Source organism: Deinococcus sp. LM3 (genome assembly GCF_002017875.1).
Lineage (GTDB): Bacteria > Deinococcota > Deinococci > Deinococcales > Deinococcaceae > Deinococcus.
In genome coordinates this window covers 170,293-222,711 of the sequence record NZ_MUFV01000004.1, presented here as the reverse complement: position 1 = coordinate 222,711, position 52,419 = coordinate 170,293, and the positions used below count along the sequence as shown (strand labels likewise).

Genomic DNA, 52,419 nt, shown 5'->3' with positions numbered 1-52,419 from the left:
CGCATAGCTATACAGACTGCCATTCTGGAAAGCGACTTCCAAAGTCTGCGTAAGAGCGTCATAGCCAACAGAAGCGAGATTGCTTGATGAAACGGGGACGTGGTGCATCGAGATCCTCCTGAAAGTGAATAACCTGTCTGTTCAATTTCAATGACCGAAGGGCAACGCTCTAACCTCGGCACGTGCCCCGTACTGACACGTCACTCCAAGCCGTAGTCGTTGCTACCCAGCCCATTGGGCGTGCTGCCAGTCGCGGGCGGGGTGGGGGCGGTATCGTGGGTTCCGCCTGAGCCACGCCCCATGACGCGACCACCAGGCCGAACAGCAGCCTCAACACAGACATGAATTTCATCCCGCCGAAGCTATGAAGGCATCGGTCGAACATCGGAAAAGGCGTCCAGTGCAGCGTTCAAAGACTCTTCGAGCAGGGCCAGTACGAGCAACTCGTCACCGATCTGCAGGGTCAGGCACACCTGACGACCAGTGAACGGCGTCTGCTGGTGTGTCAGTGCACTGCGGTTGGGCGGTTCCAGCAGGCCGAACCTGAGCTGCTGCGCGCCCATCTGACCGGTGACCGGGAAGCCACCGTGGAATACGGCAATCTCCTGCGCGCCACGGGCCGGTGGGGGAAGCCCAGGCACACTTCGCTGAATACGCCAATCAAATGGACGGTGAGCTCCAGTGGCGGCTGGAACGCTGGTGGGGTGTGACCGAGTTTCAGCAGGGCGCGACTGAGTCAGGTCTCCGGCGCGTGGAGCGGGCGATGCACGGCTACCTGGCCCTCGGGGACGAAGCTGGGGCGGTCCGAGTAACGGTGTCGCTGGCCCGGATGCTCGTCACAAGCGGGCAGGTGGCGCGCGCCACCCGGCTCTACCGCGCGGTGCTGCTCAACCTGCCGGCGGCTCCCAACCCCTTGCCGCGGCTGACCGCCTTGCAGGGCTGGCTCGATCTGCTCGTGGCTGTGGGGAGGCCCACGACATCGGGGACGCGCTGGAAGAAGCCAGGGCTTTGCTGGACACCACGTCCTCCCAGCGCGCCAAAGGGCACCTGATGACCAGCATGGCCATGCTGCACGCCCGGCGGGGCGAGTGGCGGCAGTACGGCCAGGTGCTCACGACCCTGCAGGGGATGACCGACGCTCTGGAGGATGTGGAGATCGCCCCCGGTGGCTGGCGCCCAGACTCGCGGAATACCACGGGCGGCAGGGGCGCTTCGCGCAGGGGTATGCAGCGCTGTACCTGTGGGTGACCCCGCCTGGTCAGTCACTGCCACCCGCCGTGCTGCTGGCCCGGGGCATTCTGGCTTGGCGGGAAGGCCAGCCGCTGCAGGCCGCGCGGGACCTGACCCAGGCGACGGAAGGGTCCACGGCGCAAGGCCAGCCGGTCTGGGCCGCGCGGGCGAAACTCCATCACGCGCACGCCCTGTACCTCAGCCGCTCCGCTGACTTTCCAGCCCAATTGCAGGCGGCCGCCGAAGATTTCGCCCCGATTGCAGATGCTGCCGGCGTTCACGGCCGGACCTGGAGGATGTGGCCGAGAGCCTGCACGCCGGCGCACTCGATCCAGCGCTCCGCTCGCGCTCTCTGGTCTGCTCGGGAACGCCGCTGGCCTGCGGGCGTGCCAGTGCAGGGCCTGGACGGGCCCCTGACGCGCCTGGACATCTCCACCCTGGGACCGAGCAGGTCACCGTGGAAGGCGAGGCTGTGCCACTGAGCCCAGGGCCGTAGCCCTTCTGGCGTGCCTGGTGCTGCGGCCAGGCCAGACCCGGCAGGACTTTCAGCTGGTGTTATACCCGGACAAATTCCCCAATGCTGCGGCCAGTGCCATCAAGACCCATCTGGCGGAAAGCGCGGCGGCACATCGGGGAGGACGTAATTATCACTGACGGGCCGTACCACGCGCGGCGCTACCAGATCGGTGCGGGCTATGCCGTGCGCCTGGACCTCCTGGAATGGCGCGCGGCCCTGATCGCGCAGAATCTGTCTCGGGCACTGAGCCTCTATCAGGGCCCCCTTTCTGCCTGGCCTGGACGGCAGCGAATGGGCTGAAGGGCTCAGGTTCGAAACTCGTGCGGGGCTGGCTTTGCTGGCGCAACAGGTGGCGCAGGCGTGGCTGGAGCGGGAGAGCCCCTGCGGGCGATCGCCACGTGCGAACAGTGCCTGTTGGTCGAACCAAACGTGGTAGAGCTGCATGAGGTGCGTCTCCAGGCAGCCCGGCGCCTGGGTGATCCCCGCCGCATCCGCAGTACGAGGCCGAATGGCAGGCGCTGCTGTAAGCTGAGGGTGAAGCGTGGTACAGCCAGAGAGGATCCCCATTACAGCGAGGGCAAACCAGTCGCTGAGAAGCTCCTGCTCCTTCAGCTCCATGTTACCCCAACAACTTGCCACCACCCGTATGACGGTGACAGGTCCGAGGATCTCGAGACCAAGCTGCATGGCGTACAGAAACACAGCCTTCAAGGCTATTCTCGGACTCACATCCGTCCAGCGGATATCGCCGGTTGCTCCCTCGCACTGCTGCGCCACACCACGGACATCGTGCAGCCAGGCGACGCGGGCGCGCAGGTCATCCTCAGCCTGCGGCGTCGGGGTGTGTGTCATCAGCCGGTCAGCCGCCTGGCCAAGCACGGCGAACGGGTCCACGCCGTCATGCAAGTCAGTCACCATGGTCAGGTCCGTCCTGTGTCATCTGGGCAGGCGGGACATTCACGCCGTTGCGCTGGTCACAGCGTCACTACACGTTCAAGACCTCTGGCCCGCTGAAGGGCCTCAGTGACACTGCCGCCACGGCAGAGGTGCGTCACGATCTCCTGGAACTCGGACCTGTCCTCTGCAGTCACAAAAAAATGTGCCATGTAATCCGTGCAGTGCCGGGCCCCCCAGGCGGGAACCGACCGCAATGCGCAGGGATTCACGCTTGATATTCGGTGCCCCGAGAAGGATTGGATGTTCGTCACTTCAAAACCCTGGCCGCTGCCAGCAGGCCGACGTAACCTGCTGTTCCAGCGCGAAGGGGCAGCCGAGGATAAGTCATGGTGTCAGGCGCCACACAACTGACCCGAACATGCTCGCTGAACAAATTGATGCCGTACAGATGCTGAACAGGCCATTCAATCCCGCCGCCGCCAGGACGTGCGGGCAATTTCACAGAACACCAGTTCATCGCGTGGCGTATGAAACAGTTCCAAGTGACAGACGCCCGTTTCGAACTCGAAGGCCTGAACGATCTCCTGGGCGATCTGCCGCACCCGCTCCTGGAGACCCGCATCAGTGACATAAAGCTGCCTCCAAAGTAATCGTCCTGGTACCGACCTGGTGGGGTGACGTATTGACTGACAGAACAGAACTGGATCTGCCCCGCCAAAGCAATAAAGTCGCAATGCAACATATGACCGTCAATAAATTCTTCGACCTGCCACGCACCATCAGAGAAATGCCCTTTATCCAGGGCGAGGACCTGTGCTGGGGTATCGAGGATCTGCAGCCCCATGCTCCCAACACCCGCTGTGGGCTTCAGGACGATGCGGCCAAACTGGGCTTGAAAGTCCACGATGTCCTGCAAGGCATGCACCCGGGTGTAGGCCGGCGTGCGAACAGCTGTGAGCGTCAGCCGTTCTTTCATGCGCACCTTATCCCGCATTCTTTCGATAACGTCCGGCGAGGCCCCAGGCAATCCAAACTGGGCACGCAGCAGCGCAGCCCATAAAACCACCTTCTCCGTGGTGCCAACCACACTGGTGATCCCGTAGGTCGTGATGAGGTAGGCGGACAATGCGCGAATGACGTCTTCATCGAAATAGTCGAAGGCCGCAATCGAAGCAAACTGATGGGCGTGACGCGCTGCCCCCTCGCGATCTGTGGTGATGAGATGGACCGCGAACTCTGCGGGCGGAAGGCACAACAAACCGTTGTCCATCAGCAGGTCAATTGAGCGGTTATGGAGCAACAGGACAGAAGGGGGTGTCATGCGTGAGGCCGCCAGGCTGAAACGGGCTGACCTGCCTGGCGCATTCGAAGAAAACTCAATTTGGACAGGTGTGTCAATTCGGCCGTAACGCCACCATCATGCAAGAGTTGAAGGAGATGATTGGAGAGGTGAGCGAGATCAGCCTCCACTTGGGGTGCCTGCGACTCATACCCGTAATGAATGCGGGACCGAATGTATTCGATCTCCACCTGTTTGAGACAATCATCGCCAGCAATAGACTTCGTCAAAGCCAACAGAAAAAATATGCCCGCTGGTAAGGAATTCGACATTGAAATCGAACTTCCAGCGATCAAACCGGCCACGATATTCGAAACTCGAATCGGGAAACCTCGTGTCCAAATACGTGCCCAGGTGTGTATCGCGGCTGAGCAATTCGACGAAGCGTTCACTCCGATGCAGACCATCTTCCAGAAAACCTTTTTCCTTCACCATGAGCTGCCCATCTGGCAGGAGGGTAAAGGCCACGTACCCAGTCCCCTGACCTTCGGAAAAGCGTTCAAAAAGATCGACCTGGCGCAAATACGTCTGCCATTCGGACAGAAATTCCAGGTGTAAATGCTGGATGGCCGAAGTCAGGCGCCAGACCGAAAAATGTGCGGGCAAGTTGAAAGGCAGAATGGGGAGACTGAACCTGGATTTTTTGCTCCAACTCGACGCCTTTGTGATACACCAGATGGCGACCGTTATGGCTGACGATACTGTGCTTGACAGGTGAGGAGAAGGCGCACATGCGCTCGAGCAACTCGCGTTGAGAAAAGCCCTCTGAAATCCAGGTGTCCGCCAGGACAAACAGAAGCTCGTCCTTGTTTTGCATAGACAGGAGAAACAAGCGGTATTCGCCGGTCGAGGCCGCTGGAACATCAATCAAGCCGACGAGACTGAGGTCGCTCTCGTTCTCCGTGAAAGAGTCATTGCGCCGGGACCAGCCCAGGTCCTCATATGACAGTGCGGCCTGCACCACGTTATTGTCCTGATCGACTCCGAAAAATCCGTCAAGCGCATGGCCTGAGCGCGGGGCATACCGGGCCGTATGAGTCTTTGGCCAGGTTCGCGTTGAGCGGCTCAGGACGAGTGATTCGGTGGGCTTCCTCCCCCGTTGGAACAGCGACTGAATGGGCGCCACGATGCCATAGGTACCGGCGGGGATGTTTAAAGTCTTTGCAGTCATGGTTACCTCAGGTTGAACGTGATGTGGGCACAGGGTGGGGGTGTGCCGAGTGATCGACTGCCATAGAAAACTGAATGCTTCGAGCCCCCAGTTGAGCGTGGTGAAACGCCTCCTCTGGGGTCGGGCCACTGGCGACCACCAGACCACTGCGATCTTTTGAACTTCTGACCTGAGTGAGGACGTCACCTGGATGTACGAACGCCCGCCGTTCCAGAATCGGCAGCTCTGGGGGGAGAGGCACCAATGAAATGCTGAGCACCCGGCCTGGAGGTGGCGTCAGGAAGATGACGCACGCGGCACCAAGACACTGGAGCTCAGGCGGAGGATCAACAGTCCGCCCAGCCGCCAGACGCAGCCCCATCCGGATAAGGTCAACACCCGTGGCCTGGGTGACCAGCGCCGTGATCTTGTCACCACCAACGCGGTCGTGCGATTCGATGATGGTGACGCGGCCTTCATGCCACATCACTTCAGTGTGACTTGGCCCAGTCACCAGGCCTATAGCGGTCAGAAACTCACGGACCGCAGCGGCAATGCCCTGCAGCGCGTCCGGCGACATGCGCCGCGGCGGAATGCAGTGGCCCACTTCGACAAAGTGCTCGTTCACCACCTTTTCGGTCACGGCAACAATGTGGTGTTTGCCGTTGATCGTGAGGGCCTCTACACTGAATTCCAAGCCCTGGAGAAAAGGTTCTGCCAGAAAGCGGATGCCTTGGCCCAGCGCATTGATGAGCGGCGCAGGAACGTCGTCGCCCGGATCCAGCGCGTAGATGTGGACACTCCCAGTGCCCGTGACAGGTTTAACGATCACCCGGCCCTGAAGGGCAGCGCGGTGAGCCTGCAAAGCAGACAGATGCGTCACCTCATGGGCAGCGACCGACAGATGGTGGCACCCCCTGTCATGGAGATGTGCCCGCATCAGCGCCTTATCTTTAAGACGTTGTACTGCCTCCAGAGGTGTGCCCGGAAGCCCACACCTCTCCCGCAGAGCAGCGGCCAAGAGCACACCTGACTCCATAAACGAGAGAACCGCACCGATAGGGTATTGGTTGAGCACGGCCGCTAGACCATCCAGATTCTCCAGCGCATCGTCAACCGTTAAACAAACCTGGGCTTGAGTCAGGCCATACGACGTCCACTGGTTTTGCTTCCGCAGAAGAATGACATTGAGCTCTTCACTCAAAGCAGTCTTCAAAATGTTGTCGCTGGCATGCACGAGCACCACCCAGCTGATCTCTGATTTGCTCATTTCCCTCTCCTGAACCGATGAGGTCGTGCACCGGCGCCTCCGCACCTGCACTTATTAGGATGTTTTGGTCCACATGTTCTGTCGCTCGCCCGAGGCGCCGAACTGCCAGACAATCACCGCCAGAATGCACATCAGCGCGACGAACTGCGTTTGAGACACACCAAGAGTGTAGGTCCCCAGGGCTGCCAAAAGAATGCCTGAAATGGGCACAGCACCCGATATAAACATGCGAATAATCGAGTTGACTCGTCCTTGAAGTTCGCTTGGAATGGTGCTCTGCCGATACGCGATCGTGATGACATTACTCGCTGAGGTTGCAAAACTAATCACCACAAAGCCGAGCACAAACATGAGCGGGTGTGGAACGGTCAGGCATAGAGCGCCAACGCCAGCCAATGCCAGCCAGACCGTAATCCGCTGTGTTGTTCCGAGGCGAGGAAAGATCTTTCGGGTCAGCCCACTGCCAGCCAGCCCAGCGCACGCCCCTACACTCAGCGCCAGGCTGGCCTGGGCCACTGGGATCTGCATGCTGTGGGTCAGTGTGGTGAGCAGCAGGACCTCCAGCGCGCCAATGCCCAGATTGGACAGGGACATGGCGGTGGTCAGGCGACGGATTTCTGGACTGCCTTTGAAGTAGCGAAAGCCTTCCTTCAGATCTTGCGCGAGACTGGTCCGTCTCACTTCGCTTTTTTGGGTGGCAGGCAGGATGAACGCAATGCCCAGCGCGGCCACCAGAAAGCTGACGGCATCAGCATAAATAGCGGCGGGCGCACCGATCGAGAGGACAATCGAGATCGCAACGAGCGGCCCCACGACTTTGACAGCATCCGTCAGCGCGACAAATCGCCCTATGGCCGCTTCAATCTGCTCTTGCGGCGTCCAGAGTGGGATCAGCTTGTAGAAGTTGAGCAGGCTTGAGCATACCCCCCCCACCCCTGAGATCATCAGCAGGAGTAAGACGATGCTTGGTTGGCCCTTCAGAAGCGGAATGGCCCCAATGGCGACGGCCTGTATGAGCTGAGCAGCAACGTAGACGGTTCTTAAAGGATACCGATCAACGACAGCGCCAATAAAGGGGGAAATGACGTAGGGGAGACCACGTGCCGCTGCCGCGAGAATGGCATAAGCCGGTTGCCCCGTCTCCGCTAGGACCAGGAGAGGCATGGCGACATACAACAGCTGATCGCCCAGCCGCGAGACAGCCGACAGGAGAAGTAAGGGGCGCAGCGGTTTGGGGATCAAAAGAACTCCTTCATTCCAGAGCGTCGTGGCGAAGCTGGCAATGCCAGCTTCGCCACCCTGGGTTCACGATGGCACAAGCACTTGTCCGGTCGGGTGGGCTTCCTCAGATGGGCGCCTCTGCACCCCAGGGCCCGGAGACAACCGGTGGGCATTTAGGTGAAGCAGCAAGGACACGTGGGCGCCTGCCCGCAGTGCCAGGCTCGTGATGGTCTCTTCTGCCAGACCGGATGAAGGCCCATTCTGACCGGCAATCAAAATGTGGCAGGCGGCAGCTGGGTGAGGGGTCAGCTGCTGCCCGGGGGTGGCGACGCAGGATTCGACTGGAGCTGTTAGGTCCCTGATGTTGTCGGAGTGATACCCCGTCGCAAAGACGATAAAATCGACGTTGAGCACGCGTCGACCACCAATCTGCCTGTCCTGCAGCGTCACAGTCAGCAGGCACGACTCCTCATCGATGGCCAGAATTTCGCAGTGGGAATGTCGGTGCAAGCGTTGGCGACCAAGGATGCGATCGTCATAGTCACGTCGGGCCAACTCATTGAGCAGCCGGACGTCAGCGACACCGTAGTTTGAGTTTGACAGCTCGGCCCGGACCTGCCCTCGCCACGCCTGATCTGCCTGGTGGAAACGTTGCTCACTTTCCCACGTGTAAAAGCCGTTGACATACGGATTGGCATCAACCGCGCGGAACAGCTGGCCCCGAGAGATGGCGTGCAACTCGAGATCTGGACAGGCGTCTTGCAATGTCAGGAGTGCTTCAACTGCACTTTGGCCACTGCCGACCACCGCCACCCGGGGCGCCGGGTGTTTGCGGATGTGCGCAAGTGCCGTGCTGAAGTGCGAGGTGTGCCACACCTGCTCCCCGCCAGCGACTTGCAAGTGTTCAGGAACAAAGGGCGTTTTTCCTGCCGCGAGGTAAATATTCCGCGTGTACTCGATGGAGCGGCGGCCCTGGGGGTCTTGATAGGTGACCTGGAGGACTTCTCCGTGCTCAGGCAGGCACACCTTGTCAAGATTGGTGACTTCGGCAGAGTAACGCACGTTGGGGGCGAGCTTGTTCAACACCCAACTGAGATACTGTGCATATTCGAATCTCGATGGCGTGTAATCGTTCAGATTGGCTGCCTGCTGAAGACGGCCCTGGTCATGTAAAAAGCTAATATACGTAAACGCACTTTGGGGATTACGCAGTGTCACCAGATCCTTCAGGTAAGACATCTGAATCATGCTGTAGGCCGTTCTCATGCCCGCATGCCACGAAAAGGAAGCGCCCCGCTCCAAATGCAGCATCTTCCAACCAGCCAATTCAGACTGCTCAGCGCACGCGATCAGGAAGGAGAGCTGGGCGGGACCAAGGCCGATCCCGATCAGGTCATAAATGACAATCTCTTTAGGCGAAGGATGCGGCGTCATGTGCCTCCATCAGTCCGTTCATCGGACGAATTCCTATAAGCGCAAAGTGCTTGAAGACTGCAGCAGCCACCGCATCTGCATCTTTGTCATCTACGGCCACATCGCAGCGATCAATGTCGCGGATCAGATTGTTGATTTCGTACTTGAGACGATCCTGAAAGTGAATGAAACTCTGCGTGCAGGCCCCATCAAACGACTCGTGGCCGGAGAACCGCTGTCCTCGCCGGAGCAGGGAAATTTCTGGGCTGACGTGCAAATACACAATGGCGTCGGGCAATGGCAAGAGATGGCGGAGACTGCCCATGATATCAACACGCTCATTGAAGAGGATCTCTTTGGCGAATGATTTAAAGTAGTACGAGTCAACGATGACATCCTGTCCAGCATCAAGTTTAGGCCGGATAACATGTTCATAGAGCGCCACATAGAATTTGATGAAGTCCAACGCTCGTGTGACTGGTTGAAGTTGTCGGCGGATTTCTGACGAGTCACTGTGCAGGGCCCAGCCATACACCTGGGCGAGGGCGGGGTCTGCCTGCATGGCGCGCCAGTCCACCGTGCAGTAACCGCTTGATTTCAGAGTACGTAACAACGTACTTTTCCCGGCCCCATCGCCACCCAAGACAACAATAAATTTTCCACCGTTTGGCGTCATATCTGGCCTCTCGCCTGCGTCGCCAGGCGCTCTGCACGGGCACGGCGCTCAGCGCTTTTAAACGTCACTTTGCCGGCATCGGTCGGGTCAATGTGCCGGAGCATTCGGGGCAGCGCACGGCACATGCCCATTGGCAATCCAAGCGCTTCCATGAGCTGTGTACTGGCAATCGGACCGTCCAGTCGTCGCAAGTACCACGCGACCCGGTCCACCGCCCGGTATGGGATCTCCTCATACACATCTGACCGGACGTGACCCGGGCTTCCCAGGGTCAGCGGACCCGGTGCCATGATCTGCATGAGGTAGCCACGCCGGTGCATCAACGTGCGCGTGGAGACGGAGGTCCCCACCTGTTTGCAGGGTTCGCAGTGAACCGTCAGGCGCAAGCGCACCGCGCCGAAGACCAGTTCACTGCCAGAGGCGAGGGCGTGAAGATCAATATCCTGGAGGACCAGATCTTCTTTCAAAACCCCAGGCTCCAATCCCAGTTGATGGAGGGTATGGAGGTCTGTGGCCAGCACCTGCCGCACAGGGGACGTCGGAAAATGGCCCTGGATGCCCGCCAAGGTCAGGATGAGCTGTTCTGTGCGCCGCCCAGGGTGCCCATGTGCCGCCCGGTGGTAGAGAGCGTGAATTTTCATTCGTGGCGACGCGGCAGAACAAAAGTCGTTTTTGCTGCACTGAAGATATTTGGTTTGTGACCAAGGAGTCGCGCTGTATGTGTATGCGAAAGATCCCAGTACTGTTGAAACTGCTCCCGACTCAGGCCCCGCATGTTCATATCGGCGAGATGTATAACATTCTCTGGCGCTTTTTTCATGACCGCGCTGTACTTCGGGCGGGGTTTAATCCGCAGGGTCAAGGCGGTATAGGGCGCGCGTCGGGTGACCGGCATGTCGGCATGCGTCGCAAATCCAGTGACCCATGAGGTCAACGGGCCGATGCGGGCCCGAATGCCAAGGCAGAGGAGGTTGTCGTGACTCACCTCGTCTTCGACGAAGAGGAATTCACTCGCTCGTATCATGCCAATCAGCACACGTAAGTCTCTCACTGAAGTCACTGTTGGAAACACCAGGGTTAACGTCGAGACATTTTTTGCGCTCAGTGCCTCTGCAATACTCCGATCAATTTCCAAAATACTCGGTTTCCACACAATGGTTTGCCGCCAGCGAAAAAAGTCTGGCCGACGGGCCGCAACAGCGGCGAAAATACACCCGGCCTTGCCACGGGCAAAAAACTGCCACATTTCCTTCTCAACAAGCTCCTGTGTGGGCAAACTCGATGTCAGCATTTAACTCCTTTCCATAGTTAACGTTGTGCTGTCGGCAGACGACAAGCACGCGGCGGCATACGGGGCCCAAGCCGTGTCGAGTCGACACGACGAAATGAGATCGTGATGTTGGATGAGCGACCCTGAACCGGGGCGCGCACAACCATAGAGCAGCCCTCGTGCTTTGTCATGCACATGTGAGCAGCACATCGGGTGCTGGGGGCCAGGCCCCCAGTGGCCATAGGCATGAGGCCCTGTGCGCAGAAGCAGCCTATGGCGGTGGGCATGGGCGGAGTCGGCGCACAGATCGTGCAAGGCGTTCGTGTGGCTGCCGCCGCACACACTCCTGGCTGGCCGGATACGCGGTGGTGAAGCAGGCCCCTCAATTGTCATCCGCAGGTCAGCAGCATGGACACGTGCCCTGTCTGACTCAGCCTGGTGTCTTCTGCCTTGAGCCTGTGCTCCTCTCCAGGTGGAGCTCGGGGCGCCTCCGTTTCTGCACATGGGCTGGCCCCAAATTTTGGACAGTTTCGAGTAGAGACTCGGCTCAAGAGCAGGGTACATCATCAGCGGTTCCTGCCTGACCAGGGGAAGGTCGGACGTTCGCCTGTGCGGTGTTCTGTCCGCACAGGGGGGCGTTCGGCCGCCCCCTGGACTGTTCGGCATGCTCGTGAGGGGTTCGGTAGCCCAGCGACGAATGTGGCCGCCTCTCGTTGTAAAACGCCTGGTAGCCATCCAGCACCACCTGGGCGTGCCGCGCCGAGTACAGCACCTCCAGATTCAGGCATTCCTCCCGCAGCCGAGAGTGAAAACTCTCGGCGTAGCCGTTTTGCCAGGGCTTCCCCGGCTCAATGAACCGGGTGCCGACCGCATTCACAGCCAACCAGATGCCCAGGTCACGAGCCATAAACTCTGGCCCGTTGTCACTCCGGATGAATCTGGGTGCACCACGCGCCGCGATGACGTCCTGAAGCACGTCCTTCACATCCAGGGATGTGAAGGACGCCGCCACCCGCAGCGCCAGGGATTCACGGGTGAACTCGTCGGTCAGCGTCAGGATCTTCAGCGTTGTCCCCCCGAACGTCTGGTCGAACAGGAAGTCATACGTCCACACGTGATCCGGGAACTCAGCCTGCATGGGAACACTCGCCCCAGTGCGGATCTTCTTCCGGCGCCTGGTCGTGACCGTCAGGTGCTCCTCGCGCCAGATGCGCCGGACCTTCTTCCGGTTGATGCGATGTCCCTCCTGGACGAGCAGCGCGTGAATGAACCGGTACCCGCGTCGAGGATGCACAAGGGCCAGTTCGCGAATGCGCTGCCGGAGATCCCCATCGTGACGCGGCTTCGGACGGTAGTACCAGGTGGATCTGGGAATGCCCACCAGGAGGCAAGCCCGTTCGGGCTTGACCTGGGCGGCAACGAGTTGCCTCGCTGCCGCCCGTCTCTCGGCGGGCGTCACCGCTTTTTCTGGATCACGTCCTTCATCGCATCGATTTCCAGGCGTTGCTGCCCGACTATTTTCAGCAGGCGGGCGTTCTCTTTCTCGAGTTGGCGAAGCCGCTTGGCTTCGCCAACAGTGGTGTCGCCGTACTTCTTCTTCCAGGCGTAAAAGGACGCCGGACTGCAGCCGAAGTCACGGCACAGGTCCTCGACTGGCTTCTCACCCTTTTTGGCGTCCTGGAGCAGCTTGATGATCTGATCTTCGCTGAACTGCCGGTTTTTCATAGGGGCCTCGCTTCCCAGCCTACGGCTGGCGGGGCGAGCCTGACTCTCTACTTCATCCCGTCCAGTTTTCGGGGGGCAGACCACACACATCTGTAGAACCGCGCGGCGCTCAGCCAGTACAGTGCAGCCATCCCCCATGACCCTGGCCACTCCCGCTGCTGCCTCCCAGGGCGTCCTCCTCCGCGCCGTGGCCGCCGCCACAAACCCCGGCGCGCCGAAGGCGAGTACGAGACCAGCCTCAGCCGCGGGGTCACCACCCTGATCGCCGATCAGGTCACCCTGGCCCAGCAGCTCCAGGCCTGGGACGCCATGCGTCAGAACCTGACGGGCAGCGCGGCCCCACAGGCGGACCCCGCCGCCCACGGCCGCGCGGTCGAAGCGCAGGCGCTCCGGGACCTGCAGGCGGCACTCCCAACCGGCTGGACCCTGGAAACCAGCATCATCCTGGCGCGTGGCGGCGACGCGGACGCCCTGCTCATCACCGGCAATGGTGAACGGTTTGCCCTGGACGTGAAGGCCCGCACCGACGAGATGGACCTCAGTGCCCCGAAGGGGGACCGGGCCAAGAGCTGGGCGGAGATTTACGAGCAGGTCACCCTGGCTGCCCGGCAACTTCAGGCCCAGGGCGTGGTGTGGCAACCCCGCACGAAAGACACCGCCTTCACACCCGTGGGTGACCTCTGGGCCGCGCGGGGGGACGCCAGGGCGCTGGTGGGCGCCCTGCAGGAGCGCACCACACCTCAGGCCGCTGCGTCCACCCCACACGAGGTGCTGGAGGTGTCCCCAACCGCGACATTGGAGGACATCAAAGCGGCCTACCGCCGACTGGCCAAGCAGTATCACCCCGACCGGGTCGCCAGCCTGGGGCCAGAGTTCCGGCTGCTGGCCGAACAGCGGATGAAGCAGATCAATGCCGCGTATGAAGCCCTGACGGGGCGCTGAAGACTGCCTTGCACGTCAAGGACCACAGCAGTTCGCGTCGGCGACCTAACTTACCCAACTGGCTTCTGACACACGGCCTGACGGGCACCACAGGCGGACCGCCTGAAAGACTTTACGCCGGAGGGTCAGTCCCCAGCGACCTCGGCACCGACTTGCCCTGCCAGCGCTTTGGGCACGTCAGTGTGTAAAAGCTCATCGTGGCGCCCAAGGCCAGGAGGGACAGCGCGCCGTAGCCCAGAGGAATTACCATGCCCCTATACCCCAACGCCAGCACATCGTGTGGCGCCCTTCGGATTTCCTCACGCCAGCTCAAGCGGTAGACCACCGTGGTCGGCGCCAACGCCAGGGTGATCAGCCCGAGGATGACCAGCACCAGCCAGCGCACAAATTGAACGTTGTTCTGTTCACTGCCCACAGGTTGTCTCCTGGCTGGGCTGGAGTGAGTCTGCGAGTACCGGGCCCCGTTACGGGGGGACTTGGTCTTCATGCGCACTGCCACCAAGCGCCTGGCCGCCACGATATCCACGGTCGGCGCGTTCTGCAAATCTCCGTTGTTCGTCTCGCGCTGCAGCACGAGACGGCTGACGTGCAGCACAGAATGTCACGCGGCTCCCGCCATTCAAATACGACCATATCCATAAAAATTTCCAGTGTTGGTTAAGAGGTTAGCCGAGAACATGTCGGGCAGGCCCTGTGCACTTGGTTAAATCGGCTCGTCCTCTGTACCGGACATCTTCAGGTTGAGGCTGTGCTGGACGCAAAATTCCTGAACGTATGATCGGTCGCGAATCGGCACAACAAACGGCGGTGTTTTGGGTGTGTGACCATCCCAGAACCCGCCGATCTCCAGCGTACTGAACTCACCCGCCATTTCAAAGCCTGCGTGCCCTTCCTGCGCCACGACACGCTGCAGCGTGTCGTGGACGTGATCTTCGCGATGGTGACCGCGAGGAGCGTGAACCAGAGTGACCTGTGCGCCCACCTGCCTGGGGCAAGCTCCCTCGACGCGAAGAAACGCCGGGTGGAACGAGGGTGCCGGGATCCCCAGCTGACTGGACCGGTGTTCCTGGCCTTCCTGCTGGCCCTGCTGCCCCCTGGGAAACTGCTGCTCAGCATGGACCGGACGACCTGGGAGCGTGGCGAGTCGCCCCTGAACCTCCTGGTCCTCGGCGTCGTGTTGCACGGGTACACGGTGCCGCTCGTCTGGACCGCTCTCGATCACGACGGCAACAGCGGCACGGTCCGGCGCATCCAATTGGTCTCACGACTCCTGAAGGCCCTTCCAGCGGGCCGCTGGAAGGGCCTGGTCGCTGACCGGGAATTCATCGGCGGGGAGTGGTTCCGGTTCCTGAGACGCAAGGGCATCAAACGGGCCATCCGCATCCGGAAGAACGCTGTCGTGGACGAGCTGCGCGTGGACACGTGGTTTGGAGATCTGCAGGTCGGGGAGGTGCGGTGCCTCGCCGAGCGGGCCAACGTCTACGGTGAGGTGATGCAGGTCGTGGCCACCAGGTCCCCCGCGGGGGACCTGGTGGCCATTGCCACGGATTTCAGCGTGTGGGACACCTGCATGCTGTACCGGGCTCGCTGGTCGGTGGAGTGCACGTTCGCGAGCCTCAAGGTCCGCGGGTTCGATGTGGAGCGGACCGGCATCACCCACCCGGACCGGCTGGAACGTCTGTTCGGGCTGGTCGTCCTGGCCTGGATCAGCTGCCTCCGGGTCGGCGTGTGGCTCCAGGCGCAGGTTCCGGTCAAGGTGAAGGCTAATGGCCGCCCGGCCATGAGCCTCGTGCGGTACGGCGCGGAGCGGCTGTGCCATGCCCTGCGGTGGAATCTCCCCGAGTTACCCGCACTGATCAGGCTGCTGAGCACGCCATTTCACGCGCCAGGCGCGGCTTGAAGGCAAGATGTCCGGTACAGAGCGGCTCGTCCATGAGCCGATGGCCTCAGCACCTGACACTTCAGGTTGAATGGCGTTCTGGACGCAGTGCGGCATGACAAAGGGCGGTATCTGGGTCTGTGACAATCCGCGATACCGCCCGCCTGCATGCTGACACGCTGGCTGCCCACCTCAAAGCCCACCTGCCTCATCGCCGCCTTGATGCCCTGAGGCGTCTGGCCGAAGTGCTCCTGGCACTGCTTCAGGCGGAGTCCACCCGGCACCGCAAGATCGCGCTCCATTTGCCCCGGGACGCCAGTCTCGAATCCAAGACCCGCACCGTGGCCCGCGTCTTCCACGATGCTCAGCTCACCCCGCAGGACGTCTGTGACGTCCTGCTTCCCCTGCTCCCCGACGGCAAGCTCACGCTAGATCATGGACCGGACGACGTGGCACTACGGCCAGACCCCGCTGAACATCCTGGTCCTGGGGGCCATCCTCGGGGGCGCCGTCATCCCGCTGGTGTGGTCGATCCTTCCACACCAGGGGAACAGCAGCACCGGGGCCCGGATCCTCCTGGTCGCCCGTCTGCTCAAGGTCCTGCCCGCCAGACGCTGGGCCGTGCTCATCGCGGACCGGGAGTTCGTGGGGCAGGAGTGGTGCACGTCCCTGCGCTGGAAGCGCATCCGGCAGTGTCTGCGCATTCGGGAGAACACCCGTGTCGAGGATGAGCTCGCTCGGGACCTGTTCACCACACTGCAACCGGGTGAAGTCCGCACGCTGTTCGAGCGCACCTGGGTGTATGGCGGGTGGATGCACGTGGTCATCACCCTGTCCCCCGCGGGGGACAGGGTGATCGTCGCCTCTGATTTACCCGTCCTGGACGTATTGAGCACGTATCGTCTCCGCTGGGGCATCGAGTCCGCGTTCTCGTCGTTGAAGGGCCGCGGGCTGAACCTGGAGGCGACCCACATGACGGCCCCTGAGCGGATCTCGCGGCTGTTCGGACTGCTGTGTGTCGCACTGGCGTGGATGGCCCGGGTGGGTGCGCAGACGGGGCAGGAGAGCCCACCGCGGCAGGACAATCGGGGACGGGCGGTGGTCAGCCAGGTGCGAATGGGGTGGCAGGTGCTGAGTCAGGCGGTGCGGTGGGGCGGGGAGGCCTTCTGGGGCTGCTTTGAGCTGCTCAAAACGCCTTTTCCGCCCACCCACACGTCAAATTCCCGAAGTGTCAGGTGCTGAGAGGGCCGTCAGAACGAGGCGACGATCACCCCTACACATGGGACGGTGTCGGCATGACGGCCCAAATTGAATTACTCCAAAACCGTATGATGGCGCCATGGTTAAAGGGCTGCCCATGAAGCCAATTCGTGAAGCGCAGTATCACGATGAGCTGAACCTAGCTCGGCTGAACGTTATCCTAGCCACAAACCGAACCAAGCTGCAGCACTGGCAGAAGAGACTCCAGTTGGACGCGTTTGGAGAAATTGCCATTGAGTGCACCGCAGCTAATGGTCACGTGGTCCCACACGGTCTCGACAATGACGTGTTGATGGGCCTGATCACAGGAGCCGTGTTACAGAATGTTGAACCTGGAGGCGAGATCCGGCTGACCGCGACCGAACTCATTCGATTGAGCGGTCTGCCGGACTGTGAGCGTGTCTTTCAGCGCCTTGAAGAATCTCTGGAGCGGCTCCAGTGGACCGCCCTCAAGATCAGCGAAGCCTGGTTTGATGAGGGTAAACAGCACGCACGCAGCATCAAACTGTCCATCGTCAGCAAACACTGGGTTGAGAACGTTACTGATCCCACTGTCAAGAATCCGGGTCAGTGGCAAGGCATAACAAAGCTGGTTATCCGCCTGGATCCGGAACTGACGAGAAGCATTCGCATTGGATACATTAGGCCGCTCAATAGTGCCATTCTCGGTCAGATCAAACAGCCGATGGGGCGGAGCGTCTACCGAGCACTGTCGCTCCTCCGCACCACCTCAACGACAAGTGGACCAGCGCCGCTGTGCATGGAACTCCCGCTCGTCGCCTGGGCCGATCACCTTGGGTTGACGCATCATCTTCCAGAGCTCAACTTCGTTCAGAAAATTCAGCGGGCCCTGGAACCTGCACATGCAGCCTTGCAGAGCGCAGGCTACTTAGCGGAGGTCAAATATAGTGGCCGAGGTGATGCCAAAACCGTGTCATACACGTTCGCTGCAGAAGAAATGCAGCCGGTCAACCCAGAGGTTGCACAACTACTCCGACCACACCTCGGAGAACAGCGCGCCATTCAGTTGGCCACTGAGCTGACACCAGAGCATGTCCGGACAGTCCTGGGGCAGTTCGAGAGGCTGCTCCAGACTGACTACAGCCGGAAAGTTCGCAGCCGACCAGGGCTACTCCACGACATGTTGATCAATCCAGGCAAGTACAACAGCGTCACCGGTTTGCCAGAAAAACCCACGGCCAGACAACCTATCCGGGAGCTTTTACCCATTGACGACGTCATGCCAACACCAAACCAAGCTGCCTTCGAGATGACCTTTAAAGTCGTGTCTAGATCTTGGCAGGAAGCCAACATCCGGCAGTACAAGCCCCGGTTATGGGAACTCTACAAAGATGGCCGAATCACGACGTTCGACTTGTCACGGCAGCTTTCCGACCTTGATCCATCGTCAGTGGCCGCACAACTTGATCGTTGGGAGCAGGCTGTCTGATCTGTTTGCTCAACTGATAGAACACCAGGAGTGGAGGGAAATCCCTCCGCTTTTTCGTTCAATCACCTCCGACTCTTTGGGTGAGTTCTGGACTGCCTGCCTCCGACTCTTTGGGTGAATTGCCGAAATCCACCACCGACTCTTTGGGTGAATTACCTCCGACTCTTTGGGTGAGTTCTGGACTGCCTGCCTCCGACTCTTTGAGTGAATTGCTGAAATCCACCACCGACTCTTTGGGTGAATTACCTCCGACTCTTTGGGTGAGTTCTGGACTGCCTGCCTCCGACTCTTTGAGTGAATTGCTGAAATCCACCACCGACTCTTTGGGTGAATTACCTCCGACTCTTTGGGTGAAAAAATTGTTTTTTGTCGTCTGAGGCGGAATTTTCCTCGATGCCTAGAAGAAGATCTTCTTATATTTTTAAATGCTTTTAAAACATAAGAAAACTTCATCCAGAAAGGGCACGCAGTTGTCGAGTTGGTCGCCCTGCCGTTCATGGCACAGGCCCACCGCGTCGCACACACGGTTCTGGACCAGTCATTTAAGTACGACGCACCAAAGAAGTAGACTTGGGCATGGCCCGTTCCCATCGGCGCATTGAGATTTCCGAAGAAGATGACCAGCGACTTCGTGAGCTGGAAACCAGTCGGCACACCTGCCCGAAGGTCCGACTTCGGGCCAGCATTCTGCGCCTTCACCGACAAGGTTGGACCGTTCCTCAGCTGTCCAACCACTTCAATCGGAACCATCAGGCGATTCACAATGACCTGACGAGATTCTCCCAACACGGCATTCCTGGGTTGGCGGACGCGTGTTCACCGGGTCGACCTTCCCACATGACCCCAGAGATCGAGCAGTTTCTCCGCGAGAAACTGCTCGAAGAGCGCTTCTGGAACGCTCCGTTGCTCTCCGAGCAGATCAGCAGGACGTTCGGAGTCACCATCGGACCTCGCGCGCTGGCTAATCATCTCCAGCGCCTGGGATACAGCTGGAAGCGGGCCCGCTATTCACCAGCCAAACAGCTCGACCCGGACATCGTTCAGCACCATCAGGACTCCCTCGAGACCTTAAAAAAGGGGCACTGGACGGCAGATTGACCCTGAAATACCTTGATCAGACGGGCCTCTCCCTGATGTTGTCGGTGGGTGCGACCTGGTTCAAGCGTGGTTCTGGGCACCAATTCGCGATCCCCACCCGGTGGGGATCGTCAGGGCGCATCAACTTGATCGGAACCTACAGCCTGCATCGTCACGAAGAGGTACTCGAAGTCCGCGAACTCACAGGAACCTGCACCGGGGATCAGGTCACGGCCTATCTGGACACGCTTGCCGCCGAATGCCGTCCTGGGCAGCTCACAGTCGTGGTGCTGGACAATGCGGCCTTTCACAAGGGAGCTCTGATCAGGGAACGACGTGGGGTGTGGGAGCAGCAGGGACTCTATCTGCGGTATCTCCCGCCGTATGCTCCTTTTCTAAACCTGATTGAGGAGGTGTGGCGCAGACTGAAGGGCATCCTGATGCCCCGCCGCTGCTACAACTCGGTCGCTGAACTTCGGGATGCTCTGCTGACTGGGCTCAAGATTCTCGGAACTCGGTTTATCTGAATCTTAAATGCGCTGTACTTAGTACAACGGGTTGCCTGCAGAGTCTTATCCATGACCAAGGGTCCGCCTTAGGCCGTGCAGACCCGCGTGTGCACCGTTGCCCAGACCGAGAACCGCCAACACACTCGACCAAGCATTGATCCCAGGGGGTTTCCACTGTTGTCCCCTGAATACCCCCTCCCCCCCTACGGGGGCAACGGTGTCGTCACCCCCACGCACATCACGCTGCAGGCATGCGCCAAGGATTCACACTGATCGAGTTACTGGTGGTGATCGCCATCATCGCGGTCCTCGCCGCCCTGCTGCTGCCCAGCTACGCGGGCGCGATCAAAGACACCGACCGCAGGGCCGCCACCCTCCACGCCCAGGCCGTCCGCCTGGCCCTGAACACGACACTGGCAGGTAATCCCCAGCTGACCACGGCCACTTGGGGGACCGTGACCTGCACGTCGGCGCGCGACATCACCGCGAACGGCGTGACGACCCCAAACGGTGGAAACGGCTGGTCAGATGCCCCCCGCGGCACCTCCTGCGTCGCCGTGTCAGAAACGCAACGCACGTACCGGGTCACCGTTACTCTCGCCGACGGCTCCACCGCGAGTGCACCGTGAACCGCGCCGGATTCAGCATGGCCGAGATCCTGGTCGTCATCGCCATCACGGCCATCCTCACCGCGATCGGCGTCACGGCCATGCCCAAGCAGAACCAGGACGTCACCCTGGACGGCCTGCCGAGCCGGTTCATGGCCGCCCTGGAAAGTGCTCACGGGCAGGCCATGGCCGAACGCACCACCGTCACCCTCGCCGGTACGGCCCGGGAGCTCACCGTGACCACCGTCGACGGGACAGAACGCGTCTCCTTCGCCCCGGCACAGGCGGGCGGCACCATTACCATCCAGCCCAGCGGCTCCACGACAGGCACCGTCACGCTCACGCTGCCCAACGGAACATGCAGCCGGTACAGCCTGACCATGTACGGCACCAGTGCAGCAGGGATGTGCTGATGCGGCATCACGCGCACCGAACGTCCGGGCTCACCCTCGTCGAAGCCCTGGTCGGCACACTCCTCCTCCTCCTCGCGCTCACCGCGTTCGCCGCAGTGGCCGCGCAATCCGCTCGAGTCGTCGCAACCGGGCAACTTGCAGGCTATGCCGCCGATGCCCTGAACGGCGCCGCTCAGGCTGCCCAGCGTGGCAACACGCAGTACACCCAGGCCCGCACCCTTACCTCGGACGAACTCCGCCTCCTTGCTCAGAGCGCGGGCCGACGGAACGATCTCTCAGCAGCCCTGACCGGCGATGTCGTACCCCAAGGCGGCAACCCACCCCGAGTCCGGATTTCTATTCGAGGACCCGGTATCGCCATCAGCGAGGTGGTCACTGTCCCAGGCGGCACCCCGTGACCCGCCCCCACACCCGTCGCAGATGGGTGCCACCGTTTACCACTGGTCCCCCCATCCACCATCCGGCCCCCGTCACACCACCTGAGGAGTCATCATGATCAAATCCACCCCCCCACCCATACGCGGCTTCACCCTCATCGAGGTCCTGGTTGCCGTCACGATCGCTGTCCTAGTCGTGGGCTTCGTCGTCGCCATCATCCCTCGCGCGACCAGTACCTCCGCCGAACAGGCCCAAACAGTGCGCGCCACGACCCGCGTGAGTGCCGTCACCCAGATCCTCGTCGAGCAATTCAACGACGGGGGCTTCGCCGGCTTCACCACGGGCACCAGCTCCACACTCACCGCCGTGTTCACGACGGGCGCTTCAACCACCGTGCCCCTCCAGCGAGACTTCGCCACGGCCTCGACCATCTACGTGCCCGGCCTGCGGGCCACTGTAGGTAGTCAGGTCCTGCTCGTCACCTCATCCGGCATCAGCAAGGTCGCAACCGTGACAGCCATGCCGAGCACGGGCGTATTCACGCTCGACTGCCAGCCAGGCCTGCCGACCACTGGCACGGTCGTGGCCTACCCGGCGCGCACGCTCACCCTGGCCCTCCAGGACGGCACCATCCGCCGCACCACCAACGGCGTCACGAGCAGCCTGGGCAGCAGTGAAGGTGTCTCGTTCTCGTACCTGTACGAGGAGACCCCGTCCGGCCGCCTCATCCGTGACCCAGCAGGCGCTCCTGCGAACCGCGTAGCCGCTGGCACACTCGTCGGCCTCGTCCCAGTCAGTGTCGATCCCCGAGCTGATCGCGCAGCCGCTGTGCCCCTCCAGGTGTCTAGGATCCGCCGCATGCTGGGATGCACCGAATCGGCCGCCATCACCCCGAACGAAGGCCGCCTGAACGTCACCATCTCCGGCCTCCCCACCGGCGCCACACCCGACGTGAGCCTGAGCGGCCCGGACGCCGCCGTCAACGGACAGCGCCCCACGTCCAGCCAGAGCTACCAGCCCGTCCAGCGCGGCACGTACGCCATGACCGCACGGCAGGTCAGCGCGGGCGGCCGCACGTACGTCCCAGAAGTCCGCGGGTCACCCGCCACACTCCTGAACACCTGGGGCCAGATCTACATGGCCACCACGTACCGCGAAGCCCGGGGCACCATCACCGCCAACGTCACTGGCCTCCCCGCCGGCGGCCAGGGCACCATCACCCTGACTGGCCCCGACGCACAGACCATCAGCGTCTCGAACGGCAGCACGGCCATCAGCGTCGCCGCCGGAACGTACAGCGTGTCCGCACCCGCCGTCACCATCAGTGGCGTCACCTACACACCGACCGTCCCCTCCTCGATCACCGTCACCAATAACGGCAACGTCACGCTCCCCGTGAACTACACCGCGCCGACTGGCGGAACGTTGGTCGTCAACGTGATCGGCCTCCCGACCGGAGGCATGGCCGACATCACCTACTACTACCTTGCGAACGGCGCGACGTCGAAGCAAACATCAGGCAGTGGAACCGTTACCTTCTCGGGCCTTGCAGCAGGCAACTACGTCGTGTATGGCAGCAATTGGCTGACGTACGCCACAACCAACGTCGTCGCGACCCTTCCGGCGGGTGGAACGCAATACGTCACGTTGAACTACGGACTCGGAGCTAGCGAACCGAGGGATCCACCTGATCCACCTGTAGTGCCGACACCGGTCACCCCACCACCGAGTAGTCCGAGCCCCACACCTACACCCACACCTACGCCGAGTCCCACACCCACACCATCACCAGAGCCGAGTCCGACACCAACTCCGCCACCTTCCGGCGGCGGTGGTGGCGGTGGTGGCGGTGGGCCACCCCAGTGCTTCTACGACGGACATGGTGATGGATCGTGTGGTTTTTAACACTAGTCATCACTATCGCTTGACAAGAGCCCCCGGTATTGCTCTTTAAGAGGAGAGGATTTGGCTGGCACTCCAGTGGCCCACGACGCCCAAACGTGAGTACCGCCAAGTCCTCTCCTTTCTCTCACACACACGCTCAGGCGCCACGTCCGCCACTAGGAGCCACCATGAAACGTCTTGCTGCATCTGTGATCCTTCTGAGCGCCCTGCTCGCCTCCTGTGGAGGTACGACCCCCACCACCCCACCGCCCCCCACCACCAATATCCCTGAACCCAGCACACCAACTCCCACACCCACCCCGGAACCCGTTCCGCCCACTCCAACTCCTACGCCACCGCCAGCGCCCACAACGGTGTTTATTCCGGTGGCCGGCGCTGCCGTAGGCAGCGGGGACGGGACTGTGATCGGCACAGTTCGAGTCAGTCCGAGTACACAGGAAGTCGAAGTGATGACACTCGCCAACGAGCTCCGCACAAAAGGAACGCTCAACGGCCAACCCGCAATAGCGAAAACCTGCGCTGAGGGTACCTTCCGAGCAAATGAGCTCCAGCCACTCACATATCAAGGCCTCCTGTCCTACGCGGCGCGGAAGCACAGCACATACGTCGCAGAAGTGAGCTACGACGGTCACGACGAGCTTCAGACCGACTCGACGTTCTTCTACGGAGCGTCTCCCCGTGCCCGCAAGGACCGAGCGTACGAGGAATTTTCTGTACCCGCCCTCAACTTCGGTCCGGGAGAAATCGTAGCTACCGGGCGCACCAGACCCACTGCCGACGCAGTGCTGCGTGCTTGGATGGCCAGCGCCCCACACTGTGCGATTCTGATGTCCGCAAACGCAAAGTTCATGGGCGCCGGATACGCGTACGCTGAACCGAACACCGCTGCAAACCGGTGGGGGCACAGCTGGACCATGATGTTCTTTTGAGCCTGTTGCGTTTCAAGGCCCCGTTGTGGGGCCTTTTTTCGTGCTCGTTGTGGTCACCCCTATGCCGGCTAGGGTCAAGAAATGCACAAGCATATCCTGGCGGCCGCTTTGGCCCTGAGTTGCACCGCACACGCCCTCACGATCCGTCTGCCCGAGAGTCTCGAAGTCGGCCGTCGTATTCCCCTGACGACCATCCTGGATAGTCGCTCAGCTACGGTCGCCAGCAATGCCCCCGACGTGATCGAGGTGAGTGGGGGCGCGTTGATCGTCAAACGTCTGACGCCGACCGGCACGGTCGTAACGCTCACCGCGAAGGAGGGCGTGACACAGGCCCAGGCGAATGTCCGGACGCACGGGGTGGAGGTGATGCCTGGCCTGGGCACACTCCTGCCCGGCACCTCAGCGCCAGGCCTGCATCCGTTCGTCGTGGTGCGTGCCCGAACCACGAGCGGGAAAGGTCCCGAGAAGATGACGATCACGCTGAAGAAGGGGGACCAGGTGATTGGGAAACCCCTGCAGGTCACGCCCTTCCAGCTGGGCGGCATGAGTGCTTTCGCGTCGACGTTGCCGGTGACCGGGCCGGTCACCATTGAGGTGAGAGCGGCCGACGTGGCCCTCGCGGCAGCCTTCAGCACGGGTGGCATTGTGCCGGCGACGGCCAGTCTGGTGCAGGGCGTGAGGGGCTCCGTGCAGGGGCGAGCGCTACAGCTCACCGGGACTCTGCCCGCAGCGACGACGGTCTCGGCACGGCTGATCCGGCAGGGAGCGGTGGTGCACGAGCAATGGTTGAACGTCGCCGCATTCCCGGCGACCGTGCCTCTGACTCAGGCCCCCGCGGGAGCAGCAGATCTGGATCTGCGTGTCTATAGCGAACCCGTCTTCAATGACAGGACGGTGCTGCCGGGCAGTGCCACCTTCGTGCAGTACCGGGCAGCCAAGCTCAATCTGCGTTAGTGATCTCCCACAAACGGCACCACACAAACGTGGTCACCCCCCGGCATGGGACGGTGGACACCATGGATATCGCTGCGGGTACGCTCACACTCCGACCGAACAGTGCGGCCTTCTCGCCCAAACCCGGCCAGCAGGATCTCGCCCTCCTGAATCAGCATCTGCAGGAGCGGTACGCGCTCAGCACCCTGCACAATGGCCTCCTCTACCGCGCTGTCGTCGGTGCGGCCGTAGCTGACCTCATGACGCGCGATTCTCCGACAGCATCCCCGCTCGCCGAGCAGCTGCTCCGACAGACCATCGATGCAGCCCGTCTCGCCTGGGTCGTGGATCGCGCGGGCGGACGACCGCAGGTTCGCCTCTCTCAACCCATCCTGACTTCCCAGGGCGTGTGGTACGGCCCGGCAGAGCAGGTCCTGAACCAGCACGACCTCTCGGCGCACTGCGATGCTCACAGTGCCGCATACATGCAGGCGCAGTACCCACTCCACGTTCCCCAGGATGGTTACTGGGATGGCCTGGAGGCCTGTCTGTACGCCGCACCAATACCGATCATGCTGCCGCCCCACGTGCGGTTGCTGATCACTGATATCCGCGGCCGCCGCCAGAGTGCCCACACCACCCCGATCCTGTGGGACGCACAGGTACCGGCTGGGCATCACAACGCCACTGTCGTCCACCTCTCCCACCCGGAAGCGTCAATCGGCGAGGTGGTCCTCGTCCTAGATCTGCCCCGACCCGGCGTACAGCAGACCATGGAGGAGCGTGGTGCGCTCCGGAGCATCACCTACCTGACGAGGACGACGTCCTGGCAACTGGGTTGGCAGACCACTCAGCGCATCCAGCCGGACGGCAGGGCCACGGACGGATCAACCGTTCACTATCAGGCGGTCAGCCAGGGCCAATGGGGCGCTCAGGAGGCCCGGCATCTTGCCCTGGCCCTCGCGGCCGTCCCGCGTGATCTCTTGCCCTGTACACACCGGACCAGCCAGAACTGGCCCGTCGCGTACTACCCGTTGCACCCGGCCAGCTCGTCGCGCCCGACGGCATCTCAGCACACCACACCATGAGTGTCGCCACCCCCACGCACGCCACGCTGACGGCATGCAACCGAGAGGCTTTACCCTCATCTGGGTCCTGATCGTCCTTGTGATCCTGGCCGCCGTCAGCGGCGCCATGCTGCAATCCGCCAACACCAGCGACCGGACCGCACGCGCCGTCGCGCGGGGCACCCTCATTCGCATCCAGGAACAGAACACCCTGACCTACGGTCAACGCCTCCTGGAAGCCAATGCAGGCACACTCCTCCGGTCCCTACCAGCCGCGAGTTCACATGCGACCGGAGAACTCCAAAGCCAGTTGCAACGCCAGGTCGACGAGTGGTGCACCCGGAACATCGACGGGAGTGGAAGCCAGATTCGGATCTACTTCTCCTCCACGGCGTGCGGTACGGGGCTGCCCGAAGGACAGACAGCTCCAACCCTCCAGTTGAAAAGCACGGGCACGAACCTATGGGCCATGGAGGCCGAATTCTTCCTCGTGGCAGGACCGCCGAGTCGCCCCACCGTTCGCCGAGGCACACTCAACGCGCGCTATGGTGCGCCCCCTGCCAGCGCGTACGCCCTGCTGAGCGCCGGCGACACCACGCTCGATTCGCGCGTCCGCATCCAGGGAGACGCGCACGTGGATGGCCGACTGACGCTGCGAGGTACGGTGGATCTCAGTGGAGCCCTCAGCACCAGCAACTGTCAGGTCGTCACGGCCGGATGTGTCGGCGCCGCTGAAGTCAATCTCGCCGACACCCGCACCAATGTCATGTCCATCGTCCCCACGCCCGCTCACCCGGCTGACCTCACCGGTGCCCTCAGCGTCGGCCAAGCGGGAGAGACGGCCGGGATGACCACACCCAGCCTGTCAGGCCTCACGATCGTGGCCAACACCGTCGACCTCGGTGTCCTGGCAAGTGGTGAGCAGTACATCCGAGCTTGCGTGTCGTTCTTCGCGTGCACGACGTACCTCGGGACGACAGACGGCGACCTACAGGAAGGGAGCGTGCGGAACGCCACCCTCATCTCAGGGTGGACCGGCGCGATCGGCATCACGCCCGCAGGGTCGGAGGTGGTGATCCGTCCCGTCAACCCTGACGCGCCGAGCGTGGCGCGCTCACTGAGCCTCGTCGTGACGGGGGCCGCGAAGGTGGACGGGAACCTCACGTACACGCAGACCAGTTGCTCAGTCGACTCCTGCACGTCAGACCTGTCCACGGACGCCCTGTCCATTCAGGCCTCCAGGGTGACCGTGACGACTCGCACCGTGCGGACCCACGCGACAGTCATCACGGATCAGTTCCTCGTGACAGCCCCGTTAACCCTGTTCGGATCGCTGATCGGTGCACCGACCGGGGTCAACGCGCAGCTGTACATCCAGGGCGATGCCAGAGCCCGCACGGGCCTCGCGCCAGTCGGTGTGCCCCGGCTGGCTGCACGGTGGCGCGCAGCCACGGTCACGGTGGACCAATGATCCGCTCCTCAGCCGATGGCGCGGCGCACCACGTCCCGCAGGGCGGGGGGGTACAGGACCGCGAAGGTGCCCTGATGATCCGCCCAGACCCGTTCGAAATCTGCGTAGGGCATGGTGACGTACCCCAGCAGGGGATCCATGAGGTACACCAGACGGCGGGCGTCGTCGAATCCGGATGCAACCCGCCAGTGCGGGATGCTGCGCCCGGCGATCATCTGCGTCTGCAGGACGATCAGCGGCAGTCCATTCCGGATGGCCGAGCGAACGGTTTGAACACTGCCACCACGGAACAGGCGCGCCTCCATCCCAACTTGTGGGGCGTAATCAACGATCGCGCGCGCGGTCATATACGAGCGGGACGTAGGGCGGGTCTGAGCAGAGACGGCCGCCTGTGTCACCCGAATCCCGTAGTACTCGAGGACCTGCGTGATACTGGCAGGACCACAGGCGTTGAAGGTCTGGCGTACCAAGGGCATGCCCTGCAACACGTACCCAGACGGCTGGGACACGTACCTAACGGGCACATGCTGTGCCACAGCTCCCCCGCCCATCGTAAGATGAGTGACCGTTGCCCAGAACAGGAGGGCAGCAATGCGGTTTGATGTCATACCGGAGAGTTTCATCGGTATAGGGGTGATCGAAATGGCAGGGCGCGTTTTCACATTCTTGGATCCCAGGCCTATCGCGCCCGGCCGGGCACGCATGCTGATGCCCGACCGGACCGTGGCCGCAGTCGAATACGTTCCCGACTGGTACTGGAAGCGAGCGGAACGGGTCGTGGGGTTTGCCGACCTGATGTTGCGTGGGGACGTGTACCTGTACACGTACTTCACCTGTGAGGAAGCCGACGACGGGACGATGTTCGAGACGGCGTACGCGACCCCAGAGGACTACGGCCGCTGGACGGTGATCGCACGGGCCCAGACGGCCCATGAAGCACAGGAAATCCAGGCCACGATTCGGGCCGCGTGGTGGGAGGGTCCAGAGCAGCACCGGTATCCTCCAGCTGAGCGGGGTTTCCGCATTCCCCCGCCTGGGTTCACGGTGCCAACGCACCCGCTGGATGAGACAGGCTGATCAGCAGCGGATCACGCGTGCACAGTTCGACCCGGGCGGCCTCTGCGGCGTCCGGGTCGACTCGTGACCACTGCGCGAGCCGCTGCGCGAGGATCCGCCGGGCTTCATCCCGCAGATCCGTCAGGGCGGGTGTCGGATCGTGTCGGGCGTACACCGGGGCGCGGTACAGCCGCAGCAGATCCTGGAATGGACACTCGCTGAGCGCGTTCAGATCACTCCGTACGTGCCAGCCGGAGAGCGTCAGACTGCCGCGTTCGGACCCGAGCGGCGCAGTCTGACCCGTAGCCGCCTTGAACGCGGTTTTCAACTTGTAGTGATTCTGTTCCGGCTTCCCACGGTAGTCGGGGGCATACACGTCCTGCGCGGCTGAGACGGCCAATTCGCCACGCTGGGCGAGGATGATCATGGGCAGCACCAGGACGGGCTGCAAGTCGAGTACTGTCCCGTTCACGCGAATTTCCGGCATGGGCCGGAGGATGGCGACTTCCAGGTTCTGCCGGTTGTGCACCCCCTGCAGCAGGCGGGGAATCGCCACCTGCAACAGCTGCCCGTAACTGTTGATGACGCCGGCGCCGAGCCGACGGTACAGGAAGTCCAGTTCGCTGGACAGCGTGATGTCGAGGGTCTGCGACCGCAGCGCGGCGACCACCAGGAGAGCGCGCAGTTCCAGGGGCAGTTGCAGGCGATTGCCGGACACCCGGCGATTGGGGTTCAGGAAGGCCTGATCGAGGTATGCCAGAGCCGTGTTGACGTCGCGTTCATGGCCCAGACGGTCGCGCAGGCGCTGGAGGCGGATGGACGTTGCGTCACCGACAGGCAGGACGGCTGTGGCAGCCAGCAGGATCAACGCTTCGCGCAGCGCCGGCTGATGATGCAGCTCTTCCGCGATGGACGCGGCCTGCGTGGCGTAGTGCGCGCAGGAATCCGCATCACCGTGCCGCAGGTACAGGCGCGCCCGAGTCACTGCCACCTGCAGGGCGGTATCCCGCTGCGCCGTATCCATGGACACGGCCAGGGCGAGGAGCTCGGCCGCGGTATCCAGATCGCCGTCATCCGCCCAGTACCGGGCCAGCTGGTGCAGGGCTGTCAGGACGTCCAGGCTGGGCGTCAGGACCTCAGCGGCCTCCCGGGCGAGACGGGCACTTTCACGGCCCGCCTGGCGGGCACCCAGGACCGCGCACGCCAGGGTACGGGCGACACGGGCCAGGACCATGGCGCTGCCCAGCTCCTCTGTCAGGTCTCCGGTCGCCAGGACGGTATAGGCCGCTTCATCCGCTTTCTGCGCGTACTCGCGAGCAGCGTCCCCTGTGAGCTGCTGGGCATGCTGCGCGTACACCAGGCTGAGCTGCGCGAGGAGCGCGTAGGGCGGCGCCTGGGTGGAGGAGGTGATAGCGGCCTGCAGGTGCTGCACGGCGAGCTCGTAGTTCCCGGTGCGGTACCGGAATTGGCCGATCAAGGCGTGTGTGCTGGCGGGGTCGGCGCCGGCCCCAAGGGCTTGTTCGGCCATGCTGAGTCCGCGGACCAGGGCGCCTGCTTCGAAGCACGCTTGGGCGAATGCGACGTGCAGGGGTGAGCCAGGTTCAGGTGAGGCCCGCTGGAAGAGCGGGAGGGCCGCCGACAGCTGTTCTGCGCTCCGCAGGGTCGGCAGCATCCGCTCGAGGAGTGCACGGGCCTCCGTACCGGCGCCACTGGCCAGGTATGCCTCGACGGCCGCCATGGGTTGATGCACTTCGAGTGCCCCAGCGATCGCCTGTTGGGCGCTGGCGTACTCCGACGGCAGGACTCGCAGTTGGAGGCGCAGCTCTTCCCGCACGATGGGGTGCGGCACCCACGCGTCGCTGTCGAGGCGAGTACAGGGCACGCCATACGACAGGGCCGTCGCAAGCCACCCTTCCGTGAGGTTTAAGGCGGTGTTGACTGGATCAAGGGTGCGCCAAGTCGGCAGCAGGCTCGCGCGGCGAAGGGACGGGATGATCGTGTCTGGCACGGTCAGGAGCAGCTCCTGCGCGACCACGCGGGGGTCGTCACCCAGGGTGATCAGCGAGACGGCGGCTGGCCAACCCTGCGTTAATTCCATCTGCGCGTCAGTCAGGCCCATGTTGCGCATCTCGTCCGTGCTCAGGGCAAGTTCGCGGTCTGTGATCAGTTGAGTGGGCACATTGCGTAGGCGCAGGGTGCGGGTGGGGAAGTCCTCTGGCGTGGTGCTGGCCACGATCCAGCGGATGCCAGAGAGTTGAGGAAGCAGGTTGGTGAAGAAGCGGCGGCCGTCGTTGTTCAGCGTTTCGGCGTCGTCGAGCAGGAGCGTGAGGGGGGCGTGCAGGTTCAGGTCATGCCGCAAGGCGGCCGCTGCCGCGCGTTCAGTCACGGTGCTCCGGGCGAGCTCGTACGGGAGCTGATTGCCCGGGTGAGATGGGAGTGCGCGAGCAATGACCCGGGCGATGCTGATCGGATCAGGGTCGGCGTCGCTCAACCGGATGTAGAGGTGCCCTGGATCAGTGCTGAGGGCGACCAGATGGGTCGATTTGCCATACCCGTTGCCGGCCACGAGGGAGACGACGGTGGTCGCTGGATTACGCAGGTCGGTGAGGATGTGTGGACGGTTTGGCATGGGTACGGCATCCTCTCAGCAGGGGGAACGGGCATCTGTGATCAAATCTGTCTAGACATGGAACCCCTCAATCTCTCCAAGTCTGACTGAATTATGAGTGGAATTCGCCAAAAACGGCTATATTTATCTCCAACTCTCATAATACTTATCTCCAAATTTCACTCATAATACCCCCAAAACCTCACAAAATTCTCAATATCTCCAAGTCTGACTACAAGATTAAGAAAATTTTGTTAAGTATTTCATTCTGAGTAAAAAATAAGAACATGAGAATTGGAGAGATTGGGCGAAAACACCGTCCCAAACAACGAAAAGCGCATCGCCCTCCCGATCAGACTTGGAGAGAATTAATTTGACACGGTGCGCGCATGAGCCGCGTCCTCCAACACCTGAGCACAACCGGGATGTGCATGACCACCATGCAGATCCTCACGGAGCTGCGCGCGGCTGCGCCGATCTGCAAAGACCACGTTCGGACACAACTCACCCAGGGCCTAGCCGATGGCACCATCACCTGCGTGGCCGGCGTCTACTACGTCGTCACCGCCCAGATCAACGCCGCCCGGACCAACCACCTGCACCTCCTCGCCGAGGACCTCAAGCGCCACGGTCCCAGCGTCCGGCTGCCCATCATCAAACGCCTCGGGATCAGCGCGGCCTTTTTGGCCTGGCTGCTGGATGGTCCGCAGTCCATCGTGACGATCAGCCTGCACGGCAAACGCACCCGGATCCTGAGTGTCGTACAGCCCGAGCAACCTGCGCCTGACGCCAACGACCAGGACATCCAGCGCGTCCTCGACCACGTAAAAAATCTGAACGCGCGGCGGGACAGCATCACCCGCATGGTGACCGAGCTCAAGCTCGCCCGGTCCACCATCCTTCAGGCCGCCGAGCAGTTGGTCGAGCGAGGCTGCGCCGCCCTCCGCACTGGCTCGTTGCTTGTGCTGGAGTACCTCCGTGACCTGCCGGCACCCCAGCCCGCGACCGCGCCGATCACCGAGCCCTTGGTCGCCGCCACCCGCCGCGCGCCGGTGCGCCCCGCACCCCGCACGCTGGTCCACCGGCCTCACCCTCGCGGGCCGCGTGCGCCGCAGCCGCAGGGTCAAACGCCGCGTGCCACCCGGCGCACCGGTCCACCCGTGAGGGCAACCGGCCGCCCTGCTCCACCCACACGCGGCACACCGCTGGAGGTCACCTATGAGCGATTCACCCATACCAAGTCCAACCCCCGTGCTGGCCCGCCCAGCCCAACCAGTCGCTGTGCGACAGGTCGTGGAGCCGACGGTCGTAGAACCACAGATCGTGGAGCCGACGGTCAGAGAACCGCAGATCGTGGAGCCGACGGTCAGAGAACCGCAGATCGTGGAACCGAGGGTCGTAGAACCGCAGGTGCAACCCGCGTTCACGCCACCGCCCCCGGCACCCGCAGCTTCCCAGCCCACGGCACAGCTGCCCGCTCAGGGCCAGACGGCCGAGCCAGCCCCTCCAAAGCGGTCATACCGTCAGTTCGACGACATTTACATCACCCGGTTCGCGGGCATCCTCACCTACGTCCACGTGCTCAAGGACGCGCGCCTGGACGCCACGATCGGCAACTACCACTCCCAACCACAGGACGACAACTGGGTCGTGCAAGCCCTGACCGAGGCCGCTCGCCTCAGCCGCACGCGCAGCACCATTCGCATTCACACCACCGAATCCGAAATCACCAACGCCATCCGTGACCTGCGCAATAAAAGTGACGAGTACGGCGAACTCGCCCGCTCGCTGGCGAAATCCGGCAAGAGCTTCGTCCTCGCGCGCCCCGAGCGGGAATCCCCCATCTGGCGTGACCTGATGAAGCTCATGAAAGACGGCAAGATGCCCACCCCCAGCCCCCTCGTCACCTACGTCGTCCACACCGCCGCCATCACGGACTACGAACGCGTGTATACCGGCGTCGTCATGGTCGGCCTCGGCACCATCGTCGTCCACGCCACGGCGTCCACTGGCGACGATCTGATCGACGCGGAACTCAACATGATGGAATGGGTCCTCCAAGTCGGAGGCGGCGGTGGCCGCATCGACGTCCACCACTCCACAGATGGCGCGCGGCGAATCTGGGAACAAGCCGATCATCTCGCCAAGCAGGAAGGCACGCATGATCTGGGCCGCAGTGGGACCCGCCTGCGGTCCCTGGCCCGCGAGGCATTCCGCATCCGCACGCAGATCCAGGCGGCCCGAGCGCCCAATCCACTCTTCGACCGCTTTGCCCGGTTCGCGGCCAGCACGTGCTGGGCAGACGGCAACATCCTCTGACATGCAGACCCTTGACCAGTACGCGCGAACGGGGCTGATTCCAGCCCCGGTACTGGCCAGCACGGCGGCAGAACTGAAGCATGGCGGCAGCGTCCTCAACGCCCTCCACCGGCACCTGGGCGCCCAGACCGACACCGTCTGGGCGCAACTCGCCCACCGCAGCAACCGCACGTTTGTCCCTCACCCGGCCGCTGCTGGCCCGATCGACGCCCGCCTGCTGCCCCTCCACCTCGCCCTCGACCACCTGGTTCTCCCACGTGTCAGGGCCTTCACCACCATTCACCTGCTCAGCCCTGACCCGCTCGCCCGCGTGACGGACTTCGCGTCGCTCCGCGCCCACTTCAACCCACTCGTGCCGGGCGGTCAGGCCACGCTCCGCATTGATCTGGCCCCGCCCGCGACCTTCCGGGAACTCTTCACGCTGGTCTATCCGGATGCGCGCGCGCACTGGCGGGACGTGGAGGATGCCGCTGCCCTGGCGGCGCTCCTGCCCAGGTCTGCGTGGGAGAACTACCGGCCCAATCCGGAGGAAGAAGCGGACGCGCGGGCTGCCATGCTCGGCCTGCCTTACATCGACCCCACGACGTATCCGCCTACCCCTGGCGTTCTGCGAGACCACCCGGTCGTCCCCTTCACCACCAGACGCCTGTACCCCCACAGCACGGAGAACGGGCACCTTCTCGTGCTGGGCACCCTGATGCACAACGACGAGCTCCCCGCCCTGCAACACAAGGTTCAAACCCTTGAGGACGCGCTCCTGCAACCCATGAAACTCTGCCTGACCAGCCCGCGGCAACTGGCCCGCCTGCTCAGAACCCTCAGCGAGGTACACCCCGCATGACCACCACCTTCTCCAGCCAAGCCGCCCAGACGTTCCCTGAGGCTCTGCGCCCATTGTTCAGCCGCCTCGTCCACGAGGCCGTCCGCAGTGGCACGCTGGCCGCTGTGCCCGTGGCCAGTTCCGGTGAGCAGCAGGACTACCTCATGCTGCTCGACGCGAACTCCCAGGCGTGGCTCAGCGACATCAGTGCCAAAATCCGGGCCCTCCTCAAGCCCACCAACGCGCCCATCCCGGCGAACATCGCGGTGCACATTGACGCGTCCCTCCTGGCGGCCATCATTGAGGCTCGCTCTCAGCCCCGCCCGGACCGTACCCCAAAATCGACCGTGCAAGAGCGTCAACCCGGGAAACCCGCAGCCGTGACTCCGAAGAAAGGTGCAGAAGGTACCCAGCAACCCGTGGACGAGAGCCAGCCGAGCACTGAACCCCAGGTCGAAGTGAACGATGGCAGCGCTGCTTGATGAAGCCCTCGCGTGCCTGGCACGGGGGTGCTCCATCCTCCCCGTGCACGCAGGCAATGACCGGGACAAGGATCCACACAGTGCCCTGCTAATCCGGACGGGCTACCACCGTCCAGACCCTGAGAACCCCGCGCGCCTCCGGGCCAGCTGGAAGCCCCTCCAGACTGCCGCCCCCTCCGCAGAAACCGTCACGGCGTGGTTTGCCAACACGCAGAACGTCGGGATGGCACTCGTGACCGGCCGCATCAGTGGCCGGATCGTCATTGACTTCGACGGTGACGAAGGCCGCGCGTACGCCCACTCGCTGGGTATCCGGCCGCACGTCCGCACGGGCGGCGGCTATCACTGGCACTTACGGGCACCCGAGTGGCGCGTCGGGAATCTGGTCGGGAAGTCCACCCACGGCGCCCCCGACTGCGTCGACGTCCGGGGCGACGGCGGAAACGCCATCCTGCCGCCGACCGTGACCCGCAAGGGGCCTTACGTGTACCTCCGGGACCCGGCGGACATCGACACGCTCGACGACCTGCCCCTGACCCTGCGCGAAGCGCTCCGCCTGGTGCCACCACTCCCGGCGCCACCACCGATGACCGGTCCTCTCCCCCGCGGTGACGACCGATACCCCAGCAGCCGCATCCTCGACTGGGCACTCCAGAAAGTTCAGGACGGAACACTCGGTGGCCGGAACGACACGGGGTATCACCTTGCGTGGGCGCTGTACAACAACGGCTACAGCCACGCGGAAGTGCTCCAGGTCGGCCAGACGTACGTCAGCCATGTCGGGCACCAACACCCGGATGGTCGGGGGGCACCGTACACCCTGGACGAGTACCGCGCGAGCATGCGCACCGCGTACACCGCACCACGTGGCGAGCCGTGGGGGTACAGCAGCACAGATGCCCGTTCTACGCCACAGACCGCCACTCAGGCGTTGGAGGACGTATACGCCCAGCTCCCACCCGAAGATCAAGCGCGGGCGGCGCACCTGGTCGCGCGCGAGTGGGCGGCCACTGGACGGCCCATCGAGGACACCATCCGGTACCTGCGCTTGATCGGCCATGACGCGGCCCCGAAGACCGCTCGCGCGGCCTACGTCGCACACGAGCGCCGTGAAGCCATGCCCGGGTCCTTGGACACCTTCCTGCGCGCCCGGCGGGTGCGGTACGGGAGGAGCACTTGACGCGGGGGCTGGACTCTGCCAACAATGGCAGCACGAAATCCTGCAGGGTTCACCCCCTGCCCCCGTTGTCAAAACCCCACCGTTCCCGTTCGGGATTGCACGCACGTGCACGGTGGGGTTTTGCTTTGCCCGGAGGCTGCTGATGCGGCCTCCGGGCCCCACTGCAGCCTCCGGAAGGAGGCCTCATGTTCGTACTCGAATACACCGTCGGCGGCACGTCCAAGTTCCAGTTCGGGGCCTGCCCCAAGAGTCTCAGAGCAGCTGTGAGAGCACAGGAGCAAGGCACCAGCCTCGCCCTGGGCGAACCCATCCGCACCGACCGACTCCACCTCTTCCCCGCCGTTCAGGCCCGCCTGAACCACCAGTAACCCTTGTGGGTCGCCTCGAGCGGCCCGGCACCGTCCAAAGCGTGCCGGGCTCCCCCGACCGCACTCGACTTCACCCGCCCAGCTGATCCCCCTTCTCACCGGAGGGCGGACAGCCCCCGGACCTGAAGTCCTCCACACTGGAGGCAAGGAGTACACCATGGCACGAGGCATGAATCACGTTTTCCTGATCGGCGTTCTCGCTCGCGACCCCGAAATGCGCTACACCCCCAGCGGCACCGCCGTCTTCGAAGCCACCATCGCCGGTGAAGATCACATCACCGGCAGTGACGGCCAGCCCCGCAAACTCCCCTGGTACCACCGCGTGTCCATCCTCGGCAAACCCGCCGAATGGCAGGCCGAACGCAACCTCAAGGCCGGCGACGCCGTGATGGTCGAAGGCAGCGTGGAGTACAGCCAGTGGGACGCACCGGAAGGCGGCAAGCGCAGCATGGTCCGCGTCAAAGCCCAGCGCATGGAGCAGCTCGGGTACTCGCCGGAACTCATTCAGGACGCCGGAGGCGGTGTGCGGATGAGTGGCGGCATGAACGAAGTCATCCTGATCGGCAACGTCACCCGTGACCCCGAACTCCGCTACACACCCGCCGGCGACGCCGTGCTCGGACTCGGCCTGGCCGTGAACGAGACCTGGAACGACCGTCAGGGTCAGAAGCAGGAGAAGACCCACTGGATCGACGTCACCCTGTGGCGCGAACTCGCCGAACGCATGAAGGACCTCCGCAAAGGGGATCCCGTGCTCGTGCAGGGACGCCTCACCAACGAAGCCTGGACGGATCGCGACGGCAACAAGCGCAACACCACCAAGGTGGAAGCGTCCCTTGTCGAAGCGCTCGCCCGTGGCACCACCGCGCAGGGCAGCACGCCGACCCGCAGTGCCGCGCCCGCCCCCGCACGTCAGCCTGTCGCCGCCGGAGCCTCCCGCTCCAGCAGCCCGGCCCCGACGCGCCCCGCCCCCACCCACTCGGGAGGACTCGACATCGATCAGGGACTGGATGATCACTTCCCGCCCGACGAGGACCTGCCTTTCTGAGTCACCCCGTTGAGATGCTGTACGCGCCGAGTTGACCTTGTGTCCTCGAACCGTACAACAACAGCCCTATCCGGCTGGATGATCCCCGATTGACCTTGCGTCTCGGGGATTTTCTCATTGGTGGATCCGACGTGGCATTTCCCGCTGTAGCGCGGCGCAGAAGGTGCTACAGTCATCTCAGTTTCTCCGCGAAGGTCACTTCGCCCCCGTTGTCGAAATCCTGCCGGCCCCCACGAGGGCACCCCCTTTCACGGGGACCGGCAGGATTTCTCTTTTTTCGCTCAGGAGTGCGTCAGCAAGCAGTGTGCTGGCGCCCTCCCGGGCCCACACATTGATTGCTGACGCACTCCGCCTTCACCGCCCATCCGTGGGCACAAGGAGTGCGTCATGCTCATCATCACCCGTCAGCAGTTCGCCGTTGCCGTCATCGCCCTCGCCCTGATGGCCGCCGTCATCCTGCTCGACCTGCCCGCCGGTTTCGGCGTGGCCACTATCGCCGCTTTCCTCATCAGCGGTCTGATCGTCACCCTGCAAGGCTGGGAAGAGCACAGCACCCGCCTGACGCTCGTTCAGCGCAGCACGGACAACCTGAAGGATGGCCGCATGGTCATCCGCCTGCAGGCCGCTGGCCTCGCGCCCGTCACGCTGCACGTCGGCGACCTGATCGACACGATCAAGGACGCTCAACGCGAAGCGCGCTGGGACCGCATGCAGTCCAGGACCGTGCCCGTGAGCGGGTCCGTGCGTCTGATCATCCTCACGCATGGCGACACCAGTGTCGTCAACTTCCGCCCCACCAGCGGGGTCGGTTACCGGGTCATCGTGCCCACCAACCAGCTTCAGCAGCTGCTGCCCCGTTAAGCCCCGTCCACCCGATCCTTCCCGGCACGAACTGCGTGCCGGGGTCCCATACGGGGCACGGCGCTGCAGCTTCGGTCCGGACCTCCACCAGGAGCCTCCCATGACCATGAAACGTGAAATCTGGAGCGAGAAGCGCCACCAAACCGTACTTGCCGTCCCGAACGTGCTCGGGGAGGATGTGTTCCTCGAAGTGCTGCGTCAGGTAAAAAACGACTACGTCCGACTCACGGACGTCGAGACCCTGCACCTGGCCTCCATGGCCACGGAGGGAACGCCTGACCAGCAGCTCTTCGCTCGTGACCAGCTCGCGCGCAACGCTGGCCCGCTGATCCTGGAAGTCGCGTACGAATACAGCACCCGTTTCGGCGGGCTGCTCGAAGCGTATGACGGCGCCCTGCACCAGCTGAACAAGCTGCTCCCGCGAGTCACTGAAACCGAAGGCGGGAAAATCCGCCGGACCGGTTGGAACCCCAACCAGAACGGCTTCCGCTGGCTGGCCTGGGTGCAGTACAAACTGCCCGCAGAGATGCCCATGGCGGCCGAACGTCTGGTCGACGACAAGCGTGCCAGTGGCGCACCCGCTGCGATCGCCTCCGGGCGCTCCAGGCTCCTCGCCACGGTCGGCAACGACGGCGCCCTCTTCGACGAGTGGGTCCGTCTGGCCAAGACGACCCGTCCCGCGAGCCACCTCCCGAAAGGCCGCAAGAACCTCATCGTGAAAAAAGGCGGTCTGCGCCGCGTCACCGCGACCTTCCTGGCCGCCGGTGTCAACGGGAAGACCATCCCCACGAAAGCCCTCCCGGAAGCCCGCACCAGCGTGTTGCCCCTGACGCCCGCGTGGATCGCCCGCGCTGTGCGAGCGAATGCCCGCGCCATCCTGGCCCGCCCGAAACTGAGCGAGTCGACGATGCGGCAGGCCCGCGCACTGGCCACCGTCACGGAACTGTGGGTGAACCGGAACGCGAAAGCGCACCGCCTCGACGCCGTCACTGGCGAAGACGGCGACCAGCGTCTCGCGGACATCCTCACCGCTGAACCCGTGGCGCCCCAGCGTTACGAAGCCCCGCTCCACCAGCTGGATCAGATCCGCGCCCTGCGCGCCTACCAGCGGTTCGGCCCCATCCACGGTGCGGTCCTCACTCGCCTTCCTGTCCGGGAACTCCTTCCCGTGCACCGGAAGCGGCAGCAGGAACGTCAGGTGCGGGACCGGTTCGCTCAGTTCTGCGAGCAGGCCGGGATTCCCGGCCAGGGACATGACGCCATCGCGGCGGCACGTCTCGCGCTCACCCTGACCGGTACGCCCCTGAACGCGCCCATGGATGATGTCCGTGAAGCGCTGCGCGGCGTGCAGGCAGCCCTGCGCGGCAAGACCGCCGTCTCCCGTCCGTCCCAGCTGGGCTCCGCCCTCCTGACGGCGCTGATCGGTACCCCCCTCCAGCGTGCGTCCAAGGACGACGAAGCCGTCGCCGGTGCCCTGCACCGGGCCAACCCCACCCTCCTCTTCCGGTTCAACCTGGCGGCCGCCGTGCTCTACGGCCGGAAGCTGGACCGTCAGGGTAAGGCCGACCGGACCTTCGTGGCCGCCTGCGTGAAAGCCGGTGTGCGCATCAAACACGCGGAAGACGCACTTGATCAGCTCGCCCACGTGCCTATCACGACCCGCCGCGCCCAGCGCGTCCGGGTTCAGGGTGGCACCCGCTACGTCCGTCCCATGCAACTCGCGCTCGAAGCCTGCGCTCAGAGCGCCGACGCCCGGGCGCGCGACGCCCGACTGACCCTCCTCCGCCTGGAAGGCGAACTCGCTGCTGCTGAAGCTGCCGCGGACGTCGCCCCAGAAGCGGAATGGATCGCCGCCCTGGATCACGCCAAGGACATCCGGACCCAGTACCTGGCGGCGCATCGCGTCAGCGAAACGCTCACGAACTGCGCCGAAGCCCTCGAAGAGAGCGGCACCGACCTGAACCTGGGCCGTGCACTCCTCGCCCTGGTCGATCAGGACAACATCCTGGACGATCACCTGGCCCTACAGAACCCGCTCGCGTGGTGGGCTGACGCCTGGTGGTCCATCCCCGAAGGCGCAAGCGAAATTCACGTGCCCTTCTGAACTGAATCTCTTTCCCCATTGCGGTGGGGAGAGATCCCCCCACCGCTCCCCTGGAGCACCCATGAATGACCGACTTGATCTGGCCCAGCTCGCCCCCCACGCCCCCAAGCGGAACGTCGCCGATTTCCTTCGCCGGACCATCGACCCTGACTTCCTCGAACGCTGCGTGGACAAGCAGGCCAGTGTGGCCGCCCAGCGAGCCGCTGCCCGCAAACGCGGCGATGACGTGACGATCACGGCGCCCCTGGCCGGCGTCCTGATCGGCACAAAACAGCAGTACCCCGCCCTATACGACGCGTTCTTCGCCCTTGTGAAGGCTGGGGTCATGGCGCGCCACCAACGCACCGCGATCACCGAAGGCATGCCGTTCGCTGGCGTGAAGTCCGGTGACCGCGTGGCCGTGACGGAACGCGACTTCATTGACCCCTTGACCGTGCACACCCGCGAGGGCGTGGACATCGACCTCCGTGCCGAAAGCGCCCTGGTGCGTCTCTCCCGTTCATGGATGGAAGTGGACCGCGTGTTCAACGCGGAAACCGTCCTCTCCAGGGGTGAAGCGGGCGCGCTGGAAGCCACCCAATTCGCGCACAGTGAGTATCAGGTCCTCAGCGAGAGCCTCCTGACCGAGGTCCTCGACGTCGAAGGCCTGCTCATCCCCTGGGACGCGTCACCTCGTGACGCCCGGGTCCTCGCCGAAACCATCAGTGACACGTACCTGCGCGCCCGCGTGCTGGCCGCGCTCGATCAGATGGACGGCGTGGATGACAGCAGGCGCGTCTACCTCCACAGCGAAGGCCAACCCGCCTTCCGCGTCCGGAAGATTGCACCCGTCGAGAAGTGGAAGCCGTACACGCCCACCCCTCCTCAGCGGACCGTCCCGGAACCCACTCCCCAGAAACGGCGCCCCAGCCGGACCACCACGGCGAAGAAACGTGTGGTTTCCGTCGCGGCACACGCCGACATGCTCACCCGCCTGAGCGCCCTCCGACAGGAACGAGAGACCATCTCCGAACTGATGGGCAGCGCGATCGAAGACGGGGACCTGCGTGAAAGTGCCGCCTACGATGAAGCCCGCACCCGCATGTTCGAAACAGACGCCGCGATCAGTCAACTCGAACGCGACCTGCTCGACGTGGAACCGGGTGACGTGGACAGCAACATCGGCCGCACCTTCGAGATCACCATCGCCGGCGTCCCCAAAACTGTCCGCCTCACCGATGGACACCCCCAGATCGGCGAAGTCAGCACCGCCGGATCACTCGGTCAGGCCCTGCTCCACGCCACCGCTGGACAGACCGTGACCGTCACCTCCACGCACCACCGCCTCGTGCCCACCACCAGCCGTCAGATCATGACTGCCGGAACCGTCACGAGTAAGCGCCACGTCCCAGAAGGCGTGACCGCACCAGCCATCAACGACGTGCACACCCAGTACACGTCCACACTCGTCACCTACAAGCGGGAACAACCAGTCCAGGTTGTGAACGTGATCCACATCCTCAGCATCACCTGAACCCTCATCATCACCCCGTTGACTTCGCCTGCCCTACTGGTTGACCTTGCGTCCCAGGCCTGCACGCGAACTGCGCTCACCCGCAGAAGATGCCCCCGATTGACCTTGTGTCTCGGGGGTTTCCTGTTTCGTCACCCCTACGTCACACACACTCGGGGCATGCGACGACTCAGCACCGTGCTGTTGCCCGCCGCCCTCCTGCTGTCTTCATGCGGCAACGGGGCCTTCAGCAATCCGTTCATTCAGACCATCGAGGTCACCCTCAATCCCAGTGCCGTCACCCTCCCACCGGGCAGCTCTACACGCGTCCAGGTGACCGGCAAAGTCAGTGGCACCACTGACACCGTCACGGGCCTGAACATCACCGCCCGCGAAGTTCCGGCGGAATTGACCGTGACGCCCAGCACGGGCGCCCTGACCGTCGCCGTGCAGTCCGGGGCGGCCCCAGGGACCTACAGCGTGCCGCTGGCCGTCACTGCCACGGGCGGGAGCGGTACGGCCGTCCTGGCCGTGACGGTCACCCCCACGACCCGTACGCCGTACACCGTCAAACCCATCACGGCCCTGACGTTGCAGCCCGGCCAGCAGCGCCGAGTCTCCATCACGCCGGACCGCGCTGGAGAACTCGCTACCGACGTGCGGATCACCGGCATCACGGGCGCGCTGAGCGTCACGCGGGACACCGACCCGCTCGGCTTCACGATCAGCGCGGCCGCCACTCAGACCGTCGGAGCGTACGTCCTGCAGATCACGACGTCCGATGGCACACAAACCGTCACCACCCCACTCACCGTGAACGTTGAGGAGCAGAAATGAAAACGCGTCTGAAGATGGTCATCCTGGGAGCATCACTGGCCTTTGGCCTCGCCTCCGCAGCTCCAATGGAGGCCCCCCAGAACACGTACATGGGCGGCAGCATCACCCGCGAGTACCGCGCCAGTGATCTGAAGCAGGCGTACGGGATTCTCGATATCGCCATGGGCGAAATCTGGGTGCTCAATCTCCCCGATGACGTGGTGGATGTCATCACGTCCCGCGAGGGCGTCCTGCAGTTCTCCCAGCGCGGTCAACGGGTGGTGATCGGAGCGACGGCCAGCACCGGCTCGTACCCGATCCTGGTGATGACGGCTGACAGCGTGTACTTCTTCCAGGCGCGCCTTGCGCCGTCCCGCGGTGGCGGTGTGCGGAACATCATCGTTCGCGCTGATCAGGCGCCGGAACCCGAGCAGCAGATCCCCGGCTTCCCCACTCAGGCCGCACCCACCAACGCGCTCCCGCAGACCAGCGTGCCAGCTCCGGCCACGGCCTCCCGTGCAGTCGCTGCAACCCCCACTGCATCTGCCCCCACTGCAACCGTTCCTCGGACGACGACCTCCACGCCGACCAGGGCGGTCACGTCGCAGGTCACCCCACAACCCGCCGTCTCTCCTGTGTCCGTGCCCGTGTCTCTGCCAGCACGGGCGGACGTCGAGTTTCGCGCCCTGACCAACGGGCAGCAGACGAGGGTCTACTACCGGATTACCAACTCCGGGAGCGTCCCGGTCACGTTCGACGAACGGCGCCTCACTCTGAACGGCGTTCAAGGCCTGGGGGCGACGGACGCCGTGGTGCGCGTCAACCCAGGCGAAACGAAGTACGGTCAGGTCGATCTGACCACTGCCCCCACCAGCATCAACGCCCAGTGGCAGGGCAGCAGCGTGGACGGGCAGGCGGCCGCTGAGGTCTTGCGGACGGTCACGGTCGAGCGCCTGGGTGCCAGTTGAGTGAACCCCTGAACCGGGAAACGTCCGCCGATGCTCTGGCGGACGTTTCCTCTCTCCTGCACGACCTGGCCATCGGGAGCCGCCGACTCGCGGATCTCGATGGCCGCGTGGACGTGGCCGCCCTGGTCCAGCAGGACCTCCTGCGGGTCGTGCACGGCGTCCTCGGTCCTGTGGTCATCCTGGGTACGGCTGGCCGGGCGGCGTGCCAGCTCACGAACCCGAAACCCCTCTCCGCGAGCACGGCTACGGATGAAGTGGCGCTGCGCGAAGCGACCCTCATGGCCGTCGCGCGTGGGTACACCGTGACCCTTGTGGGGTCCCGCTCACTGCGCCTGAACGATGCCGCCGGGCGAGAGCACGTGCTCTACATCCGCGTGTCGAGTGGGCCCCCCAGCACGAAGTGGGTGGCCACCCTCATCCGGCGGCACCGCAGCACCCTCCGACTGCACTCCAGCACGCTCATTCTGGTCGTCACCCGGCCCGAGAACTACGACCGGCAGGTCCAGTACCAGCGTCACCTTCAGGTCTGGGCACTCCAGTAGTCCACCGTGATGACCTCTACGTGCGGGTAGTCCGCCTTCATCCGGGCGGATCGGATCGCGCTGGGGGTCGCCCAGACCAGTCTGCTGTACGGTTCGAACTGACGCACCTTGCGGCGGATCGTGCGGCGGTCGTATCCCGCGTCGTACTCCATGGCGACCAGCTCTTCCCCGTCCTTCATGACAGCGTCCGGTCGGTGAAAACGGCCGCCCCGGTCAATCGTCCACTGCTCGGCACTCGCGGCCAGCTGCCACCGCATGGCCGCTGTGCCTGCCGCGTGGGACAGGGAGCTGATCGGCGCGTCCCGCAGCCTGGAGTCCGAGGCTGCGCGAAACGTCACGTCCACCGTCCAGGAGCTCTTCCGCATGGGCTGCACGGACAGGGTCAGCCCAGGGAAACGCGTGCCGTCCAGCCCCACCCTGGATAGCATCGCGTCGGTCAGCACGTCGTCAACTGCGAGCAGCTCCTCGATCGCCTGCCGATTCCGGTTCGCCTGAGCGAGCCGGTCCATGGGCGTGGGGCGAGGGCTGGGAGGTGATTGAATCACTTCACGCTCACGTCGATTCGGATGGCGAGCGGCTCTCCGGCGGGCAGCTGTCCGAAGGGCACGACCTGCGCTTTGGTGTCCGGCACGACGAACGCCTGGGCCAGGTTGCCGCCCAGCGCGAGCCAGAAGTTCTGCGGGCGCTCCTGCGTCGTGACCAGGCCTGACGCGGAGTACGTCGTTGACTTGGCCGACTGGGACTGCACGAAGGACTGAACGCCAGTGAGCAGGCCATTCAGCGCCGTCCTGGCGGCATTCGGTGACGCGGTCCGCACGCGCCCGCCAATACCAGGGCCGTCCGACGACTCCACATAAGCAGTGACAGGTACCTGCGTGCCCGTCTGCGTGAGCAGCATCGTGAAGGCCAGCAGGATCCGTCCACGGTCATCGAGGGAAGCCGTGCCCCGCCACATCGCCCCGTCAGCAGAGCGTGCCCAGACGGGATGCGTGACTCCGGGATACACGGCGACCGGTGTCGTCAGGGTCGCTTCCACCACACTCCCCGGCATGGCCACACTGCGGGCATCACCGGCCACCTGAGGAGCTGCGGAGGGCGTAGGGGCGGGTGAAGACGCAGGGGTGGCCGGGGTGGAGAGTTCGGGTTGCACGGTACGCCCCGAACTCGTGGACACGAAGCCGCCCGTCGTGGTGGCCTGCGAAGTCGCAGTGCTCGCGCTGACCAGGGCACCCGACTGCGCGGGCGTGGCAGCAGCACTGGAAACGAGACCGCCCGTCGCGTTGGCAGATGGCCGCTCCGTGGCCGCGCGAGACACCAAGCCCGTCGCCTGGGGTGCAGCCGATGCCGCAGGCGTCGTGGAAGTCAAGGCCGCACGCGGGGTCGCTGGCGCGGGCGTCGTCGCCACGACCGCGGGACGGGTCTCCGGCTGACTGGCTGCCCCTGCAGGTTGCTGGGAGATCAGGGCCTGTCGTTCGACGGGTGCCGCAGACGCAGCAGGGGCTACCCCGGTGAAGGCAGACGTAGGGGTGACCGTCACGGGGGTGGCCCTGGCCGTCACGGGCACGGGCGCCGCCGTGATCGGCTGCGGGGCCGCAACTGAACCCCCGTACGGATCAGGGAGACGCGTCGACGTGACGGGCACCGGCGTAGGGGTGACGGGCGCAGAGGTGACTGGCATGGGCGTCACGTCTGGGTATGCACTCTGCACGGGCGTGACCGGCTCGACTGGTGCTGGCGCAGCAGGCGTAGGGGTGACCGGTGTCGGCGAGATGGGTTCCGGTGCAGCCACCGGCGTGCTGCTCGGCGTGATCGGCTCAACAGGTGTGGGGGTGTCCTGCGTACTCTGCGGCAGGCTACTGGTCGGCGCGGCCGCGACCGTGGGGGTGACGGCCTCCGACACGGCCTCTTCACTCTTGGATGCGGCGGCCTTTTTCTCCGGCATGACCGCCGTGATCAGCACGGCCGCAAGCAGCAGGCCTCCGGCGCCCACGACGAACGTGGCCGGACGCACCCGCCCCTTCCCTCGTGCACTTTTCCCCTGAGCTCGCTGGAACTGCGTGGTCAGGACCGTCATGGCGTTGCCCTTCTGACTCGCCTTCCCGAACAGCTCGCGGGCCTCCTCAGCCTGCTCGTCGATCACGGCCTCATTGATCCGCCGGGCGAGCGTGGCGTCCTGAGCGGAGACCTGCCCGAGGAAGGTCGAGAATTCGGGGCTCTCCGGCTCGACCAGCGTCAGGTCGGGGTCCAGGGCATGGAGTTGACGTTCGATCTCGGCGCGGTGTTCAGCGTGATATGGCATGCCGTCAGCGTGCCTGTCCTCGGGGTGACGACATGCACCCCGAATTTCCACGCGCATCTGGAATACCCCCGAAGGGGGGGGTACTTCCCCTGCGTGGGCGGTCACCCCTACGTCCCTCACGGTGCGGGATGGAGGTCCACCCATGAACACTCAGAACCCTGTCCGCCCCGTTTCCGCCCTGCACGCCGTGAACGCCCTGTACCTGCGCCTCGTGGTCCTGCTCACCCTCGCCGTCACCTCAAGTGCGTTCGCGCAGGCCACCCCCGAAGCCTTCCAGAAGAACATGGACGACAAAGCCGGGGTGTTCTGCAAGTACGTGAACATCCTCCCCCAGAGCAAGTGGGTCACGCTGGTCGCCCTCGTGTTCTTCATCATCGGCGCGATCCTGATGATCTTCGGCGGCCGCGGCGGCAACGTCTACCTCTTCCGGGGCATCGGCGCCGTCGTGATCATCCCCGCCCTGATCTCCCTGGGCGCGTCGTTCGGCATCGTCTGCTGACGGACCACGTATGGACGAGATTCCATTCCCACAGTACCGGAAGGGGGTCCCGAAGGCGGGCCTGGACGAGGTGACGCATTTCATGCTCGCCGTCGTCCTGGCCGCCTTCCCTTACTTCTTCATGCAGCTCCTCCTCGGCGACTGGGGGTTTGCCCCGGTCGTCTCGGGTGCCGTCGCGTGGGCCTCGTTCCGGTTCGTGACGGTGCCCATTGTCCGCTACATCTTCCAGCAGCTTCCCCCCGTGTTCCTGGAGCATTACGTCGCCACCGTCTACTTCCGGGGCGGCCTCACCACCCGTCCGGACCCGGAACCCATTCCCTTCAAGGTGGACTGAATGCCCTACCACGACGTCGGCAACGCCCTGAAAGTGGCGGAGAACCAAAGTAACCTCACCCAGCAGTTGACGTACCACGGCCTCGAGAACGGCACGGTCTTCACGCTCGACAACAAGATGACGTTCGGGCTGAACGTCGATCTCCTGTCCGCGGCCCGGGCCACGCCGGACGTCCGGGTGGCCAATCGGGACCGCATCATGGCCGCGATTCAGGGAGCGCTGCCTGCCGGCGCCGTGGTGCGCTTCTACCTGGACAATCGCCCGGCCACCCGGACGGCACTCGCCCAACTCGCGCCCATCGAGCGGGATGGCAGTCCCGTCGAGCGGATGCTCCAGGCGAATCACGCGGTCCTCGAACGCATGCGGCGTGGCCACTGGGTCAGCGACAGCTCGGCCTACTTCACGGTGACCCTCACCGTGCCCGGCCGACCCAAGAAGACGCCGTACAAGGACGTCAACCTGCAAGCCCTGGTCTCCAAAGCGGCCACGCTCCAGAGTCGCCTCGCCCGGCAGCTCACCCTCGGCGGTATGCGCACGAGCCCCATGTCCAGTGACGACGTCTGGGCGCGTATCGTCGATTACTTCAACCCGGGTATGGCCAGCGCGGAGAAACCCGTCTATCAACGGGATCTCGACGCCGGTGACCTGGCCGCCTACCGCGTCGGCCAGAAGCTCAAGAACAATCCCAAGGCGCCACGTCCCTTCGTGGCGACCATGCGCGCCCAGGTCGCGTGCAGCGGTATCGATCTGGACCATGACGCCTGCTTCACCGTCGGCCACACCCGGGTGGGCATCGTGTCGTTCCTCAAGCCGACCCGGAGCACCCACGTCGGTGCCACGGAAGAAATCATCCAGGCCCTGGGCGGCACGCACTCCACGTTCATGGTCGAGTACCTGGTCGTGGACGCCCCGAAAGTCCGCGCGCAGATCAACGAGTCACTGGACAAGCAGGAAACGGCTGCCAGTGATCCCTCCATGAAGGCCGGGCGTGAAGTGTACACGCGCATCTCGGAAGGGACGGCCCTGGTGCAGGCCCTGGAGATGGGGCAGGTCCTCACGGAAATGAGCATGCACGCCATCATCTTCGCTCGCTCTCAGGAGGAACTGGACGAACGGCGTGAGCGGACACTCGCGGCCTTCAGTTCGGTCGGGGGCTGCATGCCCCGCATCGCGTCGCACGCGGACGGCATTCACCTGTACCTGCAGAATGCGCCCTTCAGCGGGAAGCGCAGCGCGTATCAGGTGGCGGCGTACTACCGGAACGCGGTCGATTGCATGCCGCAGGCTGGTCCATGGTCGGGAACGCGTGAAGGCGTGCTGCCCCTGCGAGGCCGACGGGGCAACGTGTTCTCGATCTCGCCAGTCGCACCGGGTATCCGCAACGCGGGCGTGGTGGTAGCGGGCAGCAGTGGCGGGGGGAAGAGCGTTCTGATCTCCATGCTCGCTGCCGGGCTGGTGCACCGACATCAGGCCTCCCTGACGGTCGTCGACCCGAAACGGGACTACCTCCCACTCTTCACGGCGCTTGGTGCCGCCGATGCCATCGTCAGCATCAAGCCCAACGCCCGGCTCCCCTCCGGCGAGCGGGTCCGCATCAATCCATTCGATCTTCGCGATGAGGACGACACGGTCACTGCCGAAAAAATCTCGTACCTGCTGGAGTTGATGCGCGCCCTGCGCATCAACGACCTGAGTGGGCGGCGCGTCAGCATTCTGCACGAGGCCATCCAGGTGTTCTACCGACGGTTCTCCCGGCCCGTGGACCGGGGCGGTGAGGTGGTCGACCGCTACACGGGCGAGGGGACCCTGACGGACTTCGCGGACATCATTTCGCGTCTGAACATCGTGGGGGACAAGCCCGTCCAGTCCGAGTCGGAGCTGCGCCGTGAGGTGAGCGACGTCGCCAACGAACTCCGGGCCTACACCACCGAAAAAACGCCAATCGGGAGCCTGTTGGACGGCCCCACCACCGTGAACGTTCAGTCCCGGTACCTGTACCTCGATATCAGCGGCATGATTGACCACCCCCAGCTCCTGACCATCGGGACGCTGCTGACCAACGAACTCGTCTGGAATCGAAGCATGAACATGGAAGGCCGGAAGGTCATCGTCATAGAAGAAGCGGGGGTCGCGAAGGAGCTTCCCGGTCTCGTCCAGCTCACCAACCGCCTGTTCATGACGGGCCGTTCCCTCGGGATGATTCCCATCCTGGCCATGCAGAACATCGAGACCGCAAAAGCCTATAAGGACGTCGTCAACAACGCGAACACCCGCATCCTGCTGGAGAGCAAGCCGTCCGAGCGAGAAGATGTCGCCGCACTCTTCGATCTGAATGCGTCCATGCGTGCCCTGTACGCCTCGCTGAGCGGCGAAGCGAACCGGTTCCGCGAGGTCCTTGTCCTCCAGAACGGCGGGAGTGGGCACCTGGACGGCGATGTCGGCCAGCTGTGGCTCTCCCGGGAGGCGTACTGGATGAGCACCAGTGAAAAGGAGGAAGCAGACTACCGGGCCCACGTGGCGGCAGAACTGTACGCCGGGGATGAAGCCCGGGCCGCCATTCACATCGCGCAGGAGGAGCAGCATGCCGCATAGACCCGCAGTGACCCGAACACTGGCGCTCACGGCCTTCATATCCGGCCCCGCACTCGCCCAGGACGACATCCTCGACCCCATCAGCGGGGCGCTCGACGGCGCCAACAACGTCATGATGACTGTCGACAGCACGATCGCCATGCTCTCCAAAGCCATTGATCTACTCACGATGGTCCCCGTCATCGGGCCGTTCGCGCAGATGCTCAAACCCATCGTCAATACCTACATGGACATGAAGACGACGATCATGCCCATCATCGACGCCGGGAACCGTGGCATGGCGTACGTCAAGCAGATCAACGAAGCCCGGAACACGGTCCGGCAGATGTTCAGTAACAGCAACTTCTCCGACCGCGTGAACAGCATCAACAGCCTGGTCGGGCAGTTCGGCGGCCTGAGTTCCCTGAATGGGAACGCCCGCACCATCGACCCGAACGACCCCCGGGGCAGCGTCGCGCGCATCCTGTCGTCAGCAGACCAGCAGATCGCGGACGTGCGCTCACAGATCAGCCAGGCCCAGTCCCAGCGGGACATGCCGAGGTACCGTGCCCTCGTGCAGCGGGAGGAGGAACTGAAAGGCCTCCGCACCCGCATCCGGCAGGCGGGTGAAATGGCCGCCAGTCAGCGAGACTCGATGAAACTCGTGACCCGCACCAGTCAGGTGGCCGCGGACGCCGCCCGCCGCGCGCCCGGGCAGGCCGCGAACCTCCAGGCGACCCTGAGTGCCGAGGGGGCCCTGAAGATCCTGGGCACCATGGCCATCGAGCAACTGAACGTCAACGCGGGTGGGTTCGATGCCCTCAGTCAGCAGCTCGCCACGATCAGCCAGAACCAGACCATCACGAACGAGCAGAACGACCAGCTGCTCAGTCACTTCCAGCAGCAGGAGCGGGAGCGGACCGCGCGGAACCGGCAGCTCATCGAGGAGACCACGCGCCGCCAGGAGGAAGAGTACAAGTCCATGGTCAAACGCACGGACCTGCTCGCGGACAGCATCGGGCAGACACTCCGCCCGAGTGATGAGCGGCGCAGTGACATCCGCAGCCTGATGGGCGGCAGCAAGTGATTCGTGCGCTGCCCCTGCTGGTCCTGCTTGCCGGGGTGGCGCACGCCGCAGGCACCCCCGTCGAGTGCCCCACCGCAGCCGTCGCGTCAACCGCTGACGTGACCCTGAGTGCGTTCCTCCCCAACGCGCCCTGCCTCTTCGCTCAGAACATCGACCTCTGGGCACGGTGGGGCCTCTGGACTGGCATGGCGACCGTCGGCCTGACCCTGACGGCCGCGTTCTTCTTCTGGAAGCTCTTCGCCGCGGTCATGGGTGGGGCGCCGGAGAAGGCGCTCATGCCCTTCATGATCGCCGCCGTGATCGGCCTGCTCGTGTCCCCCGCCCGGGAGAACAAGGGACTGTTGCCCGACATTCAGGCCAGTGCCATGGAAGGATTCGTCAGCCTGTACAGCATGTCAGCAGCTGTAGGCACCCGCGCCATGACGGAAGGCCCGACGAGCGTGCAGGAGCAAACACGAGCGTTAGGGAAGAACGTCGCCCTGCTCGTCGCGCGCGGCTCTCAGGCAGCGGAGATCCGCAAGCAGCTGGACGCGATCAAGGCTGGGGAAATTTCGGGCGACTTGAAGGACCCCAACCTCGTGAACAGCCTGTACGCCCAGCAGCTGGAGAAGGATCAGGCTGGCATCAATCAGGCCTTCTCCGGGAACGGCTGGGTGTTCAACATCGGCTTCCTCCTCCTGTACGGGCTGTTCGCCATTTTCGCCGGGATCATCTTCGCGGTGGGGTTCGGTCTGCAACTGTCCCTGCTGCTGTTGCCCATCGCCATTGCCTTCCTGGTGCTGGGCCGATTCCAACCCGCCGGGTACGTTGGTGCTTCGTACCTCGCGGCCATGTTGACGGCCGCGCTCATGCCGGTTGGGGTGGCGAGCGTCACCACGGTGGGCCTGAGCATCCCTGCGGCTCGCCTGACGCCGACGGTGACCAAGATGAACGCTGAAGTGGCCACGAACCTCCAACGGTACCAGCGGAGTATCGATCAGGGGTGCAGCTTCACGGAGATCGGGTGCCAGCTCAACGAGCAGGTCATGCTCCCGATTCAGTCCGACCTGAGCAGCCTGAAAGAACTGTTCGGGCAGATGATCCTGATGGTGGCCGCCTTGATCGTCGGCCTGTCGATTGCCGCGTCCGCACTCCGCAGATTGCCCAGTGGCATTGCTGGACTGATCGGGATCTCTGGCGGCGGTGAGTCCTCTGGCGTGGAAACTGGAGCGCTCACGAAAGTCCTGGGCGGCGCCGCGAAACTGGCAGGCGCTGAAATGCTCATGAAAGCCGTGCAGGCCAAAGCCGTGGGCGGCATGCTCGGCAAACGAAGTGGCGGGACCTCCACTGGAGGGAGCACCGCTGGCGGGGAGAGTGCCGCACCAGGTGTGCCCAGTGGATCGGTCAGTGCATCCGGCAGTGTCCCTCCTGAAACCGTCACGGAAGGCGCTCAGGGC

At 63.7% G+C, this 52,419-nt stretch carries 52 protein-coding genes and 1 pseudogene (1 of these 53 only partly in view); 32 read left to right on the top strand and 21 right to left on the bottom strand.

The annotated features are described in order from the left end of the window. Nucleotides 1-362: 362 nt before the first annotated feature. On the bottom strand, nucleotides 363-641 hold the full coding sequence (locus BXU09_RS18375) for a hypothetical protein (RefSeq protein WP_144012380.1): 279 nt from the start codon (nucleotides 639-641) through the stop codon (nucleotides 363-365). A gap of 23 nt (nucleotides 642-664) precedes the next feature. Between BXU09_RS18375 and BXU09_RS18370 the strand changes: the two genes are divergently transcribed. After that, the gene (locus BXU09_RS18370; protein ID WP_078305766.1) at nucleotides 665-1,051 is read left to right on the top strand and encodes a hypothetical protein; all 387 of its coding nucleotides are present in this window, start codon (nucleotides 665-667) and stop codon (nucleotides 1,049-1,051) included. Between the two features lie 211 nt (nucleotides 1,052-1,262). Here BXU09_RS18370 and BXU09_RS20595 read toward each other — a convergent pair whose 3' ends face one another. The 13 genes from BXU09_RS20595 to BXU09_RS21090 form a co-directional block, all read right to left on the bottom strand. Beyond that, complete coding sequence (locus BXU09_RS20595) at nucleotides 1,263-1,511, bottom strand: hypothetical protein (protein WP_144012379.1); 249 nt, start codon at nucleotides 1,509-1,511, stop codon at nucleotides 1,263-1,265. A 314-nt stretch (nucleotides 1,512-1,825) separates the two neighbouring features. Then, the gene (locus BXU09_RS18355; RefSeq protein WP_144012378.1) at nucleotides 1,826-2,641 is read right to left on the bottom strand and encodes a hypothetical protein; all 816 of its coding nucleotides are present in this window, start codon (nucleotides 2,639-2,641) and stop codon (nucleotides 1,826-1,828) included. A gap of 310 nt (nucleotides 2,642-2,951) precedes the next feature. After that, nucleotides 2,952-3,965, bottom strand: a complete 1,014-nt coding sequence (locus tag BXU09_RS18350; RefSeq protein WP_144012377.1) for a hypothetical protein — start codon at nucleotides 3,963-3,965, stop codon at nucleotides 2,952-2,954. A gap of 222 nt (nucleotides 3,966-4,187) precedes the next feature. Next, the gene (locus BXU09_RS20590; RefSeq protein ID WP_144012376.1) at nucleotides 4,188-4,505 is read right to left on the bottom strand and encodes a hypothetical protein; all 318 of its coding nucleotides are present in this window, start codon (nucleotides 4,503-4,505) and stop codon (nucleotides 4,188-4,190) included. Then, nucleotides 4,483-5,154: a hypothetical protein gene (locus tag BXU09_RS20585; RefSeq protein ID WP_144012375.1), complete on the bottom strand. Its 672-nt coding sequence runs from the start codon at nucleotides 5,152-5,154 to the stop codon at nucleotides 4,483-4,485. The genes BXU09_RS20590 and BXU09_RS20585 overlap by 23 nt, the downstream gene beginning before the upstream one ends. Before the next feature lie 7 nt (nucleotides 5,155-5,161). Further along, entirely contained in the window at nucleotides 5,162-6,403 is a 1,242-nt protein-coding gene (locus BXU09_RS18345) for an ATP-grasp domain-containing protein (RefSeq protein WP_078305592.1), read from the bottom strand. 54 nt (nucleotides 6,404-6,457) lie between these two features. Then, on the bottom strand, nucleotides 6,458-7,645 hold the full coding sequence (locus BXU09_RS18340) for an MFS transporter (protein WP_168174663.1): 1,188 nt from the start codon (nucleotides 7,643-7,645) through the stop codon (nucleotides 6,458-6,460). Nucleotides 7,646-7,708: 63 nt separating this feature from the next. Further along, nucleotides 7,709-9,058: a SidA/IucD/PvdA family monooxygenase gene (locus BXU09_RS18335; protein ID WP_078305590.1), complete on the bottom strand. Its 1,350-nt coding sequence runs from the start codon at nucleotides 9,056-9,058 to the stop codon at nucleotides 7,709-7,711. Further along, nucleotides 9,036-9,713: a hypothetical protein gene (locus BXU09_RS18330; protein ID WP_078305589.1), complete on the bottom strand. Its 678-nt coding sequence runs from the start codon at nucleotides 9,711-9,713 to the stop codon at nucleotides 9,036-9,038. Before BXU09_RS18330 ends, BXU09_RS18335 begins: the two co-directional genes overlap by 23 nt. Next, nucleotides 9,710-10,279, bottom strand: coding sequence for an MOSC domain-containing protein (locus BXU09_RS18325; protein ID WP_168174662.1), 570 nt, complete (start codon nucleotides 10,277-10,279; stop codon nucleotides 9,710-9,712). Before BXU09_RS18325 ends, BXU09_RS18330 begins: the two co-directional genes overlap by 4 nt. A gap of 71 nt (nucleotides 10,280-10,350) precedes the next feature. Next, nucleotides 10,351-11,004, bottom strand: a complete 654-nt coding sequence (locus BXU09_RS20580) for a hypothetical protein (protein ID WP_144012374.1) — start codon at nucleotides 11,002-11,004, stop codon at nucleotides 10,351-10,353. A gap of 526 nt (nucleotides 11,005-11,530) precedes the next feature. Continuing rightward, nucleotides 11,531-12,442: an IS3 family transposase gene (locus BXU09_RS18320; RefSeq protein ID WP_078305761.1), complete on the bottom strand. Its 912-nt coding sequence runs from the start codon at nucleotides 12,440-12,442 to the stop codon at nucleotides 11,531-11,533. Further along, on the bottom strand, nucleotides 12,439-12,708 hold the full coding sequence (locus tag BXU09_RS21090; RefSeq protein WP_078305587.1) for a transposase: 270 nt from the start codon (nucleotides 12,706-12,708) through the stop codon (nucleotides 12,439-12,441). Before BXU09_RS21090 ends, BXU09_RS18320 begins: the two co-directional genes overlap by 4 nt. Before the next feature lie 309 nt (nucleotides 12,709-13,017). On the opposite strand from BXU09_RS21090, the gene BXU09_RS22030 reads away from it, so the two are divergent. Then, nucleotides 13,018-13,650 carry a J domain-containing protein gene (locus tag BXU09_RS22030; protein WP_078305759.1) on the top strand — a complete coding sequence of 211 codons (633 nt, stop codon included), beginning with the start codon at nucleotides 13,018-13,020 and terminating at the stop codon, nucleotides 13,648-13,650. Nucleotides 13,651-13,762: 112 nt separating this feature from the next. Here BXU09_RS22030 and BXU09_RS18305 read toward each other — a convergent pair whose 3' ends face one another. Beyond that, nucleotides 13,763-14,245 (bottom strand): hypothetical protein, encoded by a 483-nt coding sequence (locus BXU09_RS18305; protein ID WP_078305758.1) that lies wholly within the window; start codon nucleotides 14,243-14,245, stop codon nucleotides 13,763-13,765. 342 nt (nucleotides 14,246-14,587) lie between these two features. Between BXU09_RS18305 and BXU09_RS18300 the strand changes: the two genes are divergently transcribed. From BXU09_RS18300 to BXU09_RS18240, 13 genes and pseudogenes are all read left to right on the top strand, one after another. Continuing rightward, nucleotides 14,588-15,550 (top strand): transposase, encoded by a 963-nt coding sequence (locus BXU09_RS18300; RefSeq protein ID WP_078305783.1) that lies wholly within the window; start codon nucleotides 14,588-14,590, stop codon nucleotides 15,548-15,550. Nucleotides 15,551-15,774: 224 nt separating this feature from the next. Then, a pseudogene (locus tag BXU09_RS18295) lies at nucleotides 15,775-16,771 on the top strand (IS4 family transposase). A 97-nt stretch (nucleotides 16,772-16,868) separates the two neighbouring features. After that, nucleotides 16,869-18,239 (top strand): replication initiator protein A, encoded by a 1,371-nt coding sequence (locus BXU09_RS18290; RefSeq protein WP_078305757.1) that lies wholly within the window; start codon nucleotides 16,869-16,871, stop codon nucleotides 18,237-18,239. 80 nt (nucleotides 18,240-18,319) lie between these two features. Continuing rightward, nucleotides 18,320-18,616, top strand: a complete 297-nt coding sequence (locus BXU09_RS20575) for a hypothetical protein (RefSeq protein ID WP_144012372.1) — start codon at nucleotides 18,320-18,322, stop codon at nucleotides 18,614-18,616. A 199-nt stretch (nucleotides 18,617-18,815) separates the two neighbouring features. Further along, a complete protein-coding gene (locus BXU09_RS18285) occupies nucleotides 18,816-19,337 on the top strand; it encodes a helix-turn-helix domain-containing protein (protein WP_078305756.1) in 522 nt (173 codons plus the stop codon). Further along, nucleotides 19,334-19,843 carry a transposase gene (locus BXU09_RS18280; RefSeq protein WP_144012371.1) on the top strand — a complete coding sequence of 170 codons (510 nt, stop codon included), beginning with the start codon at nucleotides 19,334-19,336 and terminating at the stop codon, nucleotides 19,841-19,843. Before BXU09_RS18285 ends, BXU09_RS18280 begins: the two co-directional genes overlap by 4 nt. Nucleotides 19,844-20,076: 233 nt before the next feature. Then, nucleotides 20,077-20,454 (top strand): type II secretion system protein, encoded by a 378-nt coding sequence (locus tag BXU09_RS18275; protein ID WP_078305754.1) that lies wholly within the window; start codon nucleotides 20,077-20,079, stop codon nucleotides 20,452-20,454. Further along, nucleotides 20,451-20,846 carry a prepilin-type N-terminal cleavage/methylation domain-containing protein gene (locus tag BXU09_RS18270; RefSeq protein ID WP_144012370.1) on the top strand — a complete coding sequence of 132 codons (396 nt, stop codon included), beginning with the start codon at nucleotides 20,451-20,453 and terminating at the stop codon, nucleotides 20,844-20,846. The genes BXU09_RS18275 and BXU09_RS18270 overlap by 4 nt, the downstream gene beginning before the upstream one ends. Continuing rightward, nucleotides 20,846-21,244, top strand: coding sequence for a hypothetical protein (locus tag BXU09_RS18265; RefSeq protein ID WP_144012369.1), 399 nt, complete (start codon nucleotides 20,846-20,848; stop codon nucleotides 21,242-21,244). The genes BXU09_RS18270 and BXU09_RS18265 overlap by 1 nt, the downstream gene beginning before the upstream one ends. Nucleotides 21,245-21,338: 94 nt before the next feature. Continuing rightward, a complete protein-coding gene (locus tag BXU09_RS18260) occupies nucleotides 21,339-23,129 on the top strand; it encodes a prepilin-type N-terminal cleavage/methylation domain-containing protein (RefSeq protein ID WP_078305751.1) in 1,791 nt (596 codons plus the stop codon). A gap of 1,010 nt (nucleotides 23,130-24,139) precedes the next feature. After that, a complete protein-coding gene (locus BXU09_RS18250) occupies nucleotides 24,140-25,012 on the top strand; it encodes a hypothetical protein (RefSeq protein WP_078305749.1) in 873 nt (290 codons plus the stop codon). Nucleotides 25,013-25,074: 62 nt separating this feature from the next. Beyond that, nucleotides 25,075-26,079: a hypothetical protein gene (locus BXU09_RS18245; protein ID WP_144012367.1), complete on the top strand. Its 1,005-nt coding sequence runs from the start codon at nucleotides 25,075-25,077 to the stop codon at nucleotides 26,077-26,079. Nucleotides 26,080-26,113: 34 nt separating this feature from the next. Continuing rightward, on the top strand, nucleotides 26,114-27,529 hold the full coding sequence (locus BXU09_RS18240; protein WP_078305747.1) for a prepilin-type N-terminal cleavage/methylation domain-containing protein: 1,416 nt from the start codon (nucleotides 26,114-26,116) through the stop codon (nucleotides 27,527-27,529). Nucleotides 27,530-27,537: 8 nt separating this feature from the next. On the opposite strand, the gene BXU09_RS18235 is transcribed toward BXU09_RS18240, so the two are convergent. Continuing rightward, a complete protein-coding gene (locus tag BXU09_RS18235) occupies nucleotides 27,538-28,080 on the bottom strand; it encodes a C39 family peptidase (protein ID WP_078305746.1) in 543 nt (180 codons plus the stop codon). 10 nt (nucleotides 28,081-28,090) lie between these two features. On the opposite strand from BXU09_RS18235, the gene BXU09_RS18230 reads away from it, so the two are divergent. Further along, complete coding sequence (locus BXU09_RS18230) at nucleotides 28,091-28,606, top strand: hypothetical protein (protein WP_160329957.1); 516 nt, start codon at nucleotides 28,091-28,093, stop codon at nucleotides 28,604-28,606. Here the strand turns inward: BXU09_RS18230 and BXU09_RS18225 are convergent. Further along, nucleotides 28,569-31,214 carry a hypothetical protein gene (locus BXU09_RS18225; RefSeq protein ID WP_144012366.1) on the bottom strand — a complete coding sequence of 882 codons (2,646 nt, stop codon included), beginning with the start codon at nucleotides 31,212-31,214 and terminating at the stop codon, nucleotides 28,569-28,571. The two genes, BXU09_RS18230 and BXU09_RS18225, sit on opposite strands and share 38 nt — an antisense overlap. Before the next feature lie 494 nt (nucleotides 31,215-31,708). Continuing rightward, a complete protein-coding gene (locus tag BXU09_RS18220; RefSeq protein ID WP_078305744.1) occupies nucleotides 31,709-32,275 on the bottom strand; it encodes a hypothetical protein in 567 nt (188 codons plus the stop codon). A 136-nt stretch (nucleotides 32,276-32,411) separates the two neighbouring features. Here BXU09_RS18220 and BXU09_RS18210 point away from each other — a divergent pair, with 136 nt between their 5' ends. The 12 genes from BXU09_RS18210 (at nucleotide 32,412) to BXU09_RS18155 (ending at nucleotide 44,193) form a co-directional block, all read left to right on the top strand. Then, complete coding sequence (locus BXU09_RS18210; protein WP_240501498.1) at nucleotides 32,412-33,512, top strand: hypothetical protein; 1,101 nt, start codon at nucleotides 32,412-32,414, stop codon at nucleotides 33,510-33,512. Between the two features lies 1 nt (nucleotide 33,513). Continuing rightward, nucleotides 33,514-34,353: a hypothetical protein gene (locus BXU09_RS18205; protein ID WP_078305742.1), complete on the top strand. Its 840-nt coding sequence runs from the start codon at nucleotides 33,514-33,516 to the stop codon at nucleotides 34,351-34,353. Beyond that, nucleotides 34,350-34,814: a hypothetical protein gene (locus BXU09_RS18200; protein ID WP_078305741.1), complete on the top strand. Its 465-nt coding sequence runs from the start codon at nucleotides 34,350-34,352 to the stop codon at nucleotides 34,812-34,814. Before BXU09_RS18205 ends, BXU09_RS18200 begins: the two co-directional genes overlap by 4 nt. Next, a complete protein-coding gene (locus BXU09_RS18195; protein ID WP_078305740.1) occupies nucleotides 34,798-35,994 on the top strand; it encodes a bifunctional DNA primase/polymerase in 1,197 nt (398 codons plus the stop codon). The genes BXU09_RS18200 and BXU09_RS18195 overlap by 17 nt, the downstream gene beginning before the upstream one ends. 185 nt (nucleotides 35,995-36,179) lie before the next feature. Beyond that, the gene (locus tag BXU09_RS18190) at nucleotides 36,180-36,362 is read left to right on the top strand and encodes a hypothetical protein (protein ID WP_055364262.1); all 183 of its coding nucleotides are present in this window, start codon (nucleotides 36,180-36,182) and stop codon (nucleotides 36,360-36,362) included. A gap of 169 nt (nucleotides 36,363-36,531) precedes the next feature. Next, nucleotides 36,532-37,410 carry a single-stranded DNA-binding protein gene (locus BXU09_RS18185; RefSeq protein ID WP_240501496.1) on the top strand — a complete coding sequence of 293 codons (879 nt, stop codon included), beginning with the start codon at nucleotides 36,532-36,534 and terminating at the stop codon, nucleotides 37,408-37,410. 387 nt (nucleotides 37,411-37,797) lie between these two features. Then, on the top strand, nucleotides 37,798-38,271 hold the full coding sequence (locus BXU09_RS18180) for a hypothetical protein (RefSeq protein ID WP_078305738.1): 474 nt from the start codon (nucleotides 37,798-37,800) through the stop codon (nucleotides 38,269-38,271). 100 nt (nucleotides 38,272-38,371) lie between these two features. Then, nucleotides 38,372-40,375 carry a hypothetical protein gene (locus tag BXU09_RS18175; protein ID WP_078305737.1) on the top strand — a complete coding sequence of 668 codons (2,004 nt, stop codon included), beginning with the start codon at nucleotides 38,372-38,374 and terminating at the stop codon, nucleotides 40,373-40,375. A 61-nt stretch (nucleotides 40,376-40,436) separates the two neighbouring features. Further along, nucleotides 40,437-41,888, top strand: a complete 1,452-nt coding sequence (locus tag BXU09_RS21735; protein WP_240501494.1) for a transcription elongation factor — start codon at nucleotides 40,437-40,439, stop codon at nucleotides 41,886-41,888. Nucleotides 41,889-42,047: 159 nt separating this feature from the next. Continuing rightward, nucleotides 42,048-42,704, top strand: a complete 657-nt coding sequence (locus BXU09_RS18165) for a hypothetical protein (protein WP_078305736.1) — start codon at nucleotides 42,048-42,050, stop codon at nucleotides 42,702-42,704. Then, complete coding sequence (locus BXU09_RS18160; RefSeq protein ID WP_078305735.1) at nucleotides 42,701-43,651, top strand: hypothetical protein; 951 nt, start codon at nucleotides 42,701-42,703, stop codon at nucleotides 43,649-43,651. Before BXU09_RS18165 ends, BXU09_RS18160 begins: the two co-directional genes overlap by 4 nt. Continuing rightward, entirely contained in the window at nucleotides 43,648-44,193 is a 546-nt protein-coding gene (locus BXU09_RS18155) for a hypothetical protein (RefSeq protein ID WP_078305734.1), read from the top strand. The genes BXU09_RS18160 and BXU09_RS18155 overlap by 4 nt, the downstream gene beginning before the upstream one ends. Here the strand turns inward: BXU09_RS18155 and BXU09_RS18150 are convergent. Next, nucleotides 44,172-44,702 (bottom strand): hypothetical protein, encoded by a 531-nt coding sequence (locus tag BXU09_RS18150; RefSeq protein ID WP_078305733.1) that lies wholly within the window; start codon nucleotides 44,700-44,702, stop codon nucleotides 44,172-44,174. The two genes, BXU09_RS18155 and BXU09_RS18150, sit on opposite strands and share 22 nt — an antisense overlap. 32 nt (nucleotides 44,703-44,734) lie before the next feature. Beyond that, complete coding sequence (locus tag BXU09_RS21730) at nucleotides 44,735-46,492, bottom strand: hypothetical protein (RefSeq protein WP_217449152.1); 1,758 nt, start codon at nucleotides 46,490-46,492, stop codon at nucleotides 44,735-44,737. A 142-nt stretch (nucleotides 46,493-46,634) separates the two neighbouring features. On the opposite strand from BXU09_RS21730, the gene BXU09_RS18140 reads away from it, so the two are divergent. The 4 genes from BXU09_RS18140 to BXU09_RS18125 all read left to right on the top strand — a co-directional run bounded on the left by BXU09_RS18140 (nucleotide 46,635) and on the right by BXU09_RS18125 (nucleotide 50,983). Next, the gene (locus BXU09_RS18140; RefSeq protein WP_078305732.1) at nucleotides 46,635-46,991 is read left to right on the top strand and encodes a hypothetical protein; all 357 of its coding nucleotides are present in this window, start codon (nucleotides 46,635-46,637) and stop codon (nucleotides 46,989-46,991) included. A gap of 82 nt (nucleotides 46,992-47,073) precedes the next feature. After that, nucleotides 47,074-47,325 carry a hypothetical protein gene (locus tag BXU09_RS18135; protein WP_230288916.1) on the top strand — a complete coding sequence of 84 codons (252 nt, stop codon included), beginning with the start codon at nucleotides 47,074-47,076 and terminating at the stop codon, nucleotides 47,323-47,325. Next, entirely contained in the window at nucleotides 47,326-49,917 is a 2,592-nt protein-coding gene (locus BXU09_RS18130) for a DUF87 domain-containing protein (protein WP_078305730.1), read from the top strand. Nucleotides 49,918-49,924: 7 nt separating this feature from the next. Beyond that, nucleotides 49,925-50,983, top strand: coding sequence for a hypothetical protein (locus BXU09_RS18125; protein ID WP_078305729.1), 1,059 nt, complete (start codon nucleotides 49,925-49,927; stop codon nucleotides 50,981-50,983). 461 nt (nucleotides 50,984-51,444) lie between these two features. On the opposite strand, the gene BXU09_RS20565 is transcribed toward BXU09_RS18125, so the two are convergent. Further along, a protein-coding gene (locus tag BXU09_RS20565; RefSeq protein WP_144012365.1) for a hypothetical protein crosses the window boundary here: on the bottom strand, nucleotides 51,445-52,419 show its 3' portion. Its footprint extends 441 nt past the window's final position; only the last 975 of its 1,416 coding nucleotides appear in the window; its start codon lies off the right edge, out of view; the stop codon is at nucleotides 51,445-51,447.

Excerpts from the sequence above, each read along its gene's own strand:
- BXU09_RS18370 (WP_078305766.1), top strand. The coding sequence starts at position 665 with ATGGACGGTGAGCTCCAGTGGCGGCTGGAACGCTGGTGGGGTGTGACC.
- BXU09_RS18350 (WP_144012377.1), bottom strand. The coding sequence starts at position 3,965 with ATGACACCCCCTTCTGTCCTGTTGCTCCATAACCGCTCAATTGACCTG.
- BXU09_RS20585 (WP_144012375.1), bottom strand. The coding sequence starts at position 5,154 with ATGACTGCAAAGACTTTAAACATCCCCGCCGGTACCTATGGCATCGTG.
- BXU09_RS18345 (WP_078305592.1), bottom strand. The coding sequence starts at position 6,403 with ATGAGCAAATCAGAGATCAGCTGGGTGGTGCTCGTGCATGCCAGCGAC.
- BXU09_RS18335 (WP_078305590.1), bottom strand. The coding sequence starts at position 9,058 with ATGACGCCGCATCCTTCGCCTAAAGAGATTGTCATTTATGACCTGATC.
- BXU09_RS18330 (WP_078305589.1), bottom strand. The coding sequence starts at position 9,713 with ATGACGCCAAACGGTGGAAAATTTATTGTTGTCTTGGGTGGCGATGGG.
- BXU09_RS20580 (WP_144012374.1), bottom strand. The coding sequence starts at position 11,004 with ATGCTGACATCGAGTTTGCCCACACAGGAGCTTGTTGAGAAGGAAATG.
- BXU09_RS21090 (WP_078305587.1), bottom strand. The coding sequence starts at position 12,708 with ATGAAAAACCGGCAGTTCAGCGAAGATCAGATCATCAAGCTGCTCCAG.
- BXU09_RS22030 (WP_078305759.1), top strand. The coding sequence starts at position 13,018 with ATGCGTCAGAACCTGACGGGCAGCGCGGCCCCACAGGCGGACCCCGCC.
- BXU09_RS18300 (WP_078305783.1), top strand. The coding sequence starts at position 14,588 with ATGGTGACCGCGAGGAGCGTGAACCAGAGTGACCTGTGCGCCCACCTG.
- BXU09_RS18290 (WP_078305757.1), top strand. The coding sequence starts at position 16,869 with ATGGTTAAAGGGCTGCCCATGAAGCCAATTCGTGAAGCGCAGTATCAC.
- BXU09_RS18285 (WP_078305756.1), top strand. The coding sequence starts at position 18,816 with ATGGCCCGTTCCCATCGGCGCATTGAGATTTCCGAAGAAGATGACCAG.
- BXU09_RS18275 (WP_078305754.1), top strand. The coding sequence starts at position 20,077 with ATGCGCCAAGGATTCACACTGATCGAGTTACTGGTGGTGATCGCCATC.
- BXU09_RS18265 (WP_144012369.1), top strand. The coding sequence starts at position 20,846 with ATGCGGCATCACGCGCACCGAACGTCCGGGCTCACCCTCGTCGAAGCC.
- BXU09_RS18260 (WP_078305751.1), top strand. The coding sequence starts at position 21,339 with ATGATCAAATCCACCCCCCCACCCATACGCGGCTTCACCCTCATCGAG.
- BXU09_RS18250 (WP_078305749.1), top strand. The coding sequence starts at position 24,140 with ATGCACAAGCATATCCTGGCGGCCGCTTTGGCCCTGAGTTGCACCGCA.
- BXU09_RS18245 (WP_144012367.1), top strand. The coding sequence starts at position 25,075 with ATGGATATCGCTGCGGGTACGCTCACACTCCGACCGAACAGTGCGGCC.
- BXU09_RS18240 (WP_078305747.1), top strand. The coding sequence starts at position 26,114 with ATGCAACCGAGAGGCTTTACCCTCATCTGGGTCCTGATCGTCCTTGTG.
- BXU09_RS18235 (WP_078305746.1), bottom strand. The coding sequence starts at position 28,080 with ATGGGCGGGGGAGCTGTGGCACAGCATGTGCCCGTTAGGTACGTGTCC.
- BXU09_RS18225 (WP_144012366.1), bottom strand. The coding sequence starts at position 31,214 with ATGCCAAACCGTCCACACATCCTCACCGACCTGCGTAATCCAGCGACC.
- BXU09_RS18210 (WP_240501498.1), top strand. The coding sequence starts at position 32,412 with ATGAGCGATTCACCCATACCAAGTCCAACCCCCGTGCTGGCCCGCCCA.
- BXU09_RS18205 (WP_078305742.1), top strand. The coding sequence starts at position 33,514 with ATGCAGACCCTTGACCAGTACGCGCGAACGGGGCTGATTCCAGCCCCG.
- BXU09_RS18200 (WP_078305741.1), top strand. The coding sequence starts at position 34,350 with ATGACCACCACCTTCTCCAGCCAAGCCGCCCAGACGTTCCCTGAGGCT.
- BXU09_RS18195 (WP_078305740.1), top strand. The coding sequence starts at position 34,798 with ATGGCAGCGCTGCTTGATGAAGCCCTCGCGTGCCTGGCACGGGGGTGC.
- BXU09_RS18190 (WP_055364262.1), top strand. The coding sequence starts at position 36,180 with ATGTTCGTACTCGAATACACCGTCGGCGGCACGTCCAAGTTCCAGTTC.
- BXU09_RS18185 (WP_240501496.1), top strand. The coding sequence starts at position 36,532 with ATGAATCACGTTTTCCTGATCGGCGTTCTCGCTCGCGACCCCGAAATG.
- BXU09_RS18180 (WP_078305738.1), top strand. The coding sequence starts at position 37,798 with ATGCTCATCATCACCCGTCAGCAGTTCGCCGTTGCCGTCATCGCCCTC.
- BXU09_RS18175 (WP_078305737.1), top strand. The coding sequence starts at position 38,372 with ATGACCATGAAACGTGAAATCTGGAGCGAGAAGCGCCACCAAACCGTA.
- BXU09_RS21735 (WP_240501494.1), top strand. The coding sequence starts at position 40,437 with ATGAATGACCGACTTGATCTGGCCCAGCTCGCCCCCCACGCCCCCAAG.
- BXU09_RS18165 (WP_078305736.1), top strand. The coding sequence starts at position 42,048 with ATGCGACGACTCAGCACCGTGCTGTTGCCCGCCGCCCTCCTGCTGTCT.
- BXU09_RS18160 (WP_078305735.1), top strand. The coding sequence starts at position 42,701 with ATGAAAACGCGTCTGAAGATGGTCATCCTGGGAGCATCACTGGCCTTT.
- BXU09_RS18150 (WP_078305733.1), bottom strand. The coding sequence starts at position 44,702 with ATGGACCGGCTCGCTCAGGCGAACCGGAATCGGCAGGCGATCGAGGAG.
- BXU09_RS21730 (WP_217449152.1), bottom strand. The coding sequence starts at position 46,492 with ATGCCATATCACGCTGAACACCGCGCCGAGATCGAACGTCAACTCCAT.
- BXU09_RS18140 (WP_078305732.1), top strand. The coding sequence starts at position 46,635 with ATGAACACTCAGAACCCTGTCCGCCCCGTTTCCGCCCTGCACGCCGTG.
- BXU09_RS18135 (WP_230288916.1), top strand. The coding sequence starts at position 47,074 with ATGCTCGCCGTCGTCCTGGCCGCCTTCCCTTACTTCTTCATGCAGCTC.
- BXU09_RS18130 (WP_078305730.1), top strand. The coding sequence starts at position 47,326 with ATGCCCTACCACGACGTCGGCAACGCCCTGAAAGTGGCGGAGAACCAA.